Genomic DNA, 42,365 nt, shown 5'->3' on the forward strand with positions numbered 1-42,365 from the left:
TTCAAGCGGATCCAGGAAGCATTCGAGATTCTGATCGGCGAGCGCAAGGCCCCGATGGCGGTCCCGGCGAGCGAGCCGGCCGCTCCGTCGCCCGAACCCGCGCGTGCGCGGGCCTGGGATTGGCAATGGGCTTGGGGCGCGAACGCCAGCCCGGAAAAGGAGCCGGAGCACCGCACGTACCGCAGCGGGCCGCCGATGCGCGGCGCCAACTGCATGACCGAATTGTTCGTGCCGGTGGAAGCCGCGATTCACGGCGGGCGCGTCGAAGTCAGTTACGGCGTGAAAGGGCCGTGCGACCATTGCCACGGTCATGTGCGCGGGCGGTGTCCCGCATGCTGCGGCAAGGGCATGGTCTCCTATCGCAAGTGCGAGACCGTCGAGGTCGCGCCCGGCGCTTGGGACGGCCAACGCGTGACGGTCGAGGGCGCCGGCCATCTCGGGGCCAACGGCGGTCCGGCGGGCGATGCGATTTTTTCGGTCGTGATCGTCTGCAGCACCGCGTTTCGCCGCGACGGGCTGAACATCGCTTGCGATATCGAGGTCGATTTCATGACCGCCATGCTCGGCGGCTCCTACGAGGCGCACGTATTCGGGCGGCCATTGCCGATCACGATCGAGCCGAATTCGGGCTCGGATGCCATGATCCGCCTTCGTGCGCAGGGGCTTTCGGACCGCAACGGCGCGCGCGGCGATCTCACGCTGCGCGTGGCGCTCACGATGCCTGCCGCGGCGATCCATTTGACCGAGCAAGAGCGCGATCGCCTGCGCGAGATTTTCGCGCAGGCGCAGCGCCGCGCAACGTCGAAACGCTCGGGCGGGCGGGACTGAAAAAGTCCTGTCACATTACACAGGTTGGCGGGCTCGTCGATGAGTGCGGTGGTACGATGAGCGATCATGATCACTTCGTGAGCAGGCTTGTTCATGGCGTTCCTCGGTACGGTATTCCCCCTCATCATCGGGCCGGCAGCATGACCACCCGCCGCACGTCCGGCGAAGGTATCCACGTATTCGTCAACGGTGCGTCGGATGTCGATTGGGCTCGGCTCTCAGTCCACGAATTGGCCGTGAAAGAAGGCTTCGCCGAGGCAAGGGCCGTCGCGCTGGCAACGGCCGTCTCGGAGATCGCACGCAATATCGCCGTGCATGCGGGAAAGGGAAAAATGTCGTTCGTGCCGATCACGGATGGGCGACGTCGAGGCATCGTCGTCATCGCACGCGACGATGGGCCGGGCATTGCCGACATCGCGCTGGCCATGCAAGACGGCTATTCGACGAAAGGCAGTCTCGGCTTAGGGCTCTCGGGGGCGAAACGTCTCGTCGACGAGTTCCACATCGAGTCGATCGCCGGCGCCGGCGTAACGATCAGGCTGACGCAATGGGACGAAGGCGACGTGCGCGGTGAATGATCGGCGCAATGCCGCTCGATCCGCTTTCCATTTTTTCGCTTCCCGCGTCGAACTTTCAGCTTGAACTGGCGTCCTTCGCCTCGAGCGAGGCGAGCGGCAGAATAGCCGTCAATGCGAACCCTGCGCCGGGCTCGCTGCTGATCCTGATCTCGCCGCCCAGCAGCGCGGCTCGCTCGCGCATGCCCAAGAGCCCGAACGAATGCCGTCCCTTCGCGCCGTCGATCGCCGCGCCCCGGCCGTTGTCGACGATCCGGACGATGCAATGCGGGTCGGCGCGCACGATGTCCAATACCACCTCGCTTGCCCCCGAGTGCCGCGCAACGTTCGTCAGCGCTTCCTGCACCATTCTGAACATATCGATGCGGCACTCGCGGTTGAACGCGATCGCGTCCGGATCGATATGGCGGATCACGCGGATGCCATAGCGCGCGGAGAATTCGTCGATCAGATTGTCGATTGCCGGAATCAGCCCGAGATCATCGAGCATGACCGGATGCAAATCGGCGGCAATGTGCCGGATCGATTCCACCAGCTCGTCGATCATGGCGTAGAGTCCGTTCAACGTGCTTTGCGCGGGCCACGGCTGATCGGTGCGCACACCGCTTTCCAATAGCGACGTCGCCATTTTAAGTGCCGTCAACTGTTGGCCCAGATCGTCGTGGAGCTCGCGGGCGATGCGCGCCTTTTCTTCTTCGCGAACGTGCTGGATGTGCGCCGACAACCGCCGCATCTCTTCGCGCGAGGCACGCAGCGCTTCTTCGTCGCGCTTGCGATCGGTGATGTCCAGGATCCAGCCGACCATCCGATAGGGCTCGCCGCTATCGTTCCAGAGCGCTTGGCCGCGCGAATGCACCCAGCGCGGTTCTCCCGATTTGGTGCGCACGCGATATTCGACGTCGTAGACCTGGCGCCGATCGAGGTGCGACATCAACGATTGCGTCACGCGCTCGAAGTCCTGCTCGTCGATCGCGCCGAAGTGGGCTTGACGCTCGTTGGGCAGTTCGCTGTCCTCGTAGCCCATGATGCGTTTGAATTGCGGTGAGAAATAGATCTCGTCGGTCTGCGGATTCCAGTCCCATAGCCCGGCCATTGCGCCGCTGACGGCGAGCTGGAACCGCTCTTCGCTGGCGGTCAGCGCGGCGCGGTAGCCTTCGATCGACAACTCGAACGGCGCGAGCAGCTCGTTGAAGAAGGCCGTCGCGGCTTCCATGAGGCGCGGTTGATCGCTCGGCGGCGCCGGCAGCACGAGCGTGTCGAGCGCCGCGCGATGCAAGGCTGCCATATCGAGCAACCCCAGCCGCTCCATCATGGCCCGCCGGCCCAGTTCGTACGAGTAGGCGAGTCCCGCCTCGCTTTCGTCTTCGAGGTAGGTGCGAAGACCGGCAAGGTAGTCGGCGCGCAATGCCCCGAGCCGCGTCGTCATGGCGACGCTCCGAGAAAGCGCGCCACGACGACGTGCGCGTCGTCCGTTCCTTTCGCATACCGGACCAAAATCGACTCGGCGATCGCCTGAGCGCTGAATTGCGCGACGATACCCGAACTGAAGTTGCTTCGAATGCCGTCGGTCGCCATGACGAGGAGATCGCCGGGAAAGAGGGGATGCCGATTGGCGTGCAGGGAAGGCAAGCGATAGCCGACGACCCCGCCGCGCGTCGCGATCGCCTCGTTGCGCGCGGTCTCGTGCTTGCCGGCTCGCACCAGCACGCTGTCGACGTTGCCCACGCCCGTCCACGTCAACGACGATTCGCGGGCGTCGAACCACGCTACGCTCATGACGGCCCCGCGCGTTCGACGCATCGCTTCGTGGCAGTGTTGGACGAGCTCGACGACCGATGCGCCGGCGTGCGCCTGAATCACCGGCATCGCCGTGCTGACGGCTTCCGCGGCTAGGAAGCCATGCCCGAGGCCGTCGAGCAGCGCGACGAGTGCACCGTCGTCTCGCTCGACGACGGCATGTGCGTCGCCGGACAATTGCTCGAGTGCACGACCGGCCCAGCCCCACTCGATCACGGAGGTTCGGGGCGGGACCGGCGCAGTCATCTCAACCACCTCTTCATCCGCACGGTCGTGCCTTTGCCGACGACGGACGTAAGCTCGAACTCATCCATGATGCGCTTCGTGCCGGGCAGGCCGACGCCGAGACTCTTCGCCGTCGAATAGCCGTCGCGCATCGCGAGTTCGATGTCGGGAATGCCGGGGCCTTCGTCCTCGGCAACGATCATGATGCCTGACCGAATGCCGTCGTTGAGCTGGCATATCCTCACTTCCCCCCGATGCGCGTAGCTCACGATGTTGCGGGCGATCTCGGAGATGGCCAGCGCGATGATCGTGCGGTCCGTATTCGAAAACCCCGTCTCTGCGGCCAGTTCCCGCCCTTTCTGGCGAGCGATGACGACGTCTTCCTCGCGTTCGATCGGCACGCGAATCTCAGCGGGCATGGCCCACGCTCCTGATCGCGGATTTGCGCAAACGCTCGAGGCCTTCTTCGAGGTCGAGCGCAGTCGCGACGCCGTCGAGCGCGAGTCCGAGCTGCACCATGGCGAATGCGACCTCCGGTTGGATGCCGACGACTACGGTCGTGGCTCCGCGTAGCCGTGCGACATACGCGATGCCGCGCAGCGTCCGCGTGGCGAACGAATCGAGCACGTCGAGCGCCGTGACGTCGATGACGACGCCCTTCGTGCGGTACCGGCCGATCTTGTCGGCGAAGTCGTCCCGCAACTGGATGAGATCCTGATCCGACAGGACCGACTGGATCGAGGCGATCAACACGTCGCCTTGCTTGAGAATGGGAACGGCCACGGTGTCAGATCCCCCTGTTGACGCGGGCCTCGATGGGCTCGTCTTGCGCTCGCGCGACGCGATAGCCGAGCGTTTGTTCGGCGAGCTCGATGCCGCCTTGGAGGTCGCCGACCGTGTCGAGGCTGCCGAGTTCAATGCCGAGCGAGACCAGTGATTGCGCCACCGGGGCGGAGATCCCCGTCACAATCACCTTCGCCCCCATGAGGCGGGCCGCCGTCACCGTTTGGAGGATATGGTTGGCGACGCGCGAGTCGATCGTCGCGACGCCCGTGACGTCCATCACGACCACCTTTGCGCGATTCGCCCTGATCGCTTCCAGCAGGCTTTCGGTGATGAGACGTGCTCGGTAGGTGTCGATGACGCCGATGATCGGCAGCAGCAGCAACCGATCGCGCAGTTGCAACACGGGCGTGGAGAGCTCGCGGATCGCCTCTTGCTGCTGGCGAATGACGCGCTCCCGCTCGAAGACGAGCACGTCGACGATCAACCCGAGATCGAAGAAGGCGACCTTCTTCAGCGACATGAACGCTTCGAACGCTTCGATCGGCGAGCGATCGGCGTGTTTCATGACCTGCGTGCCGATGTGCTTGAGCAGGTTCAGGAATGCGCCGAGGAACATGCGCAGATCGAGCCCCGCCATCGCATAGAGCAGGCCCAGCTCGAGCCGCTGCTCGACATAATCGGAGTCGTAATCGCCCGACACCATGCCGCGCAAATGTTCCAGCTTGAGGTGCCGCGCTCGCTCGGCGAGGGCGCGATTTTCGAGGAGCGTGCGCGCTTCGTCGAGGCTCGCGAGGTGATCGAAGAACGCCGCCGCGTAGTCGTCGAGCTGGTGAAGCACCACCTCTTTGATCGTCGCGATCCGCGCTAAGTCGGTCGGCGTCAGGCCGACGATTTGCTTGCGGCGCTCGATTGCCCCGCTGTTGAGCCCCATTTGATGCATCAACGCAAGCGATTCGCGTTGTTCGAACTGCTCGGCCATGCGCGCCTCCTCGGTTGCTGTCCGGGGCGATCGAGTTCGACACCGGACAAACGGATTCCGGAATACGACACGGCAGCCCGGCGGCGGTCAGCGTGTCGGCAAGTCACCGCGGTACCGGGTTCCGGCGCCGCGTGCATCGCAAGTTAGTCTCGTTTTATTGCAGCAATGACTGTGGCATCTGACTAGGTTCGTTGAACCGGGCTTATCGGAGTAAAGCTATCATGCTGGGATAGGATATTGTCCGAAGTATAGACGCGCTCGCCGAACTGGCAAAGCCGTGCTGGCGCACCGAAACGTTTTCCGTGAGCAGGCGAGGGCGCGATGGCTCAGCGGCGCCGCGAAGGCGCCGGCCCCGTCGATTCCCGCACGACGAGCTCGGGCGCCCGCACGACATACCGTTCTTGAGTCGGTGTGCCGCCTTCCACCATCTCGAGCGCGAGCGCAACCGAGCGCGCCGCGATGTCGGCCGTCGGCAAGCGGACAGTCGTCAATGCGGGCCGAAACTGGTGAGCGAGCGTGATGTCCGTCAGGCCGATCACGGACAAATCGTGGGGTACCCGCTTGCCTAGATCGGCCGCCGCCTGCATCGCGCCGATCGCCATCAAGTCGTTCGTCGCGAAGATCGAGGTCACGCCCGGCTTCCTGTGCAAAAGGCCCATGGCCGCCTCGTAGCCGCATTCGATCGAATCATGCGTCTGGACAGTGACCAGTGATTTCTCCGAATGACCATGCGCGGCCAGTCCCATGGCAAAACCGTCGAGCCGGATCGTTTGCGGGTTGCCCGACCCGGCGCCGACGAGCGCGCCGAACTTGCGGTGGCCGAGGCCCGATAGATGCGAGGCCGCGAGCGAGCCGGCCGCCGCGAAATCGGTCGTGACGCAGGGCAGGGCGCGCGATGCCTGAACGTGCTCCCACATGCAAAGGACGACGGCGATGCCGCGGCTGGCGATGTCCGTCAGCTCGCTTTCGCCGAGGTTCGTGTTCATGACGAGGACGCCCGAGGCGAGTGAACCCGCGATTTGCTCCAAGTATGCGCGCATGATCGCGGGATCGTCATCGGTATTGCAGACGAGCAGGAAATACCCACGCTTGCGCGCCTCGCGCTCGGCCGCGAGCACGAACTCGGGATAGAACGGGTTCGTGATGTTCGAGAGCATCAGCGCAAGGGTGGACGTGCGGCCCTGGGCGAGCGCACGGGCCGTCAAATTCGGCCGGTAACCGAGCTCGCGGATGGCGGCCATGACGCGTTCGACGGTTTCCGGCTTCACTTTGTGCGGATTGCGCAGCACGTTCGACACTGTCGCGCCCGTGACCTGCGCGCGTCGCGCCACTTCGGCAAGCGTTACCACAAACGGTTTCCCCCGACTTCAGCGAGCGCCGGTACGGTCGATCGGCGCATAAGGTATTGCTTGTTCATATCCTGGGACGGCTTCCCAAAAGTTGCGCGACCTCGATCCATTGCGATACGTTCCATCCCATCGAATAGCATTGAACAAGACCGGAGACGACATGGTACGAGCATACGCCGTGTTTTGGCGACAGAAATTTAAGCGCTTAAATTTCTGCGGCGACATCAAGCAATACGGGTTCGGCGACGAAGGGAGGGCGTGATGGCGGCTATTTCGCTACGGCATGTCTCGAAGCAGTACGGGCAGCATGCTCCGGTGTTGCGCGATGTCGATCTCGACATCGCCGAGCACGAGTTCTGCGTCTTCCTGGGCCCGTCGGGCTGTGGGAAGTCGACCTTGCTGCGCATCATCGCGGGTCTTGAAGACACGACGACGGGCGAGCTTCGCATCGGCGACCGGCGCATGAACGAGACGCCGCCGGCCGAGCGCGGTGTCGCGATGGTGTTTCAGAGCTACGCGCTGTTTCCGCACATGTCCGTGTTCGACAACATGGGCTTCGGGCTGCGCATCGCCGGTGTGCCGAAGGAGGAGATTCGGCGCCGCGTCACGGACGCCGCCGGTGTGCTGCAACTCGATGCACTGCTCGATCGCAAGCCTAGGCAGCTTTCGGGCGGCCAGCGGCAGCGGGTGGCGATTGGGCGCGCCATCGTGCGCGAGCCGAAGGTGTTTCTCTTCGACGAACCGCTTTCGAACCTCGACGCCGCATTGCGTGGGCAAACGCGGATCGAGATTGCGCGCTTGCATAGCCGCTATCGCGAGGCGAGCTCCGTCTACGTGACGCACGATCAAGTGGAAGCGATGACGTTGGCGGACAAGATCGTCCTGCTGCGTTCCGGCGATGACGTGGCGCGGATGGGCAGCATCGCGCAGGTGGGTGCGCCGCTCGATCTCTATCATCGGCCCGCAAGCTTGTTCGTGGCGGGGTTCATCGGCTCGCCCCGGATGAATTTTCTGCCGGCGGTGATCGAATCGATCAGCGACGATGCCATCGGATTGCGATTGAGCGACAGCGGCGAACGCCTGACGATGTCCGGTCATGCGTGGCGCCGACCGCTTCATACCGGCGAACGTGTGACGCTAGGCATTCGACCTGAGCATCTTTGTGTGACGCCTGACGGTGAGGCGGTCAAACCCGAATGCGCGATCGTGAGAACGGTACAACTCGTCGAGCAATTGGGCGAAGCGGCCTACGTTCATCTCGATCAGCCGGGCGGCGCGCCGCTGCTGGCGAAGATGCCGGGGACCGCTTCGCTGCGACGCGGCGATCGTCATGCCTTCCATTTATCGAACGGCGCGTGGCACTTATTTGATGAACAAGGCCATGCCATCGTCTTCGATCGAGACCGAGAGGTTCTCATCGCCGCGTGAAGTCGCGGGCAATACGCAGTAGCCCATAGGTAGTCGCCCATAGGTCGTAGGTAGTTGCCGATACGCAGTAGACACACCGACAGTCGAGATCGACAAAAGGAGACAGAGACATGAAGCACCCTGTACGCATGATCGCGCTCGCTTGCATCGCTTGCGCGACGGTTGCCGCCATCGCGCCGGCCCAGGCGGGAACCGTGAACGTCACCGTATCGGCGCGCGGCAATCAGCGCGCCACCTGGCAAAACGCATTCGACGAATTCAAGAAGGCGAATCCGGACGTCGATCTGAAAGTGAGCTATGTCGGCGACGAGGCATACAAGGTGCAGATGTCGGGTTGGCTCACTACCGAGCCGCCCGATGTATTGAGCTGGAACAACGGTGAACGCATGGCGTATTACGCGAAGCGCGGGTTGCTTGCCGATCTCACGAGCGATTGGAAGAAGAACGGCTGGGATCAGATGTACGCTTCGGTGAAGACATCGTCGACCTATGCGGGCAAACAGTACAGCGTGCCGCTCGGCACCGATGCCTATGGCTTCTTCTATCGCAAGGACCTATTCCAAAAGGCGGGGATTACGGCGGAGCCGACGAATTGGACTCAGTTTCTCGACGACTGCAAGAAGCTGAAGGCCGCCGGCATCGCGCCGATCGCGGTTCCCGCCAGAGATGCTTGGACGCTCGCGGCATGGTTCGACTACCTCGACCTGCGTATCAACGGCTACGACTTCCATCAGAAGTTGATGGCCGGCGACATCGCCTATACGGATCCGCGCGTCAAGCACATCTATGAAACCTGGAAGACGCTGATCGACGACAAGTACTTTATCGATAACGCGCTTTCCTACGATGTCGATTCAACGAGCCCGCTGCTCGTGAACGGGCAGGCCGCCATGTTGTTGATGGGCACGTTCTTTTCGGCGGGACTGCCGGCATCCACGCGTGCGGAGATGGGCTACTTCCGCTTTCCCATCATCGATGCGTCCGTGCCCGTTGCCGAAGACGGGCCCGTCAATGTGCTGATCATGCCGGCCAAGGCAAAAAACAAGGCTGACGCTCGCCGCTTGCTCGCTTTCATGGGCACGCCGCAAATCAACGGCGAACTCGCGAAGGGTTGGGGGCAATTGCCGTCGAACAGCCAGGCCGCCGAGCCGCAGGACCCTATCGCGAAGATCGGCTTCCATACGCTTTCGAGCACGACGGGCGGGATCGCACAGTTCTATGACCGCGACATGACGAAGGAAATGGCGGATGAAGGCATGAAGGCGATGCAGCAGTTCTTCTCCGATCCGACTCAGATCGATTCGATCCTGCAGCATCTGGAAGCCACGCGTAAGCGCATCTACAAAAAGTAAGCGCGCTCGACGAGCGGGGGGCGTGCCGGTCCCCCGCCCCACTCAGTCGGAGTCTCACACCATGTCGATTTCCGTTACGCAGCGGTCGTTGCGGCGAGCGTCGCGGCCCGCGGCCAAGAAACCGATACCGCTCAATCAGCGGCGGACGCGAGCGGCATTGCTGTTTTTGCTGCCGGGTCTCGTGCTTTTCTCCGTCTTCGTCATCTATCCGATCCTCAGCAGTATATGGCTGAGCTTTCATCATTGGGACGGCATGACGGCGAAGACCTTCGCGGGCCTCGACAATTATCGTGAACTGTTCGCAGCCGACACGTTTTACGTCGCGTTGAAGAACAACTTGATTTGGCTGCTGTTGTTTTTGCTGGCGCCGCCTGCCGGGCTGGGGCTTGCGTTGTATTTGAACCAAAAGGTATTCGGCATCCGGCTCGTGAAGTCGTTGTTCTTTGCGCCGTTCGTGTTGCCGGGCGTGGTGGTGGGGCTGGTGTTTTCATGGTTTTACGATCCGACGTTCGGCTTGTTGAAACTCATCGTCGGCCATGGCATTCCGGTGCTGGGCGATCCGCACTACGTGACCTACGGCATCATTTTCGCCGCACTGTGGCCGCAGATTCCCTTCTGCATGATCCTTTATCTGACTGGGCTCACGGGTATCAACCCCGAGATCGTCGAGGCGGCGAGAATGGAAGGGGCGCGTGGTGTCGCGCTCTTGTGGCATGTGATCCTGCCACAGTTGCGTCCCGCCACGTTCATGGCGGTGGTGCTGACGGTGATCGGCGCATTGCGCAGCTTCGATCTGATTTCCGTCATGAGCGGCGGCGGCCCGTTCGACAGTTCCACGGTGCTCGCCTATTTCATGTACGACCAAGCGATCAAGTACTACCGCGAGGGCTATTCGGCCGCGATCGCCGTCGTCCTGTTCGCGATCATGCTGGTCTACATCGCCTGGCAATTGCGCGGCTTGGTGCGCACCGAGTCTTAGCACATTAGGGAGTCCTCGATGTATCCGATGCCTGTTGAACGGTGGCGACCCGTTCCGAGAGCCCTGTATCGACTGTCTCTGCCCATCGCGCTGCTCGTGTGGCTGGTGCCGTTGCTGGCCGTGCTCGTCACCTCAGTGCGCTCGAGCGAGGAACTGCTGACCGGCGATTACTGGGGGTGGCCCAAACATTTCGCACTGATCGAAAACTACGGTATGGCGCTCACGCAAACGCCGATGCTGCATTACTTCGGCAACAGTTGCCTGATCACGTTGCCGGCGGTGGCGATTTCGATCTTTCTTGCGTCGATGGCGGGGCATGCGCTGGCCAACTATCGATTTCGCGGCAGTACGGCGCTCCTCGGATTGTTCGTCGCCGGTAACTTCGTGCCGATTCAGATTCTCATGATTCCGGTGCGAGAACTGATGGCGAGCTTGCATCTCTACAACACCGTATGGGCGCTCGTCGTTTTCCACGCGGCGTTTCAAACCGGGTTCTGCACACTGTTCCTGCGTAACTTCATCCGCGAACTGCCCTATGAATTGATCGAGGCGGCGCGCATCGAAGGCGCGAGCGAATGGGCAATCTACCTGCGAGTGGTGCTGCCGCTCGTGCGGCCGGCATTGGCGGCACTGGCCGTGCTCGTCTTTACGTTCGTTTGGAACGATTACTTCTGGGCGCTATGTCTCACGCAGGGCGATGACGCGGCTCCGATCACCGTCGGCGTGGCGGCCCTCAAGGGGCAGTGGACGACGGCGTGGAATCTCGTCTCGGCGGGCTCCGTGCTGGCGGCGTTGCCGTCGGTGGCGATGTTCTTCGCGATGCAAAAGCACTTCGTGGCCGGGCTGACGTTCGGGGCGACGAAGGGATGATGCCGGCGCCGCACGAGACCGGAGGCGAAGCCGGTCGCGTCTGCGCTCGCGCGCACCGATAAATCGCGCGACCTCTATCTACGGAACCAAGGACACTATCAATGCAGCTCGGCGTTTGTTATTACCCGGAACATTGGCCGGAAAGCAAATGGGAAAGCGATGCGCGGCGCATGGCGGAGATGGGCATCGCACGCGTGCGTGTCGCGGAATTTGCCTGGTCGAGGATCGAGCCCGAGCCTGGCCGCTACGATTGGGCGTGGCTCGACCGCGCGGTGTCGATGCTCGCGAGTCACACGCTGGAAGTCGTCCTCGGAACGCCGACGGCTTCACCGCCGAAATGGCTGGTGGATGCGCACCCGGACATTCTACCGGTCGCTCGTGACGGCAGCGCGATGCAGTTCGGCTCGCGTCGTCATTACGACATCTCGAGTCCGATTTATCGCGAGCACTGCGCGCGCATCGTGGGCGAGATGACGAAGCGGTACGGCATGCATCCCGCGGTCGTGGCCTGGCAAACCGACAATGAACTCGGTTGCCACAACACGTTGCCGAGCTATACACAGGCGGCGCTGCATCGCTTTCGGCGGTGGCTGGCGCGGCGCTATGAAACGATCGGGGTACTGAACGCGGCCTGGGGCAACGTGTTTTGGAGCATGGAATACCGTAGCTTCGACGAGATCGAGTTGCCGCACCGGACGCCGACGGACGTGAATCCCTCTCACCTGCTCGACTATCGGCGCTTTCAATCGGAGGAGGTCGCGAGCTTCCACGCGTTGCAGGCCGATTTGATCCGCCGGCATTCCCCCGGGCGCGACCTGCTGCACAACTTCATGGGGTTTTACTCCACGTTCGATCATTATGCGTTCGCGCGGCATGGGCTCGATGTGGCGGCTTGGGACAGCTATCCCGTGCCGCGCACCGAGGTGTTGCCGTTGCTTGACGCCGAGAAACATCGGTGGGCTCGCACGGGGCATCCCGATGTATCGGCGTTCAGCCATGACCTTTATCGCGGGGTCGGCAACGGACGCATGTGGGTGATGGAGCAGCAAGCCGGTCCCGTCAATTGGGCGCCGTGGAACCCCGTGCCGCTGCCGGGCATGGTTCGGCTTTGGACCTGGGAAGCGTTTGCGCACGGAGCCGAGCTCGTGTCCTATTTCCGTTGGCGCCAATGCCCTTATGCGCAGGAGCAAATGCACTCGGGCCTCAATACGCCCGACGACGAACGCTCGCCTGGCGGCGGCGAGGTAGCGCTGGTTGGGCAGGAATTGCGCGTGCTCGGCATGGCGGCGAGCGATTTGCGCGCCGAGCGCGCATCGGTTGCGTTGTTGTTCGATTACGAAGCGGACTGGGTGATCGAAACGCAGCGGCACGGCGCCGACTTCGACTATCAGTTCTACGTGTTCGAGTGGTACAGCACGCTGCGAGCGCTTGGGCTCGACGTCGACATCGTGTCGGCGCGCGCCGATGTCAGCGAGTATCGGCTCGTGGTGGCGCCGACGCTGCCGATTCTGCCGGATAGCGTGATGGAGCAGGTCGAGCGCGGGACGAACCATTGGGTGTTCGGCCCGCGTACCGGATCGAAATCCGAAACGCTGGCGATCGTGCCGCAGTTGCCGCCGGGCAAGCTGAAAGCGGTGCTGCCTGCGCGCGTGATCGAAGTCGAATCGCTGCGTCCGTCGCTTAGGCCCACGCTGCGGATCGGTGATGAGGAGGGCACGGCGCTGCGATGGCGAGAGCACGTGCAGCCCGGCGTGCAGACGGAAGTGATCGCGCGTTTCGATGATGGCCTGCCCGCCGTGCTTCGACGAGAACGTGTGACGTATATGGCGGCTTGCTTCGACCGCACGCTGTTGCGCGCGGCAATCCAACAGTGCGTTCGCGACGCGGGCATCGGCGCCGCGCCGTTGCCCGAAGGCCTGCGGCTGCGCCGGCGCGGGGCGTTGAGATTCGCGATCAACTACGGAGATCGATCGCAAAACGTGCCTGCACCGGCCGGTGCACGATTCGTGCTCGGCGGCTCCGTGGTGGGCCCTATCGACGTCGCGGCTTGGATCGAGGAACCCTAACCGGTGAATACGCGCTTCGGCGATCTTCTAAAGACGCGGCATTTCATGCCGCTGGCGGTGACGACGCTGATGCTCGGTATCGCGTTGTCGTTCACGATGCCTTATCTGTCGCTATTCGGTGTCGAGCAAGCGTCGATGTCGCCGTGGCAGCTCGGCATCTTCATGACGGTCATCTCGGCGAGCGGCGTATTCGCGAGCTCGGCCGTCGGGCGTTGGTCCGATCGCTCCGGGCGTCCCCGGGCGCTGCTGATCGCGTCGCTCGTCGTCGCTATGCTGGGCTATGCGAGCTTGGGCTTCGTGCGCGGCTATGCCGAGCTCTTGCTCATCGGCGTCGTATTGCTGGGGCCTGGCGGTGCGTCGCTGTCGCAGATCTTTGCGTTCGGCCGTGTGGCGTTGCCGATCGAAGATGCGGCTCAGGCCGAATTCGCATCCGCCACATTGCGCACGCTGCTGTCCGCGGCTTGGGTGTTCGGTCCCGCGGTTGGCGCGTTGATCTTGGCGCAGACGGGGTTCAAGGGGTTGTTCGTGTTCGCCGCCGCCAGCTTCGCCGCGAGCGCGGTCATTGCATCGCTGATCGCCGGGACGAAGCGGGTAAGTAACGATTCGATCGTCGAGGAAGCGCGCAAAGCGTTGCCGCGAGGGAGCCTCGATGGTTCATCGACCTCTGCGGCGAGTGGCACGGAGAAAGCGCCTGCGGCAACGGCTCGCGCGCGGGCGTCGACTACTGCCGCGGAAACGCGTGCACGGGGGACGATCCCGCGCGTCCTGCTCGCATTGACGCTGATCGGTCTCGCGGCCAACGCGACGATGATCCTGTTGCCGCTGTTTCTCGTCCACGCGCTGCATGGCACCCGCTTGAACGTGTCGGCGGCGCTTGGAATCGGCGCATTGCTCGAAATCCCGATGATGCTTTGGCTCGGCGCGAAGTCGTCGCGATTGCGCAAGCAGAACTGGCTGACGGCATCGGCGGTGGTGCATGCCGTCTATTTCGTCGCGCTGGCGATGATTGGGCAGCCCTCGGCTGTCGTTCCGCTTCAGGTGTTGCCGGCCGCGGTCGTCGCGATCACGTCTTGCCTCGGTATGACCTACGTGCAAGATCTCATGCCGGGCGAGACCGGCGCCGCAACGGCGTTGTTCTTCAACGCTTGGCGCGTCGGGTCGATCCTGTCCGGTGTCCTGTCGGGGATCGTCGTCGGGGCGTTCGGGTATCGGGTGGCGTTCCTGCTCTGTGCTGCACTTGCCGTATGTGCATTTGCGCTGCTGTCCTTCGATACGCTTCTCATGCCGAGACGAGGCCGCGCGCCGCGCCGCGGCGCGAGTCACCCTTCCTAGCTTCGCGCGTGACGCGGCGCAGGCAGGAGCGACGCGATGACCTCGGAAAGCGTCGTCGTGCCGAAGCGGCGCTCGCCCGTGCCGGCTTCGACGTCGATCTTTCCTGCGTTATGTGCGTCGTAGAGATCGATGATCAACTGGGCGTGGTTCTCCGACATTCCGGCCGCGAGCATCGTTGCGGCCCACTCGCTGCGAGGCAATTCGAAAGCCGTGACGTCCTTGCCGGAAATTCGGCTCAAGGCCCGCGCGGCATCGAGCACGGTGACGCGTTCGGGGCCTTCGATGCTGACGACTCGTGGCCGATCGGATCGCGGCGCTCCATCGCGCAGAAGATCCGCCGCGATCGAGCCGACGTCAAAAGCGGAAACAGTCGGAAACGCCTTGGAGAGGGGATGATGCAAACTCGGCAAGACGCCTTTTTGCAGAGCGACCGGCATCATGCGCGCCCAGTTTTGCATGTGCTCTGCTGATCGAAGCAGCGTTAAACGGCCTGCAAGCGGAGCGAGACGGGTCTCCAGATGGTGATACAGCATCGTGATTCCCGTGCCCGCCTGCAATTGCGCGCCGTAATCGGATAGCGCCAGTACGCGAGCGGGCGGGGCCGCGCACAAGTGCGGTGAATGGTGCACCGCGGCGGTAATATGGCTGACACTTCCGGCCGGCGATAATCGCGCTCGGTAGGCGACCGTCTAGCGGGGCGGCCCACGGAAGCATCTTCATCTTCAGGGAGCATGTGATGGACAAGCAGGATCCGAGAGCCGACGCCCAGTTCCTTGCCGAACGGCAGCGCCGCTTCGAGGAGGATCTCGTCGATGCGTACGATGAAGAGCTCGAAATGGAGGTGGACGACCGCATCCTCGACGGCTCCGATGCGTTCACGCCTGAGGCGCGCAACCTGCGCCGGCACTACTTCCGGGAGTTGTTCCGCTTGCAGGGCGAACTCGTGAAGCTGCAAGACTGGATCGTGCAGACGGGTCACCGTCTCGTCGTCATCTTCGAGGGCCGCGACGCGGCGGGCAAGGGCGGTGCGATCAAGCGGATCACGCAGCGGCTCAATCCGCGCGTTTGCCGCGTGGCGGCATTGCCGGCGCCGAGCGACCGCGAACGCACGCAGTGGTATTTCCAGCGCTACGTGGCCCATCTTCCGGCGGGCGGCGAAATGGTGCTGTTCGATCGCAGCTGGTACAACCGGGCCGGCGTCGAGCGCGTGATGGGATTTTGCACCGACGAGGAATACGAAGAATTCTTTCGCTCGGTGCCGGAATTCGAAAAGATGCTCGTCAGAAGCGGTGTCCAAATCCTCAAGTACTGGTTTTCGATTACGGACGAGGAACAGGAAATCCGCTTCCAAGCTCGCATCCACGATCCGCTCAAGCAGTGGAAGCTGAGCCCCATGGATCTCGAAAGCCGTCGCCGCTGGGAAGTTTATACACAGGCGAAGGAAGTGATGTTGCAGCGCTCGCACCACGACGACGCACCGTGGTGGGTCGTGCAGGCGGTCGACAAGAAACGGGCTCGCTTGAATTGCATTCACCACCTGCTGAGCCAGGTGCCGTACTGCGAGGTCGAGCACCCCGTCATTACGCTGCCGGAGCGCGTGCACAACGAAGATTACATTCGCCAGCCGGTGCCGGAGCAGATGATCGTTCCAGAGATCTATTGAGCAGAACGGCGAAGCTCAGGCGGCAAGGGCGCGGATGCCGAACCACGCGGCCATCCGCTCGATTGCCTCGTTCAGGCTACCGAGGTTCGCAAGGCTCGCGGCGATGACCTCATCGGGCGGCGGCTTCAAATCGGGCACCGTCACCACTTGCATCCCTGCCCGATGCGCGGCGAGCGCGCCGTTCTCGCTATCCTCGAACGCGAGGCACTCGCTCGGCGATTTGCCGAGCCGGGACGCGGCAAGCTCGTACACGGCCGGGTCCGGCTTGCCGCGCACGACTTCGTCGCCGCCTGCGATCGCGTCGAACAAATGAAGCACCCCTACCCGCGAAAGCCGCGCGCCGATCTCTTGCCCGCTCGAGGAAGACGCCACCGCGCACGGCACGCCCGCGTTGATCAAAGCAGCCAATAAGTTTTGAGCGCCGGGCTTGAGCGGATACACCGGTGGTGCCGTCGGAGACTGCAACTGCTGTCGGACCCTCTTCAGTGCCTTCTGAAACACGGGCTCCGCTCCGAACATTTTCGCCAGCATGGCGTGACACTCGGGCAGCGATCTGCCGATGATTTCGACGTAGTCGACCGGGCGGATGTGTACCCCCAATTCGCGCCCGGCGGCGATCCACGTGTTCATGATCGTCCGTTCGGAGTCGATCAGTAACCCGTCCATGTCGAAGATTGCGGCGGAGAACATATGCATGGAGCCGAGTCAGAAAAATGTGAGGAGTGTCGACGCACTATAACCGGTGGCGGCCCGGCTCGACTTGAACATTTCCGACAGAAACGTGGTTCGATCGCGCCGAATTCGCCGCCAAGGGTGCCGCGGCGCATCCCGATTCGGCTCGTCTCATCTGCCTGTTCGGCGCCGACGGACCATCGATCATCGCGTTCGAGTCGATTCGTTGCCGAGATTGCCGGCGAGATACGCAGCGACCGCCGAGGTCACGGCAATCCCGGGCAATTCGTCCGGGGACACCAGGCGCGCGGCGACGATCTCGCGATGATCGAGCCGCAGCGCCGGCAGGCTATCGAGGTGCAGTTCGAAGAAATGCACCTGGTCTCGGCGCCCGTCCCAAAGACCGCAGGCGCTGCCCACGGGCATCAAATGGGACGGCGAAAGGCCGATCTCCTCTTCCATTTCACGCTGTGCCGCTGCATCAGGTGCTTCGCCGGGCCGGATACTGCCGCCGGGCAAACCCCACTCGGCGCGATACGATGACTTCACCAGCAGAAGCGCCTTGCCGACGTAGATGGCGATCAGCGCACCCTGGTGAGGCGGCCGTCTAAGGCGCCACCAGGCACGAGCCAGTCGAAATCCGAGGCGAAGTGCGACGCGCCAGATGGCGTCGACGAGCATGGTCGATCTCGATCGCTCGAGGCTTGGCATGAGGTTTCTGTTCCTGTCGTGTTCGCAGGCCCTTCCCGTGAGCCCTTTGCATTCGGTTGGTTCGAAGCGTTGAACGCTTCAACGCTTCCCGCACCGCTGCGGCACCGTAGTGTAGCCGGAGGGGGGCCGCTCAACCCGCTATGTCACATGACCGTTCGCCCGGTAATTCTCGAGCCGCTGATGCAACACAGGAAGCGCCCGCTCGCGCCAGAAGCTCGGACTGACCATGCCACCGGACATCCCGCCGTGATCGAGGCGCGGAACGTGAAACGGCTCGGCTCGAGACAGGGGGCGTCCCGTCAGTTCGACATAGAGTGCTTCGATGATGCGGGTCAGGCATTCGGCGGACTCGGGAATGGGGCGGCCCGCCATCTCATGCCGCATCTCGCGCCACAACAATGGATCGCCGCGCAGGCCCCACTGATTCGGCTCCGGGTCGAACAGCATCGAAGCGGTGTCATCGACGGCGTTCACGCAGATGTCCCGCTCACGCCAGTGGTTGGTCATCGATGAATGCCTGATCCGCTTGCGGATCATAAAGCACGAGCGAATGCGTATGGAGCAATTGCTGGATGAAAGCGCCAACTTCCTCCGCCCTGCTGAAGCTCATGCAGACGATCAGATGACGAGATCCTTGTTCGAAGTCGCACGCCCACGGGCTGTCATCCAGCCGCTCCGCTTGCAGGGCCGACAACTGCGGATAGCGACGCTCGAGTGCCGAGACGAAGCTCTGGAGCGTCGCGTCGTCGCCTTCTTCGTCAGTCGCTTCGCCCGCGCACGCCTGTTGGTACGACGCGCGAACTTCCTCGAGCGTCAGCCCTTTCCGATTCGCAAAAAACGCTAGGTCGTAACTCATTTGAAATCCCGGCCATTCGTCAACCGTTGGTCCCCGCATGAGCGGCTTTCAGCTTGGCGAAATCGAACTTCGTCATCTGCATCATCGTTTCGGCGACGCGTCCCGCCTTGACCGGATCGGGATCGGCCATCATCGCCATGAGATCGTGGGGCACGATCTGCCACGACAGGCCGAACCGGTCTCTGAGCCACCCGCAATTGTCATAGGAACCCCCGCCTTCGACAAGCTTCTCCCAATAGCGGTCCAACTCCGCCTGATCGTTGCAGTCGACCATGAACGATATCGCATGATTGAACGACTCGGTGCGTTCGTGGCTCATGGCGAAGAAAGTCTGCCCGAACAGCACGAATTCGACGACCTTCGTGGCGCCGGCGCTCGGAACAGGGGTGACGCGAACGACGCGCGAATCCGGGAAGATGCTCGCATAGAAAGCGGCGGCTTCTTCCGCTTCGGTGGAGTACCAAAGAAAAGGCGTGATCTTTTGAATCGACATGGCAAATCTCCTAGGGTGTCGGCTGAACGAAAGGCCGCGTGCAGGCGTTCACCGAGACGACGAACGAGAGCCTTCGAATTCGACACGGCGGCAAGCTGCCCTACGCTTTTTCGAACACTGCAGTTCAATGGCCGATGGTGCAACCCCAAAACGGCGGCTCAAAGCTGTGCTTCAATTGCCGCCTTATCGATCACCGACCACACCTGCGCGATCTTCCCACCGCGAAACGCGTAAAACACGTTTTCGGAAAAGGCGATTTGCTTGCCGCGCGTATCCAACCCTAGAAACGTCGCCGCAGGCGTACAAACGAAACGCAGCCGGCTCGCAATCATGGGCGGCTCCGTCACCAACAGCTCGAGCTCGAAACGCAGGTCGGGTATCTGTCGAACATCGCGCTCCAGCATCGCTCGATAGCCGGATAGCCCGATCTGTCTACCGTTGTGGCAGACGTCGTCGTCGACGAACCGACCCAGCGATGCCCAATCGCGCAGATTCAGGCAGTCGAGGTAGGTTCGATAGATGACGGCCAATGATCGCTCGTCCATGGAGGGCTCTCCTCGCCGCTCGACGGCGGCAGGCGTTGATCAACTAGACCGCTCGGTGCGGCGGGCGTTCGCAGCGATGCCCAAAAAAGCACAGCCATACACCGACTACCGACTACCGACGCTTTTGGCGCATTCGTTTGCGCATGTCCCTCGATTCTTCCTAAGATAGGGGAACGCTCGAATTCCCGGGCGCCGACTGAAGGTTCGAATGCCATGAAAAGCAATCCTCGGCCGCACCCCGATCTTCACGTTTCTCGTTCGCGACGGCTCGACCGCACCACGTTACGGGCATGCTCCTTGACCGTTGCGGTCCTCGCCTTCGGCGGCTGTGCCTCGACGGCACCGCAACAGCAGAGCACGGCAGCGCCCGCTTCCCCGCAAGCTCAAGTTCAAGAGCAATGCATCGGCGCGATCCATCCGCCGTACGGCCTCACGCCTGTCAGCGATCCCGCATTGCTTGCGAAGGCGATACAAGCGCCGACCAAGGGCGGCTTATGCATGGGAGAAGTGTTCCAAGCGACGCAACCGCTGACCGTCTATCGAGTTTGGGATTCGAGCAAGCCCTGGGGACAGTATGGAAGCTGGTGGAGCTTCAATCCCCCGGCCGGCCCGAGGGACGCTTACCGAGTGGAAAACGAAATTTGCCCGAGCTGGAGCAAACTCGATCGCGTGACGCAATGCCGCTTGAAAGTCGGCTCCGAGATCGTCATCGGTCCCGGGCAGAGCGCACAGTGCGGCGCCCAGGACAACGGCGTCAGCTACCCGCCGTCGGCTGCCATCCAGGTGTTCGTCCCGAACGACACGTCGGACCCGAGCAAGGAATTCGTATCGGATTGCGTTGCCGCAATCGCCTGGCCTCGATGATCGGGCTTGCCGTCCCGATCGCATTGCCGGCGGCTGCATTTCGCCGGCATCCTACGGTTATCCGCAATCGTGGACCGTGCCGATACCGTAGACTGTCGGATTCGCCCAACTCGATAACCCGACTATGCTTACGGTCTACAGCAGTGATCATCGCTTGCATCACGGAGTCGAACTGAAGGATGGCGCCATTTCCGCGTCGTTCGAAAAACCTGAGCGTGCGGAGACCGTTCTCGCGCGAGTGAAGGCCGCTGGCCTCGGGGAGATCATCGCTCCGCGTGCCTACGATCGTTCGGAGTATGCCGGGGCGCACAGCGAGCGCTACGTCGAATTCTTGGCGAACGCGTGGAGCGAATGGACCGCGACGGGCCGCAGTTGCCAGGCATTGCCGCTCGTGTGGCCGATTCGGGGATTGCCGAGCACCGAATTGCCGCAATTCATCGACGGCAAACTCGGCTTCTTTGCGATGGATGCGGGCGCGCCGATCGGTGCGGGCACCTGGGAGGCCGTCTGCTCGAGCGCCAACTCGGCGCTGACCGCGGTGGACCGTTTGTCCGACGGCACGCGCTCGGCATTCGCGTTGTGCCGCCCTCCTGGTCACCATGCGGGCCGCGAATACATGGGCGGCTATTGCTACTTGAACAACGCCGCCATTGCCGCGCAACGCTGCCTCGAGCAGGGTGCCAAGCGCGTGGCGGTGCTCGACATCGATTTCCACCACGGCAACGGCACTCAAGACATCTTCTATCAGCGTTCCGACGTGTTGTTCGTATCGATTCACGGCGATCCGACCGTTTGCTATCCCTATTTCTCGGGGCATGCCGACGAGCGCGGCATCGGCCAAGGCGAAGGATTCAATTTGAATCTGCCGTTGCCGAAAGGATCAGCGATGCCCGCGTTCGAAGCGGCCTTGTTCGATGCGAGCGCAACGATTGCGCGGTACCGGGCCGATGCGCTGATCGTTTCGCTCGGCGTCGATACGTTCGAAGGCGATCCGATCAGTCACTTTCGGTTGCGCACGCCCGATTACCTGCGCATCGGAGAGATGATAGAAGGACTCGGCGTGCCGACGCTTTTCGTGATGGAGGGCGGGTATCTGGTCGACGAGATGGGCGTCAACGCCGTCAATGTCCTGCTCGGCTTCGAAGGCGGCGCCCGATAGCCAACGGTCGATAGCCGGGGAAGGCGGGCGCAGCCCGCCCGCCGATGACGTAGGCAACGTTCAGCCTTTCGTTGCTCCGAACGTCAGCCCCGCGACAAAATGCTTCTGCATCGCGAAGAACATCGCCACGGACGGCAATGCCGCCAGGATCGAGCCCGCCGATACGAGATTCCAGGCCGTGGTCCATTGTCCCTTGAGCGCGGCCACGCCGACGGTGATCGGCGCGGCATCGTCGCCTTGCGTGAGGCACAGCGCCCAGAAGTAGTCGTTCCAGACGAACGTGAACACGAGGATCGCGAGCGCAGCCAACGCCGGCCGGATCAACGGCAGCACGATCCGGAAGAAGACGGTCCATTCGTTGGCGCCTTCGATGCGAGCAGCCTCGATGAGCTCGAACGGCAATTGCTTGATGAAGTTTCGCAGGAAGAGCGCGCAGAATCCGGTCTGAAACGAGAGATGAAAGAGGATGAGGCCTTCAACCGAGTTGTAGAGCCCCAGCTTCAAGGACAAGTCTCGAACCGGAATCATCAACACCTGAATCGGCACGAAGTTGCCGGCAACGAACGTCGCGAACAACGCCGAATTCCCAGGAAACCGGTAGATTGCAAGCGCGAAGCCGGCCATGGCTGCGAGCGCGATCGCGCCCGCCACAGCGGGCAGCGTGATCTGCACGCTGTTCCAGAAGTAGTGCAGCATGGGCGACGTCGTCAGCGCGTCGCGATAGTTGTCGATGAGCGCGAAATGCTTGGGCCATCCCCAATAATTGCCTTCGCTGAGTTCTTCCGATGACCGCACGGAAGTCACGAGCACGGCAATCATCGGCAGCAGCCAAATCAGCAGCGCCACCGGGAGCGACAGCTTATAAGCGCGTCGCGCGGCGGGTCTCCATTTCTCGACCGGCATGGGAAACATGATGAGGACTCCTTATCGCTCGTTTCTGAGCAACCGGCGCAAGTGATAGACGATGTAGAGCAGCATGATCGCGAACAGCACCACGGCGATGGCCGCCGAGTAGCCGAGCCGGTAATATTTGATCGCCTGGTCGTACATGTAATAGGCCAGCACCGTGGAGCTCTCGAACGGGCCGCCGCCGGTCATGACCGAGATCAAGTCGAAGCTGCGCAGCGCGCCGATGACGGTGACGACGACGGCCATGAACGTTGCCGGCCGCAACTGCGGCAGGATGACGTGCCAGAGCAAGGCCCATCCTTTGGCGCCTTCCATCCGAGCAGCTTCGATCTGCTCGCTGCTGAGCGTGGTGAGCCCCGTCAGGTAAAGAATCATGCAGTACGCGGTTTGCGGCCAGAGCGCGGCGAGGATGATGCCCGGCGTGGCATAACGGGGATCGCCGAGCACCGGGATGCCATGCCCGAGGATCAGCGCGAGCAGGCCGAACGTCGGATCGTAGAACCAAGAGAAGATGAGGCCGACGACCACGCCCGACAGCACGAACGGCGCGAAGAACAGCGACTTGACGATGCGGATGCCGGCTACGGCTTGATTGAGGTAGAGCGCGAGCGCCAACCCCATCGGCGGCGCCAGCAAGAACATCGCGAGCCAAATGACGTTGTTCTTCAGCGCCGTGTAGAAAGTCTGCGAATGAAAGAGCTCGATGTAGTTCGCGAGGCCGACGAACGTCGCATCGGTCATCCCGTCCCAGCTGTAGAAGCTCAAGCGAATCGTCGAGAGGACCGGCCAAACCACGTAGATCGCCACCATCACGCACGCGGGCGCGAGGAACAAGAACGCGGCGCGGCGCTGACGGCGCGCTGTCGGCGATACGCGGCGGCGCGGGCGCCCGCTCGGGCGCGCTGCCGGAGCGGCGGGCGGGATGCCGCCGCCGGGGCCGGCCGCGCCGGCGTTGTCGGCCCGGTGGGTGATGAACTGAGACACGAGAACCTCCTGAACGTACTCTGCTGCTGCGTGCGGCATCGATCGGGCATCGCTGCCGCACGCCGTCCTTCGGCTACTTCTTGTAGATCCGCTGCCGCGCCTGCTCGAGATGCGCGAGGATCGAATCGAGCTGCGACGGATCGGACACGAACTGCTGCATGCCCTTCATCCCTTCGTCGGCCATTTCCTTCGTCATGTCGCGATCATAGAACTGCGCGATGCCGCCCTTCGTGTTCGACAGGATCTGGAAGCCGATCTTCGAAATGGGATCGTCGGGCTCCGGCGATTGGCTGTTGGCCGACAACGAGCCGAGGCCCACCGCCAGCTGCGCACCGATCTTCGGCGTCTCCGTAAAGGCGAGGAACGCACGAGCGTCGGCCTTGTTCTTCGCCTTGGCCGGGATATTGAGCGTTTCCACGGGGCCGTCCTCGGCGGTCGGCACGTTTTGATCGATGATCGGGAATTGGAAGTAGCCCATCTCCGATTTCACCGTGGGCGAGAAGCCGCCCGTGATGAACGTCCCCATCAGCATCATCGCCGCCTTGCCTTGGAACAGGAACGGCTGAGCCGAGTCGAGGTCGTACGACAGCGAGTTCGGGATGAAGTAGCCGTCGTCGAGCAGTTGCTTCCAGGTCGTGTAGACCTTCTTCACGCGCGGGTCGGTGTAGGCGACGTCGCCGGCCATCAGCTTTTGATGGAATGCGTTGCCGTTCAGGCGCAGGTCGAGATAGTCGAACCAGCCGGCCAGCGTCCACGCATCGCGGCCTGCCACCGCAATCGGCGCGATACCGGCGGCCTTGAGCTTCTTGCAGTCGTCGAGGAATTCGTTCCACGTCTTCGGCTCGCTCGCGATGCCGACCTTCTGGAACAGATCCTTGCGATAGAACATGCCCCACGAGTAGTACACGGTGGGTGCGGCATATTGCTTGCCCTCATACGACGACGCCTCTTTCGTCGACGCATAAGTCTTGTCCCAGCCGTTCTTCGCCCAGTCGTTCGTCAAGTCTTCGAACAGCCCGCGCTTGGCGTAGTAGGCCATGCGTTCGCCGTCGTGCCAGTTCACGATGTCGGGCGGGGCCGTCGTGAGCCACGCCGGCAATTGCACCTTGTACGCTTCCTCGTCGATGAACGCGACTTTGACGTCGGTGCCGGGGTGCGTCTTCTTGAACTCGTCGACCACCTGCGTCCAGACGGCACGCTGGCTCGCGCCCTTGAACGCGATGTTGATCTCGAGCGTGCCGGCTTGCGCCGTCGTGGCGAGCGTGCCCATCGCGAGGGCCGACGCCAGCGCGACGGCGGCGAGCTTGGTGCGGGGTTTGTTCGTCATGCCTGTCTCCTATGTATTACGTCGTTGTCAGTGCTGCATCGGATTCGTTGTGGCGTGCCGAGTTCAACGCGCCGTCGTGCGATAGGCGGCGACGCCCTGCGGCTCGATGTCGTGCGAGCCGATGACGAACGCGTCGTTCGGAATGTCGGCCGGCAACGCATGCGCTCGAGGTCCGTAGTTGAAGACCCACGTAAGGCCCCCCCGCCGGCTCTCGCGGATGAATTCGCCGAGCGGCTTCGGCGCGAGGCCGGCTTCGGTGGCGATTCGGGCGAACAGCGCTAGCGTGGATGCTTCGTCGAACAAGCTGGCTAGATAATGCACGGCGCTGTACTTGACGTAGGCGGGATGACCGTCGCTGAACACGGCACGGATCTGCATCGATTCGTGACCATCGCCGCTCGAATCGAAGTCGAGCAGATCGCGCCAGTGCCGTGCATGGCCTTGGGGCACGCTGCCGCTGAACGTCACGCGCGGGTTCACGTTCGGCCGTAGCGATTCGACGCGCCATACGCGCACCGGCATCAGCGAAGCCAAGGGGCCGGGAGGCAAATTCGACGGGATCTGTAGGTCGGCCGTTTTCGAGCCCGTCCGCGGCCCGACGATGATATGCGCATGCGTGTTCGCGAGCCGCTGCACGAGGTCGTCGGAAACGATCGGCAACGGCGGCACGACGATGAGCTTGTAGCCGTCGAGCGATGCATGAGTCGGAACGATGTCGACGTCGAAGCCGAGTGCGCGCAGCGCCGAATAGTACTCGACGGCATAGCGCGGATAGTGGAAATCGATGCCCTGCGGCTGAACCTCGAAGAGCCACTTGGCTTCGTAGTCGAACACGAGGGCGACACGCGTGTCCACCTTGCCGTCTGCGTCGATACCGGCGCCTGCATCGGCCAAGGTGCGTAGTTCCTGCGCGACGCGCTCGGCTTCGCCGCCGCCGACGTCGAGCCGGTTGTCGGGCGTGTTCAAGCCGGCGTGCATCTGTTCTTGCGCGAACGGTGCCTGCCGCCAACGGAAATACGATACACAGCCGGCACCATGCGCAAACGCTTCCCAGCTCCAGAGCCGCACCATGCCGGGCAGCGGAGCGGGATTCCATTTCGCCCAGTTGACGGGGCCCGGCTGCTGCTCCATGACCCAGAACGGCAGCTTCGACATGCCGCGGTAGAGGTCGTGATTGAACGACGCGAAGTCCGGGTGGCCCGTGCGCAGGTACTTCGCCTTGACTTCGGGCTCGTACCATTGCTCCTCGAGCGCGCCGAGCGGATAGCTGTCCCACGAGGCGACGTCGAGATCGCCGGCCACCTTGTAGTGATCGAATTCGGTGAACAGCTGCATGAAGTTGTGCGCGATCGGCCGGCCCGGCGAATGCTGGCGGATGATCTCGACTTGCATGCGGTTGTAGCGTGCGACTTCATCGGAGGCGAAGCGCCGGTAGTCGAGCCGGTGCGATGGATGCGCTTCGGTTACCGTTCCGATCGGGGCGTCGATCTCGTCGAAGTTGCGGTATTCCATGCTCCAGAACACCGTGCCCCACGCGCGATTCAATGCGCCGATGTCGCCGTAGCGCGTCTTCAACCACTCGCGAAAACGCGTGACCGCTGCCGGCGAGTAGCTCACCACCGTCTGATGGCAGCCGAATTCGTTGTCGGTCTGCCAATAAGCGACGGCGGGATGCCGGCCGTAGCGCGATGCGACGGCTTCGCAAATCGCCTTCGATGCTTCGTAATAGGACGGCGACGAGAAGTCGTAATGGCGGCGCGATCCGAATCCGCGCACGTGTCCGTCGGCGCCGACGGGCAGAATATCGGGATGGCGATCGATGAGCCATTTCGGCGGCGTGGCCGTCGGCGTGCACATGACGACCTCGAGCCCCTCGGCCGCAAGTGTGTCGATGGCGCGATCGAGCCAGCCCCAATCGAATTCGCCCGGCGACGGTTCGATGCGGCTCCAAGCGAATTCGGCGATTCGCACTTGCTTGATGCCGAGCGATCGCATCCGCGCGGCGTCTTCCTTCCACATGGCTTCCGGCCAGTGCTCGGGGTAGTAGCAAACTCCTAGGCGCATTCCCATGATCCTCTTTGCGTTGTCGTTCACGCGAATCAAGCGTGTTGTTCGATGGTGCTGAGCGGTGCGACGGCGAAGCCGTCTTCGGCAAACAAATGGCATGCGTGGACCGGTGCTCGAAAGCGGGCTTGATCGCCGCTTTCGAGCCGTGCATCGCCCGGTGCCTTCGCAATGAGCGCCGCACCGCCCGGCTGATCGAGGTGGACGTAGCTGTGTTCGCCGAGCGATTCCACGAGCGTGATGGTTCGCGCAAGCATGACGGCTTCGCGATCCGCGGCGCCGGGCGCGTCGTCGCGCGTCGGTTCGAGATGCTCGGGGCGCACGCCGAACGTCACGGGGGCGCCGACGTGCAGACGTTCGCCCTGCAGCGGCAACCGCACCGATTCTCCGGTCCCGTCGAGCGTGACGGTGACGCCGCTCGATTCGAGCGAAGCCACTTTCGCGGGAAGAAAGTTCATGCGCGGCGAGCCGATGAAGCCTGCGACGAACTTGCTCTTCGGACGGTGATAGAGGTCGAGCGGGGCGCCAACCTGCGCGATGCTGCCGAATCGTTCGGTGTCTTTGCCGGCGTGCAGCAGCACGATCTTGTCGGCGAGCGTCATCGCTTCGATCTGATCATGGGTGACGTAGACGGCGCTCGCGTTCGCGAATTGCCGATGCAGGCGCGCGATTTCGATACGTGTCTGCCCACGCAACGTGGCATCGAGATTCGAGAGCGGCTCGTCGAACAGGAACACGCCGGGCTCCCTCACGATCGCGCGGCCAATGGCGACGCGTTGCCGCTGACCGCCCGAGAGCGCCTTCGGATGCCGGTCCAGCAACGCGTCGAGCTGAAGGATGCGAGCCGCGTCGCGCACTTTGCGATCGATCTCGGCTTTGGGCGTCTTGGCGAGCTTCAGGCCGAATGCCATGTTCTCGTAGACGGTCATGTGCGGGAAGAGCGCGTAGCTCTGGAACACCATTGCCACGCCGCGCTGCGCGGCCGGCACGTCGTTGACGTGCTTGCCGCCGATCGAGACGTCGCCATCGGTGACGTCCTCGAGCCCTGCGATCATTCGCAGCAAAGTGGACTTGCCGCAGCCGGACGGGCCGAGGAAAACGCAAAATTCGTTTTTCCCGATCTCGAGATCGACGTCCCGGATCACCTGAGGTCCGTCGCCGTAAGCCTTCTGCACACCGCGTAACGAAATGCTCGCCATCGTGCTGTCTCCATGTTCTAATCAGCGCCGACTTGATGATTAAGCGCTTAATCAGGCCGCCCTAAAAAAGCGATCGCGTTGCGATCGGGCGGTGCGTCTCCAATATTCGCTCTGATTTGCTGCCAATAGTGCCGTGGGCGCTGAGATCATGCAAATGTTGGATAAGCGTCCCATTTATTGAGAAGCGAGAGACTCATGCCGACCCTGAACGAAGTGGCTACCCGCGCGGGGGTGACGCCTGCGACCGTTTCGAACGTACTACGCAAGAAAGGGCGGGTGGGCGAGGCGACTCGGCAACGCGTGCTCGAGGCGATTGCCGAGCTCGGCTATCGGCCGCATTTGCCCGCGCGGGCGTTGGCCGAGGGGCGAGCGCCCACGATCGCGCTGATGGTCTCGAGCATCGCGAACCCGTTCTATCCTGAGTTCGCGCTGGCCGTGGAGAACGCATTGCGGCGCAAGGGGCAGTTCCTCATCATCTGCAATACGGAGGGTGACCCGCAGACGGGGCGGGCCTATCTCGATCAAATCGCGGGGACGTTATCGGAAGGCGTGCTGGTCATGAATGCGAACCTCGATTTCGAGGATCTGCGGATGACCGAATTGCGCGGTGCTCCGGTCGTGCTGTGCATGTGGGAGCGCCCGTTCGATCCGCCGGGGCTGCCCTGCGTGGCGGTGGATTTCCGATTGGCGGGGGCGTTGGCCGCGCAGCACCTGCTCGCGCTCGGGCATCGGAAAATCGGCGCGATCGTCGGGAGCAAGGTGTATGGGATTCATGCCGCGCGCTACGACGGGTTCATCGATGCGATGCGGGCGGCAGGGCTCGACGGGGCCGCCGCCCCGGTGCTGTACACCCCCGATACGACGCAGGGAGGCTACGCGGCGGCGCGCGAATTGCTGACGGCGCATCCCGATCTGACGGCGCTGTTCGCGACGAACGATCTGCCCGCGCTCGGCGCGATGCAAGCCGCCGCCGATCTCGGGCTCGACGTGCCGAATCGGCTGTCGGTGGTCGGCATTACCGACATCGAGCTCGCGCGCGAGTCGCGGCCCGCCTTGACGACGATCGCGGTGCCCACTATCGAGGCGGCCGAACTCGCCGTGGCGTTGCTGCTCGAGCTGATCGAGAAGCCGGGCTCCGCGCCGACGACGGACGGCGCGCAAGCGGGTGCGCGCGAGCCGCGGGTTTGCGTGACGTCAGCGCCCTATCTCGTCGTGCGCGCGTCGACGGGACCGGCGCACGACGCGTGACCGAGGCTGATCAAAGGTAGAACATCCGGTCTTCGTCCGACTTCGCCGCGTGCGGCTCGGCCTCGCCGCGATCTTCATAGAACGCGAGCACGGCTTCGAGCACTTGGTCCGGATCGTCGATCACCTGCATGAGGTTCATGTCTTCGGGGTTGATGAGCCCCATCGGCAGCAGGGCCGTCTCGAACCAATGCAGCAGGCCCTTCCAGAACTCGCTGCCGACGAGGATGATCGGCACGTGGCGCGACTTCTTCGTTTGGATCAGCGTCAGCACTTCGGCCAGTTCATCCAGCGTGCCGAAGCCGCCCGGCATCACGATGACGGCGTCGGAGTTCTTGACGAACGTGACTTTGCGCGTGAAGAAGTGGCGAAAGCGCAGCGAGATATCCTGCCACTGGTTGCCCGACTGCTCGTGCGGGAGCTCGATGTTCAATCCGACGGACGGGGCTTTGCCCGCATGGGCGCCCTTGTTCGCGGCTTCCATGATGCCGGGGCCGCCGCCTGAGATGACGGCGAAGCCGGCGTCCGACAGCTTGCGCGCGATTTGCGTGGCCAGCTTGTAGTGCGGCGAGCTCGGCTTGAGGCGGGCCGAACCGTAGATGCTGACGGCCGGCCGGATCTCCGAGAGGTACTCGGTCGCCTCGATGAACTCTGCCATAATCGTGAACATCTGCCACGACGCGCGGGCCTTTTTGGCCGTTGCACGTTCTTGATCTGCGAGCGATCGCAGACTCGGAATCACTTTTCTCTTGTTCATAATGCCTGCGGAACGGAACCTGAAAGGTAAGACCCTCGTTTTGGTCGACGGATCAAGCTATCTGTATCGGGCCTACCATGCCATGCCTGACTTGCGCGGCCCCGACGGCGAGCCGACGGGTGCCATCTACGGATTCATCAACATGTTGCGGCGCATGCGCAAGGATGTCACGGCAGAGTATAGCGCGTGCGTCTTCGACGCCAAGGGCAAGACGTTCCGCGACGATTGGTACCCCGAGTACAAGGCCCATCGCCCGTCGATGCCCGACGACCTCGCCAAGCAGATCGAGCCGATCCATTTCGCCGTGCGCGCGCTGGGCTGGCCGCTCTTGATGGTCGACGGCGTCGAGGCCGACGACGTCATCGGTACGCTTGCCGCCGCCGCCGAACGCGAAGGGATGAACGTCGTCGTTTCCACGGGCGACAAGGATTTGGCTCAGCTCGTCAGCGATCACGTCACGCTCGTCAATACGATGACGAACGAAACGCTCGATCGTGAAGGCGTCATCGCGAAGTTCGGGGTGCCGCCCGAGCGCATCGTCGATTACCTGTCGCTGATCGGCGACACCGTCGACAACGTGCCCGGCGTCGAAAAGTGCGGGCCGAAAACGGCGGTCAAGTGGCTCGCGCAATACGAAACGCTCGACGGCGTCGTCGAGCATGCGGCCGAGATCAAAGGTGTCGTCGGCGAGAATCTGCGCCGTGCGCTCGATTTCCTGCCGATGGCGAAGAAGCTCGTGACGGTCGAGCGAGCATGCGATTTGACCGAGCATGTCGCGTCGATCGACGAAACGTTGCCGGCGCGGCCCGAATCGCCGCTCGAGTTGCGCGATCTCTTCATGCGGCACGGTTTCAAGACGTGGCTGCGCGAGGTCGAGGCGCTGATCGAAGGCGCACAGGAGGCGCAAGCCGAAGCGGGCGTGACCGAGCCGTCGGGCGTGCTCGCGGTCGAGCCCGCGCCCACGATCGCTCCGGAGCGCTGCTACGAGACCGTCCAGACGTGGGAGCATTTCGATGCTTGGCTCGCGAAGATCGACGCCGCTCCGTTGACGTCGTTCGATACGGAAACGACTTCGCTCGATCCGATGCAGGCGAAGATCGTCGGCTTCTCGCTGTCGATCGGGGCCGGCTGCGCGGCCTACGTGCCGGTTGCGCATCGCGGGCCGGACGCGCCCGCGCAATTGCCGCGCGACGAAGTGTTGGCCAAGCTCAAGCCCTGGCTCGAAAGCGAAGACAAGAAGAAGGTGGGGCAGCACCTGAAGTACGACGAGCAGGTGCTCGCCAATCACGGCATCGAGTTGAACGGCGTCGAGCACGACACGCTGCTCCAGTCGTACGTGCTCGAGTCGCATCGCCCGCACGACATGGACAGCCTGGCGTCGCGCCATCTCGGCGTCAAGACGATCAAATACGAAGAGGTGGCGGGCAAGGGCGCGCAGCAGATCGGATTCGACGAAGTGCCGCTCGACAAAGCGGCGGAGTATGCGGCCGAGGATGCGGACATCACGCTACAGTTGCATCACGCGTTGTTTCCGCAGATCGAAGCGGAGGCGGGCTTGCTGCGCATCTATCGCGACATCGAATTGCCGACGGCGCGCGTGCTGCGCAAGATGGAGCGCAACGGCGTGTTGATCGACAGCGAGCGGCTGCGCCGGCAAAGCAGCGAGATCGCCGCGCGGCTCATCGAATTGGAGGCCGAAGCCTATACGCTCGCGGGCGGCGAATTCAATCTTGGCTCGCCGAAGCAGATCGGGCAGATCTTCTTCGAGCGCCTGCAGTTGCCCGTCGTCAAGAAAACGCCGAGCGGCGCGCCTTCTACCGACGAAGAAGTGCTGCAAAAGCTTGCCGAGGATTATCCGCTGCCGAAGCTGTTGCTCGAGCATCGCGGCTTGTCGAAGCTGAAGTCGACCTATACGGACAAGCTCCCGCGCATGGTCAATCCGGAAACGGGCCGCGTGCATACGAACTATGCGCAGGCCGTCGCGGTCACGGGCCGGTTGGCCTCGAACGATCCGAACTTGCAGAACATCCCTGTGCGCACGGCGGAAGGGCGCCGGATCCGCGAGGCGTTCATCGCGCCCGAGGGCAGCAAGATCATCTCGGCCGATTATTCGCAGATCGAGCTGCGGATCATGGCGCACATCTCGGGAGACGAATCGCTCTTGCGCGCGTTCGCCCAGGGTGAAGACATTCACCGCGCGACGGCGTCCGAAGTATTCGGGGTGACGCCGCTCGAAGTCTCGAGCGATCAGCGCCGTATCGCCAAGGTCATCAACTTCGGCTTGATCTACGGAATGAGCTCGTTCGGCCTGGCCTCGAACCTCGGCATCACGCGCGATGCGGCGAAGCTCTACATCGACCGCTATTTCGCCCGTTATCCGGGTGTGGCCGACTACATGAACGACACGCGCGCGAGCGCGAAGATCAAAGGTTACGTCGAAACGGTCTTCGGGCGCCGGCTGTGGTTGCCCGAGATCAACGGCGGCAACGGCCCGCGCCGGCAGGCGGCAGAGCGTGCGGCGATCAACGCGCCGATGCAGGGCACGGCCGCCGATCTCATCAAGATGTCGATGATCGCAGTCCAGGCATGGCTCGAAAAGGAACGAGCCAAGAGCCGCATGATCATGCAAGTCCACGACGAACTCGTGCTCGAAGTGCCCGACGACGAACTCTCCGTCGTGCGCGAAAAACTGCCGCAGTTGATGTGCGGCGTCGCGGCATTGAAGGTGCCGCTCGTGGCGGAAGTGGGTGTCGGTGCGAATTGGGAGGAGGCGCACTGATGTGCTGATCTACCGCTCACGCGGGCGCCGATCGCTTCGATGCTTCGCTTTTGCGTTGCGGCGAGCCCCGGTTGCCTTGCGCGAGCGCGTTCCTTCGCGGACCATGGCTGAGCTTGCGCTCGCGCCGCCATCACGAGCGCGCGACCGAACCGAATCTTCAACGGCATAGGGAGTATCGGCATGCATCGTTTCATCGTGGTGGGAGGAGGGGCAGGCGGGCTGGAATTGGCCACCCGGCTCGGCGATCGCTACGGCGCGCGCAAGAACGGCGGCGAGCCGCGCGCGCAGGTCACGCTCGTCGACCGCTATCCGACGCATATCTGGAAACCTCTGCTGCACGAGGTGGCGGCCGGCAGTCTCGATCCGTTCACGCAGGAGCTCGAGTACCCGGCACAGGCGCGCTGGCACGGCTTCGAGTTTCAGCAGGGCGCCCTGGAAGGGCTCGATCGAGCGGCCAAGCGCATCACGGTCGCGCCCGTTGCGGACTCGGACGGTGCCGAGATCTTGCCGCGGCGCGAGCTCGAATACGACACGCTCGTCATTGCGATCGGCAGCACGACGCATTTCTTCGGGGTGGCCGGTGCGGCCGAGCATTCCCTCGCGCTCGATACCGTTGCGCAGGCCGATCGCTTCCGCAAGCGGCTCATCGCGGCCTGCATGCGAGCCGAGCATCAGCCGCATGCCGCGGTGGAGTCGGGGCCGGGCACGGCAGCCGAAACGGAGCCGCGCATTCAAGTGGCGATCGTCGGCGGCGGTGCGACGGGCGTGGAGCTCTCCGCTGAACTGCGCAATACGGCGCAGGTGCTGTCGGCTTATGGCTTGCACAAGCTCGACCCGCGCCATGATGTCGGCATCGTGTTGATCGAAGCGGGGCCGCGCATCTTGCCGGCATTGCCCGAGCGCGTTTCGAGCGCGACCGCCGAACTGCTGCGCAAGCTCGGCGTGAAGCTGATGATCGGCGAGACGGTGGCTGAAGTCGCGCCCGGCATCGTGCGCACGGCGAGCGGCAAGGTCGTGCGCGCCGATCTGACGGTATGGGCAGCCGGCATCAAGGCGCCGCCCGTGCTGAGCCAGCTCGACGGGCTTACCGTCAACCGCATGGGACAGTTGTGCGTGCGCCGAACGCTGCAAACCGACGTGGACGATGACATCTTCGCATTGGGCGACTGCGCGGCGTGCCCGTGGCCCGGCAACGAACGCGGCGTTCCGCCGCGCGCTCAGGCCGCGCACCAGCAAGCGAGTTTTCTGTTGAAGGCGCTGGCACGCCGGCTCGACAGCAAGCCGCTGCCCGAGTTCACTTATCGCGATTTCGGCTCGCTCGTCTCGCTCGGGCATTTCAGCGCCGTGGGCAACTTGATGGGCGGCGTCATCGGCGGGAGCATGCTCATCGAAGGTTTGTTTGCCCGTTTTATGTATATGTCGCTGTATCGGCTGCATGTCGCGGCGCTGCATGGCTATCCGCGGATGATGCTCGATACGGTCGCGCATTGGCTGCGGCGGACGACGCTGCCGCGGGTGAAGTTGCATTAGCTGCCAGCGTTCGTCGCTGCGCATCGGGCGGACGGCGCTATCGAGGGCGCCGTACGCCTGGCGGCATCTTCTTTTGGTCTGAATTCGCGCATGACCGCGTAATTGTCCAGCATTGTCCAGATAGGTTCACCGGTTTCCGTCAATCATCGAGCGCCTGCCGAGTGGCGGGCGTGCGATTCATTTGCCGATACCATGAGCCATCCTTCTCTCGCGACCCATATGGTCTCGCTACCCGACGGTAAAGCGGGCAACAACGCGCTCGGCTATTGCACGAGCACTGCGCTTCATCCCGAGCGCACGATCACGCTGACACCGCTTGGCCCAGGATGGTCGCGATGGGTGTTGAAGGGAACGAAGGTGGTCGTCAAATGGTTGAGGGTTGCGGGGCAGCCCGAATGCCTTCATGTGCTGGACGGGGAGACATCGACTACGAGCCGGTTGCCGCGGCGCTTGCTGCAGCGGTTGGCGGAGGATGTCGTGACGATCCGCACATTGGATACGCAACATTCGGCGGCCGGTGTCGCGCTGCATTACGGAAGCGCGTCGGCGCTTGTTGGGAACACGCTTTCCGTTACGGCATTAGGGCCTTGGCAGTGCACGCTGCCCGCTGGGTCGGCTGTCGAGATATTTAACCTCAGCGTCCCTGGCGATAGGTTCAAGAATGGCGCTTTTGGATCGCAGTCGTCGATCGTCAGTGGGTCTTTTGCCAGCGTGCGGTTTTTGAAGGATACGCCGGGTGGGTGGAGGCGGTGAGCGATCATGCTGGTGCAATTGGGATACCTAGACTAGCCAGTTAGCGGCCACGGACGCCTTGGAGTGAGCAGCAATTGCGTCACTGCATGCGCGCGGCCGAGGTGTTTCCTGACGAAGCAATTCTCTCCGCACTGCGGAGAGATTGTCGAGATATTCCTGGATCAATGGTTGGCGATGCCTGGCGCGGCACGCACGAACCTCCTGTCGGTCACCTGGTCAACCAGGAACTTGGCAAGATTGCCTCTGGAGAGCTTCGTGCTGAGTTGGGCCTTTCCATACCAACCGACATCCACATCGCCATCGGGAGGACCATTGTTTAAGTTCGGGATGCGCACCAGTGTCCAGTCCAAGTCCGAATGGGCGATCAATTCGCCAGTCGCCTTGATGTCCTCATATCCCTTGCGCGCGACAACCTTGAACAACAGCGCGAACGCATGGGTTTTGAAGGCAAAGCCATCCTTGGGATCGCGATAGGCAGCCGTAGAAATCTGGATAAGACGGTGCACGCTTGCGTGCTTCATCGCGGCGATGATGTGGGTCAAGCCGTGCATGATCGGCTTATCGCCCTGCACCTTGAGACTGTTGGGACCAAGGGCGCTAATGACCGCATCGGCACCTTGGACGCACTTCGCAATGGCACGCTGGTCTTGCAGGTCGCCGACAACGATTTCGACCCTTCCCGCGAACGACGCGAGTTTCTTCGCGTCCCGCGTATAGACCGACAGGTTGTAGCCCTGCTTCAAGGCTTCTTCGATGATGTGCCGTCCTGTCGGTCCGGTCGCACCGAACAGCGCGATGGTTTTTTTTCCGGCCATGAGGTCACGCAGCCTTCGCCAACAAGGCTTTGATGGCCGTTTCGGTGTTGGCGATTGCGGCCTTCGTCGCATCGGGGCCGAAAACCGTGCCTTCGACACGCACCACTTCAACGTCGGTCAGGCCGATGAAACCGAGCAGGTGCAGCAAATAGTTGGTCTGAAAGTCGAACGGTGCCCAAGCACCTTCCGAAAACACGCCGCCGGTAGCGGTAACGACATAGACCTTCTTGCCGGCCAGCAGCCCTTTCGGCCCAGCGTCGCCATAGCTGAAAGTGACGCCCGGCCAGGTGACGTGATCGAACCACGCCTTGAGCTGCGAGGGCAGACCGAAGTTGATCATGCCCGAACCGAGCACGATCACATCGGCGACCTTCAACTCATCGACTAACTCTTGCGCGACCTTCACCGCCTCGCCCTGTTCCGGTGTGCGATCTTCGGGCGGCGTGATCCGGCCTTGGATGTAGGCCGGCGTGATGTGCGGCGGCGGATTCGCGGCGAGGTCGCGCACGGTCAGCGGGCCGCCCGAGCGGGCCTGGATGCCGTCGGCGATTTCGGTGGCAAAGCGGGTGGAGAGACTGTCAGTCCCGCGCGGACTGGAAGTGACAAGCAGGGTGTGGCTCATGACCGCTCCTAGGTATAAAATAAGAACTAAGTCTGCTATATAATCTGACTTACCAATTCATACGTAGGATCCTATGGATCCTGCCCTGTCCCCACAAGAAGGCACACGCATGTCACTTAGCCACATCGAGCTACCTGCCGATATGCCTGCACCGGATGCCGGTGGCTGTGTGGCAACCCGCCAAATATTGGATCGCATAGGCGACAAGTGGAGCCTCTACATCGTCGCCATGCTGGCTAACGGCCCACGGCGTTTCAACGAGTTGAAGCGCAGCATCGACGGCATTTCCCAGCGGATGCTGACGCTGACCTTGCGCGGGCTGGAGCGCGATGGACTGATAACGCGAACGATGTTTCCGACCATTCCTCCGCGCGTTGATTACGAACTCACTGACATGGGAAGAACGCTGTTGGAGCCGGTCATGGCTCTGGTTAACTGGGCGAACAACAACCAACTCGCCATTGCCGAGGCGCATAAACGTTTTGACGAGGAGCCGGAGCCAGATCAGGTCTTGATTCAGGGCGTTGTCTACCAGCGTCGATAAACGAGTCTGGGCTGTAGGCTTGTGCAGACACAGCGGCGAAATTCAACTGCCGGCTCGCGTTGGGACCTGTGCCGATGCCGATCTTTCTTGGCGTGCGAAGGCGCGAAAGCGGACAGGCTCGCGAGACCCATCGAAAACTCTTCGAGCGAGTTGTCGATTTTCGACCATCATCTTCGTCGTCAGTACATCAACCACTCAAAGGACGTCCCATGAAATACCTCGGCCTGGCCTACTTCAACCCTGAGAAATTCGCCGCGATGGCATCAGACGATGTCAAGGAATTGGTGAGCCAATGCCCTGCATTGGACGAGAGGATGCGCGCTACCGGCAAGGTTCTGGTTTCCGCGTCGCTTGGCGATCTGGACAACTGGAAGACGATTCGCCCGCGCAATGGCAAGACGCACGTCACCGATGGGCCTTACACCGAGTCGAAGGAAGTCGTAGGGGGCCTGTTCATCATCGAAGCGGATAGCCGTGAAGAGGCGTTGCGCATCGCGTCCATGCACCCGGCCGCCACGCTGGGTGAAGAAGTTGGATGGGCCGTCGAGCTTATCCCCATGGATTTCTACCTGGCCCGATAAGGGCTCGGACGCCTGCCTGAAGAATGCGTTATCGATCGACCGCTGTTGACCGAACGGCGTCTCGAGCCCGATAAGGTCCGACAACCGACTACTGCGCGCCCTGGTGTTTCGCCGACCGTCTGCAGACGGCAAGGGCCAGTCTCGGACGTCCGGCCACCACGCGCTCGACTCGATTGCGTGTCTAGCTAACCGGTGTCATGGAATTCTTCGCAACCGAGCTTCCTGCCAAACCGGGACGCAACTCAAGCATTGTCGCCCCCTTGGGTGCAGCCCTCGTGTGACGCAAGCTCGAAACCCTCGTCGAGCCATCCGGTGACTCCACCGATCATCACCTTGACCGGCCGCCCAAGTTCCGCGAGCCGCAATGCACCACGGGTCGCCCCGTTGCAATGCGGCCCTGCGCAGTACGTGACGAACAAGGTATCCGACGGATACTGCGCCAGCTTCGACGCAACGATCTTGCCATGCGGGAGATTTACCGCGCCCGGTACGTGGCCGCGCGCGAACAACGCCGGACCGCGAACATCCAGCAATACGAATCCCGGCGTGCCGCTAGCCAAGGCATCGGAAACATCCCAGCAGTCGGTTTCGAATTGCAGCGCCGCGCTGAAATGCACGCGCGCGGTGACGCTGTCCGCGGCAGGAACGCTAGTGACGGCATTGATCGCTTCGATGGTTTGCATGGTCCTTTTCCTGTGTTAGGTGTGTCCAACGAACCTCGATTCTGGAGCCGAACCACGCTGCGGCACGAGTGGCGTAATTGCCAATGTTCGGTAATATCTCGCCATGAACGAACACATGAACGAACATCTTGTCGTTGCGCTGGCTTACGACCGGCTCTGTACTTTCGAATTCGGCTGCGTTGCCGAAGTCTTTGCACTCGATCGTCCGGAACTGGGCGTCGATTGGTATCGGTTCGCGGTGTGCGCGGTCGACCGTGGGCCGTTACGCGCGGCGGGCGGCATCTCCGTGACGGCGCCCTATACGCTCAAGTTGCTGGATCGGGCGAGTACGATCGTCGTGCCGGGTTGGCGTGATGCCGACGAGATTCCGCCCGAACCGTTGCTTCGGAAGTTGCGCGCCGCGCACCGGCGTGGCGCTCGTCTTTGCTCGATCTGTTCCGGCGTGTTCGTGCTGGCCGCCGCCGGTGTGCTCGATGGCAAAACGGTCACGACGCATTGGCGCTATGCGGAAGAATTGCAGCGTCGCTATCCGCAATTACGTGTGCAATCGGATGCGCTCTATATAGACGAAGATCAAATCATTACGGCGGCGGGGTCGGCGGCTGGACTCGATATGCTGCTGCATCTGGTGCGTCGGGATTTCGGCGGTACAGTGGCGAATCGCGTCGCGCAGCGGCTCGTCGTACAGCCGCATCGCGAAGGCGGTCAGGCGCAATTCGTTCCACGTCCCGTGCCGCGGGAGGAAAGCGGGCGTCTGGCGAAGTTGATGGACTGGGTGCGCCAGCATCCCGCTTTGCCGCACACGCTGCGTTCGCTCGCAGAACAGGCTTCGATGAGTCCGCGCACGTTGCAACGGCAATTTCGTGACGCTACCGGCATGGCGCCGTACGCATGGCTCGTGCGTGAACGCGTGGCGGTGGCTCGTGAGATGCTCGAAGCGCAAGCGCCATTGCCGATTGGCCGCATCGCTGAATTGGCAGGGTTCGGCTCGGAGGAGTCGATGCGCAGGCACTTCCGGCGTATCGCGCTCACGAGTCCGGCCGCATACCGGGAGAAGTTTGGCCACGGTGCAAGGGCTCAAAAACGCGATGCTGGAATCGGGGGACAGCGGCGCGGAACTCAGTTCCCCGCCCTCAATACGCCGGACGAAAATCCTCGCCCTGCTTCCAATTCCGGTTCCAATGATCGAGGTAAGCCGCTGCGAGCTTCGGGTTGTTCCACATGACCAGCACGTTCTCGCTGTTCTTGTGGGCGGCGGCAGCGCTGAAATTGAAGGAACCCGTCTCCACCGTCGAGCCATCCACGACAATCGACTTGTCGTGGTGAATCGGATAAACGCTGATGGTGCGAACGTGGGCGCCCGCATTGACGAGCGCGCTCAGTGCCGCGCGCGCCTTGCCGGAGCGGTCCTGGCTCACGTTCTCCTTATAGTCCGCAACGAGCGCGACATCGACGCCGCGCTTTTCCGCACGCAGCAGCGCCGCTACGACCGGTGCACTGGTAAAGCTGTAGCTCAACATTCGGATCGAAGAGGCGGCCGAGTCGATAGCCTTCACCACCAACTTCTCCGATCCTTCGTTCGGCGAGAAGGCGACTTCAATGGTGCCTGTCGCGGGCACTTCGATCGGGCCCGGCTGAAACGTCGAAGACAAGCCTGACTCGATCGCCCGCAAGGCATGCGATCGTTTGGCAAACGCGACATTCGATCCCAACAGCAAGGCCGAGAGCACAACGACAACACCAACATCGATTTTCTTATTCATTTCCCTGCTTGGCTTCCTGTCTTCTAGCTTCCCAGCGCATGCCGCGACTACCTAATCAATGCCTTACGGATTCGGCCCAGTCGCGACCGGCCGAGACGGATCGGCGCACCACTCGCTCCACGAGCCAGCATAGAGCGCCGCGCCATGCAAACCCGCCACCTCCATCGCCAACGCGTTATGGCAGGCGGTCACGCCAGAGCCGCATTGCAGCACGACATGCTCGGGCTGCTTTTGCCCGATGAGCGCACTGAACTCGTCCCGCAGCGTATGCGCGGACTTGAAGCGCCCGTCGGCCGTGAGGTTGTCCTTGAAGAAGCGATTCAGCGCGCCGGGGATGTGGCCGGCCACCGGGTCGATCGTTTCGTTTTCGCCGCGATAGCGATCGGCGGCCCGTGCATCGAGCACGACATGCTCGCCCGTCTTCGTATTGGCCAGCACATGCTGAGCGTCCACGGTCACGGCCAGCGGAGCCGCGGCCTTGAAGTCGCCTTGCGCAGCGGCGGGGGGCGCGGCCGTCTCGAGCTTTTGCCCCGCGGCCTGCCATGCTTGCACCCCCCCGTCGAGCACGGCCACCGAATCGTGCCCGAGCCAGCGGAGCAGCCACCAAAGCCGAGCGGCATAAGCGCTCCCCTGCGCGTCATAGGCCACGACCTGCTGGCCTTGCTTCAGGCCATGCTTTGCAAGCGTCGCAACGAGCGCGTTGCGCTCGGGCAGCGGGTGGCGGCCGTTCTTGCCCGTTTTCGCACCCGATAAGTCACGATCGAGGTGCAGATAGCGAGCGCCGGGAATATGGCCCGCGGCATAGGCCTTCTCTCCCGCATCGGGATTGGCAAGGTCGAAACTGCAATCGAAGACGAGCACGCTGCCCGGCGCGTTGGACAAGCGTTCGGCAAGATTCTCAGCCGAGATCAGCGTGGTGTAATGCGTGTGCGGCATGATGGACTCCTCGTTGGCGAGCCAGCGCTCGCGCGTGGACAGCGATGATTGCAGTCTAAACAAAAAGACGGGCAAGAGGCACGTTCGCCCTCTTGCCCGTCTTCTTCTTCGTCTGGAAATCGGCGGCGCGTAGCCGACCGCGAGTGAGGTCAGGTGTGTCAGATCTCGCCGAGCTCGCGCCGCAGGAACTCGTGGAAATGCTGCATCCCGTCTTCCATCGGGCTCTGGTACGGCCCGACCTGCGATTCGCCGCGTTCGAGCAGGGCCAGGCGGCCGGCGTCCATACGCTCGGCGATCTCGTCGTCCTCCCGCGCGGTTTCCATGTATGCAGCACGTTCGGCTTCGACGAATTCCCGCTCGAATAGCGCGATTTCCTCGGGGTAATAGAACTCGACGATGTTCGTGGTTTTCCGCGGGCCGCGCGGAATCAGCCACGAGACGACGAGCACGTGCGGATACCACTCGATCATGAGCCCCGGATAGTAGACCATCCAGATGGCGCCGTACTCGGGCGGCTCGCCGCCGCGCATGCGCAGCACTTCGTCGTGCCACTTGCGGTAGATCGGGCTGCCCGCCTTGGCCAAGCCATTGTGCACGCCAACCGTCTGGACGCTGTACCACTCGCCGAATTCCCACGTCAGGTCGTCGCAATTGACGAAGCTGCCGAGGCCCGGATGGAACGGCACGACGTGGTAGTCCTCGAGGTAGACCTCGATGAACGACTTCCAGTTGTAGTTGCACTCGTGCACTTCGACGTGATCGAACATATAGCTCGAGAAATCGAAGTGGCGCTGCGTGCCGAGCTTGGCGAGATCCTTGGCGACGTCGCGGCCCTGTGCCTCGAACAGCAGGCCGTGCCAATTTTGCAGCGGCGTGGCGCCGAGGTTCAGGCATGGGTTATCGGCGAAGTGCGGTGCGCCGAGCAACTCGCCGTCGAGATCGTAGGTCCAGCGGTGCAGCGGACAGACGATGTTTTCCGCCTGGCCGCGGCCGTTCAGCATGATCGCCTGGCGATGGCGGCAGACGTTCGACAGCAACTCCACCTGCGAACGTTGGTTGCGCACGAGCACGCGCCCTTCGTTCTCGCTGGGCAGAGCGAAATAATTCCCCGCCTCGGGCACCATCAATTCATGCCCGACGTAGCGAGGACCTTTCTTGAACAGGGTTTCGATTTCTCGCGCGAGGAGCGCTTCGTCGAAGTAAGCCGTGACCGGCAGCTGGCTCGAAATGGCCTTGAGCTGCAATGCAGTGCTCAGATTGGACATTCCCACTCCCGATGAAAACGTGAAAGCAGCGAACAACCCAACCATCGAAGATTCGATTTAGGGAACCGGCGATTATACCC

Annotated in this window: 42 protein-coding genes and 1 pseudogene (1 of these 43 only partly in view); 18 read left to right on the forward strand and 25 right to left on the reverse strand. The window is 62.7% G+C overall.

Features of this window, described 5'->3' with window-relative positions:
- On the forward strand, nucleotides 1–828 hold the 3' portion of the coding sequence (locus tag ACTHNZ_RS08610; protein WP_440542080.1) for a DnaJ C-terminal domain-containing protein. It extends 141 nt beyond the left edge of the window; 828 of the gene's 969 nt are visible here — the last part of the coding sequence; the start codon falls outside the window, past its left edge; it ends in the stop codon at nucleotides 826–828.
- 140 nt (nucleotides 829–968) lie between these two features.
- Nucleotides 969–1,406, forward strand: a complete 438-nt coding sequence (locus ACTHNZ_RS08615) for an anti-sigma regulatory factor (RefSeq protein WP_440542081.1) — start codon at nucleotides 969–971, stop codon at nucleotides 1,404–1,406.
- Between the two features lie 55 nt (nucleotides 1,407–1,461).
- On the opposite strand, the gene ACTHNZ_RS08620 is transcribed toward ACTHNZ_RS08615, so the two are convergent.
- The 6 genes from ACTHNZ_RS08620 to ACTHNZ_RS08645 all read right to left on the reverse strand — a co-directional run bounded on the left by ACTHNZ_RS08620 (nucleotide 1,462) and on the right by ACTHNZ_RS08645 (nucleotide 6,539).
- Nucleotides 1,462–2,829: a PAS domain-containing protein gene (locus tag ACTHNZ_RS08620; RefSeq protein ID WP_440542082.1), complete on the reverse strand. Its 1,368-nt coding sequence runs from the start codon at nucleotides 2,827–2,829 to the stop codon at nucleotides 1,462–1,464.
- Nucleotides 2,826–3,446: a SpoIIE family protein phosphatase gene (locus ACTHNZ_RS08625; protein WP_440542083.1), complete on the reverse strand. Its 621-nt coding sequence runs from the start codon at nucleotides 3,444–3,446 to the stop codon at nucleotides 2,826–2,828. The genes ACTHNZ_RS08620 and ACTHNZ_RS08625 overlap by 4 nt, the downstream gene beginning before the upstream one ends.
- A complete protein-coding gene (locus tag ACTHNZ_RS08630; RefSeq protein ID WP_440542084.1) occupies nucleotides 3,443–3,844 on the reverse strand; it encodes an anti-sigma regulatory factor in 402 nt (133 codons plus the stop codon). Before ACTHNZ_RS08630 ends, ACTHNZ_RS08625 begins: the two co-directional genes overlap by 4 nt.
- A complete protein-coding gene (locus ACTHNZ_RS08635) occupies nucleotides 3,834–4,208 on the reverse strand; it encodes an STAS domain-containing protein (RefSeq protein ID WP_440542085.1) in 375 nt (124 codons plus the stop codon). Before ACTHNZ_RS08635 ends, ACTHNZ_RS08630 begins: the two co-directional genes overlap by 11 nt.
- Before the next feature lie 4 nt (nucleotides 4,209–4,212).
- The gene (locus ACTHNZ_RS08640) at nucleotides 4,213–5,190 is read right to left on the reverse strand and encodes a protoglobin domain-containing protein (RefSeq protein WP_440542086.1); all 978 of its coding nucleotides are present in this window, start codon (nucleotides 5,188–5,190) and stop codon (nucleotides 4,213–4,215) included.
- 326 nt (nucleotides 5,191–5,516) lie between these two features.
- Complete coding sequence (locus tag ACTHNZ_RS08645) at nucleotides 5,517–6,539, reverse strand: LacI family DNA-binding transcriptional regulator (protein ID WP_440542087.1); 1,023 nt, start codon at nucleotides 6,537–6,539, stop codon at nucleotides 5,517–5,519.
- Between the two features lie 261 nt (nucleotides 6,540–6,800).
- Between ACTHNZ_RS08645 and ACTHNZ_RS08650 the strand changes: the two genes are divergently transcribed.
- The 6 genes from ACTHNZ_RS08650 to ACTHNZ_RS08675 all read left to right on the forward strand — a co-directional run bounded on the left by ACTHNZ_RS08650 (nucleotide 6,801) and on the right by ACTHNZ_RS08675 (nucleotide 14,566).
- Complete coding sequence (locus tag ACTHNZ_RS08650; protein WP_440542088.1) at nucleotides 6,801–7,967, forward strand: ABC transporter ATP-binding protein; 1,167 nt, start codon at nucleotides 6,801–6,803, stop codon at nucleotides 7,965–7,967.
- A 110-nt stretch (nucleotides 7,968–8,077) separates the two neighbouring features.
- On the forward strand, nucleotides 8,078–9,319 hold the full coding sequence (locus ACTHNZ_RS08655; RefSeq protein WP_440542089.1) for an ABC transporter substrate-binding protein: 1,242 nt from the start codon (nucleotides 8,078–8,080) through the stop codon (nucleotides 9,317–9,319).
- A 61-nt stretch (nucleotides 9,320–9,380) separates the two neighbouring features.
- A complete protein-coding gene (locus tag ACTHNZ_RS08660; RefSeq protein WP_440542090.1) occupies nucleotides 9,381–10,298 on the forward strand; it encodes a carbohydrate ABC transporter permease in 918 nt (305 codons plus the stop codon).
- 18 nt (nucleotides 10,299–10,316) lie between these two features.
- On the forward strand, nucleotides 10,317–11,168 hold the full coding sequence (locus ACTHNZ_RS08665; protein WP_440542091.1) for a carbohydrate ABC transporter permease: 852 nt from the start codon (nucleotides 10,317–10,319) through the stop codon (nucleotides 11,166–11,168).
- Nucleotides 11,169–11,269: 101 nt separating this feature from the next.
- Nucleotides 11,270–13,234, forward strand: coding sequence for a beta-galactosidase (locus ACTHNZ_RS08670; protein WP_440542092.1), 1,965 nt, complete (start codon nucleotides 11,270–11,272; stop codon nucleotides 13,232–13,234).
- A 45-nt stretch (nucleotides 13,235–13,279) separates the two neighbouring features.
- Entirely contained in the window at nucleotides 13,280–14,566 is a 1,287-nt protein-coding gene (locus ACTHNZ_RS08675; RefSeq protein WP_440542124.1) for an MFS transporter, read from the forward strand.
- Here ACTHNZ_RS08675 and ACTHNZ_RS08680 read toward each other — a convergent pair.
- Nucleotides 14,563–15,024: a hypothetical protein gene (locus ACTHNZ_RS08680; RefSeq protein WP_440542093.1), complete on the reverse strand. Its 462-nt coding sequence runs from the start codon at nucleotides 15,022–15,024 to the stop codon at nucleotides 14,563–14,565. The two genes, ACTHNZ_RS08675 and ACTHNZ_RS08680, sit on opposite strands and share 4 nt — an antisense overlap.
- Before the next feature lie 278 nt (nucleotides 15,025–15,302).
- On the opposite strand from ACTHNZ_RS08680, the gene ppk2 reads away from it, so the two are divergent.
- The gene (gene ppk2 / locus ACTHNZ_RS08685) at nucleotides 15,303–16,229 is read left to right on the forward strand and encodes a polyphosphate kinase 2 (protein WP_440542094.1); all 927 of its coding nucleotides are present in this window, start codon (nucleotides 15,303–15,305) and stop codon (nucleotides 16,227–16,229) included.
- 15 nt (nucleotides 16,230–16,244) lie between these two features.
- Here the strand turns inward: ppk2 and ACTHNZ_RS08690 are convergent, their stop codons facing one another.
- The 6 genes from ACTHNZ_RS08690 to ACTHNZ_RS08715 form a co-directional block, all read right to left on the reverse strand.
- Complete coding sequence (locus ACTHNZ_RS08690; RefSeq protein WP_440542095.1) at nucleotides 16,245–16,919, reverse strand: HAD family hydrolase; 675 nt, start codon at nucleotides 16,917–16,919, stop codon at nucleotides 16,245–16,247.
- A gap of 186 nt (nucleotides 16,920–17,105) precedes the next feature.
- Nucleotides 17,106–17,612, reverse strand: coding sequence for an NUDIX domain-containing protein (locus ACTHNZ_RS08695; protein WP_440542096.1), 507 nt, complete (start codon nucleotides 17,610–17,612; stop codon nucleotides 17,106–17,108).
- A gap of 138 nt (nucleotides 17,613–17,750) precedes the next feature.
- Nucleotides 17,751–18,119, reverse strand: coding sequence for a MobA protein (locus ACTHNZ_RS08700; RefSeq protein ID WP_440542097.1), 369 nt, complete (start codon nucleotides 18,117–18,119; stop codon nucleotides 17,751–17,753).
- Nucleotides 18,100–18,468 carry a hypothetical protein gene (locus ACTHNZ_RS08705; protein ID WP_440542098.1) on the reverse strand — a complete coding sequence of 123 codons (369 nt, stop codon included), beginning with the start codon at nucleotides 18,466–18,468 and terminating at the stop codon, nucleotides 18,100–18,102. The genes ACTHNZ_RS08700 and ACTHNZ_RS08705 overlap by 20 nt, the downstream gene beginning before the upstream one ends.
- 19 nt (nucleotides 18,469–18,487) lie before the next feature.
- Nucleotides 18,488–18,961, reverse strand: coding sequence for a VOC family protein (locus ACTHNZ_RS08710; protein WP_440542099.1), 474 nt, complete (start codon nucleotides 18,959–18,961; stop codon nucleotides 18,488–18,490).
- A 158-nt stretch (nucleotides 18,962–19,119) separates the two neighbouring features.
- The gene (locus tag ACTHNZ_RS08715) at nucleotides 19,120–19,506 is read right to left on the reverse strand and encodes an ester cyclase (protein ID WP_440542100.1); all 387 of its coding nucleotides are present in this window, start codon (nucleotides 19,504–19,506) and stop codon (nucleotides 19,120–19,122) included.
- A gap of 297 nt (nucleotides 19,507–19,803) precedes the next feature.
- Here ACTHNZ_RS08715 and ACTHNZ_RS08720 point away from each other — a divergent pair, with 297 nt between their 5' ends.
- Both ACTHNZ_RS08720 and ACTHNZ_RS08725 read left to right on the forward strand, forming a co-directional pair.
- Nucleotides 19,804–20,370: a hypothetical protein gene (locus tag ACTHNZ_RS08720; protein WP_440542101.1), complete on the forward strand. Its 567-nt coding sequence runs from the start codon at nucleotides 19,804–19,806 to the stop codon at nucleotides 20,368–20,370.
- A gap of 124 nt (nucleotides 20,371–20,494) precedes the next feature.
- Nucleotides 20,495–21,529 (forward strand): histone deacetylase family protein, encoded by a 1,035-nt coding sequence (locus ACTHNZ_RS08725; protein ID WP_440542102.1) that lies wholly within the window; start codon nucleotides 20,495–20,497, stop codon nucleotides 21,527–21,529.
- A gap of 60 nt (nucleotides 21,530–21,589) precedes the next feature.
- Here the strand turns inward: ACTHNZ_RS08725 and ACTHNZ_RS08730 are convergent, their stop codons facing one another.
- The 5 genes from ACTHNZ_RS08730 to ACTHNZ_RS08750 all read right to left on the reverse strand — a co-directional run bounded on the left by ACTHNZ_RS08730 (nucleotide 21,590) and on the right by ACTHNZ_RS08750 (nucleotide 28,012).
- Complete coding sequence (locus ACTHNZ_RS08730; RefSeq protein WP_440542103.1) at nucleotides 21,590–22,441, reverse strand: carbohydrate ABC transporter permease; 852 nt, start codon at nucleotides 22,439–22,441, stop codon at nucleotides 21,590–21,592.
- A gap of 12 nt (nucleotides 22,442–22,453) precedes the next feature.
- On the reverse strand, nucleotides 22,454–23,422 hold the full coding sequence (locus tag ACTHNZ_RS08735; protein ID WP_440542104.1) for a carbohydrate ABC transporter permease: 969 nt from the start codon (nucleotides 23,420–23,422) through the stop codon (nucleotides 22,454–22,456).
- Between the two features lie 73 nt (nucleotides 23,423–23,495).
- Nucleotides 23,496–24,749, reverse strand: a complete 1,254-nt coding sequence (locus ACTHNZ_RS08740; protein WP_440542105.1) for an ABC transporter substrate-binding protein — start codon at nucleotides 24,747–24,749, stop codon at nucleotides 23,496–23,498.
- A gap of 63 nt (nucleotides 24,750–24,812) precedes the next feature.
- Nucleotides 24,813–26,813, reverse strand: coding sequence for a beta-galactosidase (locus ACTHNZ_RS08745; RefSeq protein WP_440542106.1), 2,001 nt, complete (start codon nucleotides 26,811–26,813; stop codon nucleotides 24,813–24,815).
- 35 nt (nucleotides 26,814–26,848) lie between these two features.
- Nucleotides 26,849–28,012 (reverse strand): ABC transporter ATP-binding protein, encoded by a 1,164-nt coding sequence (locus ACTHNZ_RS08750; RefSeq protein ID WP_440542107.1) that lies wholly within the window; start codon nucleotides 28,010–28,012, stop codon nucleotides 26,849–26,851.
- A 195-nt stretch (nucleotides 28,013–28,207) separates the two neighbouring features.
- On the opposite strand from ACTHNZ_RS08750, the gene ACTHNZ_RS08755 reads away from it, so the two are divergent.
- Nucleotides 28,208–29,260, forward strand: a complete 1,053-nt coding sequence (locus ACTHNZ_RS08755) for a LacI family DNA-binding transcriptional regulator (protein ID WP_440542108.1) — start codon at nucleotides 28,208–28,210, stop codon at nucleotides 29,258–29,260.
- A gap of 10 nt (nucleotides 29,261–29,270) precedes the next feature.
- Here the strand turns inward: ACTHNZ_RS08755 and ACTHNZ_RS08760 are convergent, their stop codons facing one another.
- Nucleotides 29,271–30,014 (reverse strand): TIGR00730 family Rossman fold protein, encoded by a 744-nt coding sequence (locus ACTHNZ_RS08760; RefSeq protein ID WP_440542109.1) that lies wholly within the window; start codon nucleotides 30,012–30,014, stop codon nucleotides 29,271–29,273.
- 1 nt (nucleotide 30,015) lies between these two features.
- Here ACTHNZ_RS08760 and polA point away from each other — a divergent pair, with 1 nt between their 5' ends.
- The 3 genes from polA (at nucleotide 30,016) to ACTHNZ_RS08775 (ending at nucleotide 35,076) form a co-directional block, all read left to right on the forward strand.
- On the forward strand, nucleotides 30,016–32,793 hold the full coding sequence (gene polA / locus ACTHNZ_RS08765) for a DNA polymerase I (protein ID WP_440542125.1): 2,778 nt from the start codon (nucleotides 30,016–30,018) through the stop codon (nucleotides 32,791–32,793).
- A gap of 180 nt (nucleotides 32,794–32,973) precedes the next feature.
- Nucleotides 32,974–34,323: an NAD(P)/FAD-dependent oxidoreductase gene (locus ACTHNZ_RS08770; RefSeq protein ID WP_440542110.1), complete on the forward strand. Its 1,350-nt coding sequence runs from the start codon at nucleotides 32,974–32,976 to the stop codon at nucleotides 34,321–34,323.
- 192 nt (nucleotides 34,324–34,515) lie between these two features.
- Nucleotides 34,516–35,076 (forward strand): hypothetical protein, encoded by a 561-nt coding sequence (locus ACTHNZ_RS08775; protein ID WP_440542111.1) that lies wholly within the window; start codon nucleotides 34,516–34,518, stop codon nucleotides 35,074–35,076.
- Nucleotides 35,077–35,237: 161 nt separating this feature from the next.
- Here ACTHNZ_RS08775 and ACTHNZ_RS08780 read toward each other — a convergent pair whose 3' ends face one another.
- Together ACTHNZ_RS08780 and ACTHNZ_RS08785 are read right to left on the reverse strand one after the other, a co-directional pair.
- Nucleotides 35,238–35,891, reverse strand: a complete 654-nt coding sequence (locus ACTHNZ_RS08780) for an NAD(P)-dependent oxidoreductase (protein ID WP_440542112.1) — start codon at nucleotides 35,889–35,891, stop codon at nucleotides 35,238–35,240.
- Between the two features lie 4 nt (nucleotides 35,892–35,895).
- The gene (locus ACTHNZ_RS08785; protein WP_440542113.1) at nucleotides 35,896–36,513 is read right to left on the reverse strand and encodes an FMN-dependent NADH-azoreductase; all 618 of its coding nucleotides are present in this window, start codon (nucleotides 36,511–36,513) and stop codon (nucleotides 35,896–35,898) included.
- Nucleotides 36,514–36,622: 109 nt separating this feature from the next.
- Here ACTHNZ_RS08785 and ACTHNZ_RS08790 point away from each other — a divergent pair, with 109 nt between their 5' ends.
- Both ACTHNZ_RS08790 and ACTHNZ_RS08795 read left to right on the forward strand, forming a co-directional pair.
- Complete coding sequence (locus ACTHNZ_RS08790; RefSeq protein WP_440542126.1) at nucleotides 36,623–37,057, forward strand: winged helix-turn-helix transcriptional regulator; 435 nt, start codon at nucleotides 36,623–36,625, stop codon at nucleotides 37,055–37,057.
- A 209-nt stretch (nucleotides 37,058–37,266) separates the two neighbouring features.
- Nucleotides 37,267–37,638, forward strand: coding sequence for a YciI family protein (locus ACTHNZ_RS08795; RefSeq protein ID WP_440542114.1), 372 nt, complete (start codon nucleotides 37,267–37,269; stop codon nucleotides 37,636–37,638).
- A gap of 242 nt (nucleotides 37,639–37,880) precedes the next feature.
- Here ACTHNZ_RS08795 and ACTHNZ_RS08800 read toward each other — a convergent pair whose 3' ends face one another.
- The gene (locus ACTHNZ_RS08800; protein WP_440542115.1) at nucleotides 37,881–38,321 is read right to left on the reverse strand and encodes a rhodanese-like domain-containing protein; all 441 of its coding nucleotides are present in this window, start codon (nucleotides 38,319–38,321) and stop codon (nucleotides 37,881–37,883) included.
- A 115-nt stretch (nucleotides 38,322–38,436) separates the two neighbouring features.
- Here ACTHNZ_RS08800 and ftrA point away from each other — a divergent pair.
- Nucleotides 38,437–39,384 (forward strand): annotated as a pseudogene (ftrA, locus tag ACTHNZ_RS08805) (transcriptional regulator FtrA); the annotation flags it as partial.
- Nucleotides 39,385–39,454: 70 nt separating this feature from the next.
- Here ftrA and ACTHNZ_RS08810 read toward each other — a convergent pair.
- The 3 genes from ACTHNZ_RS08810 to ACTHNZ_RS08820 all read right to left on the reverse strand — a co-directional run bounded on the left by ACTHNZ_RS08810 (nucleotide 39,455) and on the right by ACTHNZ_RS08820 (nucleotide 42,285).
- On the reverse strand, nucleotides 39,455–40,084 hold the full coding sequence (locus ACTHNZ_RS08810; RefSeq protein WP_440542116.1) for a phospholipase D family protein: 630 nt from the start codon (nucleotides 40,082–40,084) through the stop codon (nucleotides 39,455–39,457).
- 63 nt (nucleotides 40,085–40,147) lie between these two features.
- Nucleotides 40,148–41,020 carry a sulfurtransferase gene (locus ACTHNZ_RS08815; protein WP_440542117.1) on the reverse strand — a complete coding sequence of 291 codons (873 nt, stop codon included), beginning with the start codon at nucleotides 41,018–41,020 and terminating at the stop codon, nucleotides 40,148–40,150.
- Nucleotides 41,021–41,178: 158 nt separating this feature from the next.
- Complete coding sequence (locus ACTHNZ_RS08820) at nucleotides 41,179–42,285, reverse strand: aromatic ring-hydroxylating oxygenase subunit alpha (RefSeq protein ID WP_440542118.1); 1,107 nt, start codon at nucleotides 42,283–42,285, stop codon at nucleotides 41,179–41,181.
- Nucleotides 42,286–42,365 lie beyond the last annotated feature (80 nt).

Source organism: Trinickia sp. (genome assembly GCF_051953955.1).
GTDB lineage: Bacteria > Pseudomonadota > Gammaproteobacteria > Burkholderiales > Burkholderiaceae > Trinickia.

What these genes read in the sequence shown, in the direction of transcription:
- ACTHNZ_RS08650 (WP_440542088.1), top strand. Translation starts at nt 6,801, where the DNA reads ATGGCGGCTATTTCGCTACGGCATGTCTCGAAGCAGTACGGGCAGCAT.
- ACTHNZ_RS08690 (WP_440542095.1), bottom strand. Translation starts at nt 16,919, where the DNA reads ATGTTCTCCGCCGCAATCTTCGACATGGACGGGTTACTGATCGACTCC.
- ACTHNZ_RS08620 (WP_440542082.1), bottom strand. Translation starts at nt 2,829, where the DNA reads ATGACGACGCGGCTCGGGGCATTGCGCGCCGACTACCTTGCCGGTCTT.
- ACTHNZ_RS08785 (WP_440542113.1), bottom strand. Translation starts at nt 36,513, where the DNA reads ATGAGCCACACCCTGCTTGTCACTTCCAGTCCGCGCGGGACTGACAGT.
- ACTHNZ_RS08745 (WP_440542106.1), bottom strand. Translation starts at nt 26,813, where the DNA reads ATGCGCCTAGGAGTTTGCTACTACCCCGAGCACTGGCCGGAAGCCATG.
- ACTHNZ_RS08790 (WP_440542126.1), top strand. Translation starts at nt 36,623, where the DNA reads ATGTCACTTAGCCACATCGAGCTACCTGCCGATATGCCTGCACCGGAT.
- ACTHNZ_RS08675 (WP_440542124.1), top strand. Translation starts at nt 13,280, where the DNA reads ATGCCGCTGGCGGTGACGACGCTGATGCTCGGTATCGCGTTGTCGTTC.
- ACTHNZ_RS08615 (WP_440542081.1), top strand. Translation starts at nt 969, where the DNA reads ATGACCACCCGCCGCACGTCCGGCGAAGGTATCCACGTATTCGTCAAC.
- ACTHNZ_RS08715 (WP_440542100.1), bottom strand. Translation starts at nt 19,506, where the DNA reads ATGGACGAGCGATCATTGGCCGTCATCTATCGAACCTACCTCGACTGC.
- ACTHNZ_RS08810 (WP_440542116.1), bottom strand. Translation starts at nt 40,084, where the DNA reads ATGAATAAGAAAATCGATGTTGGTGTTGTCGTTGTGCTCTCGGCCTTG.
- ACTHNZ_RS08795 (WP_440542114.1), top strand. Translation starts at nt 37,267, where the DNA reads ATGAAATACCTCGGCCTGGCCTACTTCAACCCTGAGAAATTCGCCGCG.
- ACTHNZ_RS08680 (WP_440542093.1), bottom strand. Translation starts at nt 15,024, where the DNA reads ATGCAAAACTGGGCGCGCATGATGCCGGTCGCTCTGCAAAAAGGCGTC.
- ACTHNZ_RS08770 (WP_440542110.1), top strand. Translation starts at nt 32,974, where the DNA reads ATGCATCGTTTCATCGTGGTGGGAGGAGGGGCAGGCGGGCTGGAATTG.
- ACTHNZ_RS08630 (WP_440542084.1), bottom strand. Translation starts at nt 3,844, where the DNA reads ATGCCCGCTGAGATTCGCGTGCCGATCGAACGCGAGGAAGACGTCGTC.
- ACTHNZ_RS08740 (WP_440542105.1), bottom strand. Translation starts at nt 24,749, where the DNA reads ATGACGAACAAACCCCGCACCAAGCTCGCCGCCGTCGCGCTGGCGTCG.
- ACTHNZ_RS08625 (WP_440542083.1), bottom strand. Translation starts at nt 3,446, where the DNA reads ATGACTGCGCCGGTCCCGCCCCGAACCTCCGTGATCGAGTGGGGCTGG.
- ACTHNZ_RS08660 (WP_440542090.1), top strand. Translation starts at nt 9,381, where the DNA reads ATGTCGATTTCCGTTACGCAGCGGTCGTTGCGGCGAGCGTCGCGGCCC.
- ppk2 (WP_440542094.1), top strand. Translation starts at nt 15,303, where the DNA reads ATGGACAAGCAGGATCCGAGAGCCGACGCCCAGTTCCTTGCCGAACGG.
- ACTHNZ_RS08695 (WP_440542096.1), bottom strand. Translation starts at nt 17,612, where the DNA reads ATGCCAAGCCTCGAGCGATCGAGATCGACCATGCTCGTCGACGCCATC.
- ACTHNZ_RS08820 (WP_440542118.1), bottom strand. Translation starts at nt 42,285, where the DNA reads ATGTCCAATCTGAGCACTGCATTGCAGCTCAAGGCCATTTCGAGCCAG.
- ACTHNZ_RS08670 (WP_440542092.1), top strand. Translation starts at nt 11,270, where the DNA reads ATGCAGCTCGGCGTTTGTTATTACCCGGAACATTGGCCGGAAAGCAAA.
- ACTHNZ_RS08775 (WP_440542111.1), top strand. Translation starts at nt 34,516, where the DNA reads ATGAGCCATCCTTCTCTCGCGACCCATATGGTCTCGCTACCCGACGGT.
- ACTHNZ_RS08730 (WP_440542103.1), bottom strand. Translation starts at nt 22,441, where the DNA reads ATGTTTCCCATGCCGGTCGAGAAATGGAGACCCGCCGCGCGACGCGCT.
- ACTHNZ_RS08665 (WP_440542091.1), top strand. Translation starts at nt 10,317, where the DNA reads ATGTATCCGATGCCTGTTGAACGGTGGCGACCCGTTCCGAGAGCCCTG.
- ACTHNZ_RS08655 (WP_440542089.1), top strand. Translation starts at nt 8,078, where the DNA reads ATGAAGCACCCTGTACGCATGATCGCGCTCGCTTGCATCGCTTGCGCG.
- ACTHNZ_RS08755 (WP_440542108.1), top strand. Translation starts at nt 28,208, where the DNA reads ATGCCGACCCTGAACGAAGTGGCTACCCGCGCGGGGGTGACGCCTGCG.
- ACTHNZ_RS08710 (WP_440542099.1), bottom strand. Translation starts at nt 18,961, where the DNA reads ATGTCGATTCAAAAGATCACGCCTTTTCTTTGGTACTCCACCGAAGCG.
- ACTHNZ_RS08705 (WP_440542098.1), bottom strand. Translation starts at nt 18,468, where the DNA reads ATGAGTTACGACCTAGCGTTTTTTGCGAATCGGAAAGGGCTGACGCTC.
- ACTHNZ_RS08760 (WP_440542109.1), bottom strand. Translation starts at nt 30,014, where the DNA reads ATGAACAAGAGAAAAGTGATTCCGAGTCTGCGATCGCTCGCAGATCAA.
- ACTHNZ_RS08800 (WP_440542115.1), bottom strand. Translation starts at nt 38,321, where the DNA reads ATGCAAACCATCGAAGCGATCAATGCCGTCACTAGCGTTCCTGCCGCG.
- ACTHNZ_RS08780 (WP_440542112.1), bottom strand. Translation starts at nt 35,891, where the DNA reads ATGGCCGGAAAAAAAACCATCGCGCTGTTCGGTGCGACCGGACCGACA.
- polA (WP_440542125.1), top strand. Translation starts at nt 30,016, where the DNA reads ATGCCTGCGGAACGGAACCTGAAAGGTAAGACCCTCGTTTTGGTCGAC.
- ACTHNZ_RS08640 (WP_440542086.1), bottom strand. Translation starts at nt 5,190, where the DNA reads ATGGCCGAGCAGTTCGAACAACGCGAATCGCTTGCGTTGATGCATCAA.
- ACTHNZ_RS08725 (WP_440542102.1), top strand. Translation starts at nt 20,495, where the DNA reads ATGCTTACGGTCTACAGCAGTGATCATCGCTTGCATCACGGAGTCGAA.
- ACTHNZ_RS08700 (WP_440542097.1), bottom strand. Translation starts at nt 18,119, where the DNA reads ATGACCAACCACTGGCGTGAGCGGGACATCTGCGTGAACGCCGTCGAT.
- ACTHNZ_RS08815 (WP_440542117.1), bottom strand. Translation starts at nt 41,020, where the DNA reads ATGCCGCACACGCATTACACCACGCTGATCTCGGCTGAGAATCTTGCC.
- ACTHNZ_RS08750 (WP_440542107.1), bottom strand. Translation starts at nt 28,012, where the DNA reads ATGGCGAGCATTTCGTTACGCGGTGTGCAGAAGGCTTACGGCGACGGA.